Origin of the sequence: Synechococcus sp. FACHB-909 (assembly GCF_014698945.1) — a bacterium.
Classification (GTDB): Bacteria; Cyanobacteriota; Cyanobacteriia; order PCC-6307; family Cyanobiaceae; genus Cyanobium.
On the sequence record NZ_JACJTY010000007.1, the window covers coordinates 165,601 to 221,284 of the forward strand.

The 55,684-nt window shown below is 71.1% G+C and carries 53 protein-coding genes (2 of these 53 running past the window's edge); 25 read left to right on the plus strand and 28 right to left on the minus strand.

Annotation, left to right across the window (positions count from 1 at the left end; genetic code table 11):
* The 4 genes in view from H6G99_RS12620 to cbbX are tightly spaced (at most 15 nt apart) and all read left to right on the plus strand, a layout consistent with a single transcriptional unit that may run on beyond the window.
* Window positions 1-454: the final stretch of an NADH-quinone oxidoreductase subunit M gene (locus H6G99_RS12620; protein ID WP_094584743.1), read on the plus strand. The gene continues 1,079 nt to the left of window position 1, outside the view; only the last 454 of its 1,533 coding nucleotides appear in the window; its start codon lies off the left edge, out of view; it ends in the stop codon at window positions 452-454.
* Complete coding sequence (locus tag H6G99_RS12625) at window positions 451-1,611, plus strand: CO2 hydration protein (RefSeq protein ID WP_190611818.1); 1,161 nt, start codon at window positions 451-453, stop codon at window positions 1,609-1,611. Before H6G99_RS12620 ends, H6G99_RS12625 begins: the two co-directional genes overlap by 4 nt.
* Window positions 1,612-1,626: 15 nt before the next feature.
* On the plus strand, window positions 1,627-1,872 hold the full coding sequence (locus H6G99_RS12630; protein ID WP_094584745.1) for a 4a-hydroxytetrahydrobiopterin dehydratase: 246 nt from the start codon (window positions 1,627-1,629) through the stop codon (window positions 1,870-1,872).
* Complete coding sequence (cbbX, locus tag H6G99_RS12635) at window positions 1,859-2,827, plus strand: CbbX protein (protein ID WP_094584746.1); 969 nt, start codon at window positions 1,859-1,861, stop codon at window positions 2,825-2,827. Before H6G99_RS12630 ends, cbbX begins: the two co-directional genes overlap by 14 nt.
* 3 nt (window positions 2,828-2,830) lie before the next feature.
* Here cbbX and dnaA read toward each other — a convergent pair whose 3' ends face one another.
* Window positions 2,831-4,264, minus strand: coding sequence for a chromosomal replication initiator protein DnaA (gene dnaA / locus H6G99_RS12640; RefSeq protein WP_502707687.1), 1,434 nt, complete (start codon window positions 4,262-4,264; stop codon window positions 2,831-2,833).
* A 91-nt stretch (window positions 4,265-4,355) separates the two neighbouring features.
* Here dnaA and H6G99_RS12645 point away from each other — a divergent pair, with 91 nt between their 5' ends.
* The 3 genes from H6G99_RS12645 to H6G99_RS12655 are packed head-to-tail and all read left to right on the plus strand — an operon-like array spanning window position 4,356 to window position 6,888.
* On the plus strand, window positions 4,356-5,483 hold the full coding sequence (locus tag H6G99_RS12645) for a trypsin-like peptidase domain-containing protein (RefSeq protein ID WP_094584747.1): 1,128 nt from the start codon (window positions 4,356-4,358) through the stop codon (window positions 5,481-5,483).
* Complete coding sequence (locus H6G99_RS12650) at window positions 5,480-6,145, plus strand: TIGR04282 family arsenosugar biosynthesis glycosyltransferase (protein ID WP_190611819.1); 666 nt, start codon at window positions 5,480-5,482, stop codon at window positions 6,143-6,145. Before H6G99_RS12645 ends, H6G99_RS12650 begins: the two co-directional genes overlap by 4 nt.
* The gene (locus tag H6G99_RS12655; protein WP_190611821.1) at window positions 6,142-6,888 is read left to right on the plus strand and encodes a TIGR04283 family arsenosugar biosynthesis glycosyltransferase; all 747 of its coding nucleotides are present in this window, start codon (window positions 6,142-6,144) and stop codon (window positions 6,886-6,888) included. The genes H6G99_RS12650 and H6G99_RS12655 overlap by 4 nt, the downstream gene beginning before the upstream one ends.
* Here the strand turns inward: H6G99_RS12655 and H6G99_RS12660 are convergent.
* Window positions 6,831-7,301: a GNAT family N-acetyltransferase gene (locus H6G99_RS12660; protein WP_094584889.1), complete on the minus strand. Its 471-nt coding sequence runs from the start codon at window positions 7,299-7,301 to the stop codon at window positions 6,831-6,833. The genes H6G99_RS12655 and H6G99_RS12660 overlap by 58 nt on opposite strands.
* Before the next feature lie 148 nt (window positions 7,302-7,449).
* On the opposite strand from H6G99_RS12660, the gene H6G99_RS12665 reads away from it, so the two are divergent.
* Entirely contained in the window at window positions 7,450-8,241 is a 792-nt protein-coding gene (locus tag H6G99_RS12665; protein ID WP_190611822.1) for an alpha/beta fold hydrolase, read from the plus strand.
* Here the strand turns inward: H6G99_RS12665 and H6G99_RS12670 are convergent.
* Window positions 8,193-9,992: an ABC transporter ATP-binding protein gene (locus H6G99_RS12670; RefSeq protein ID WP_190611824.1), complete on the minus strand. Its 1,800-nt coding sequence runs from the start codon at window positions 9,990-9,992 to the stop codon at window positions 8,193-8,195. The genes H6G99_RS12665 and H6G99_RS12670 overlap by 49 nt on opposite strands.
* Window positions 9,989-10,657 carry an ATP phosphoribosyltransferase gene (gene hisG / locus H6G99_RS12675; protein ID WP_094584890.1) on the minus strand — a complete coding sequence of 223 codons (669 nt, stop codon included), beginning with the start codon at window positions 10,655-10,657 and terminating at the stop codon, window positions 9,989-9,991. Before hisG ends, H6G99_RS12670 begins: the two co-directional genes overlap by 4 nt.
* A gap of 29 nt (window positions 10,658-10,686) precedes the next feature.
* Here hisG and gloB point away from each other — a divergent pair, with 29 nt between their 5' ends.
* The 4 genes from gloB to H6G99_RS12695 all read left to right on the plus strand — a co-directional run bounded on the left by gloB (window position 10,687) and on the right by H6G99_RS12695 (window position 13,665).
* A complete protein-coding gene (gene gloB / locus H6G99_RS12680) occupies window positions 10,687-11,469 on the plus strand; it encodes a hydroxyacylglutathione hydrolase (protein WP_233133832.1) in 783 nt (260 codons plus the stop codon).
* A gap of 102 nt (window positions 11,470-11,571) precedes the next feature.
* A complete protein-coding gene (locus tag H6G99_RS12685) occupies window positions 11,572-11,940 on the plus strand; it encodes an STAS domain-containing protein (RefSeq protein WP_094584752.1) in 369 nt (122 codons plus the stop codon).
* 10 nt (window positions 11,941-11,950) lie between these two features.
* Window positions 11,951-12,412, plus strand: coding sequence for an ATP-binding protein (locus H6G99_RS12690; protein WP_158219498.1), 462 nt, complete (start codon window positions 11,951-11,953; stop codon window positions 12,410-12,412).
* Between the two features lie 5 nt (window positions 12,413-12,417).
* Window positions 12,418-13,665: a PP2C family protein-serine/threonine phosphatase gene (locus H6G99_RS12695; protein WP_094584754.1), complete on the plus strand. Its 1,248-nt coding sequence runs from the start codon at window positions 12,418-12,420 to the stop codon at window positions 13,663-13,665.
* Here H6G99_RS12695 and H6G99_RS12700 read toward each other — a convergent pair.
* On the minus strand, window positions 13,649-14,842 hold the full coding sequence (locus tag H6G99_RS12700) for an ABC transporter ATP-binding protein (protein ID WP_286191134.1): 1,194 nt from the start codon (window positions 14,840-14,842) through the stop codon (window positions 13,649-13,651). The genes H6G99_RS12695 and H6G99_RS12700 overlap by 17 nt on opposite strands.
* 29 nt (window positions 14,843-14,871) lie before the next feature.
* Between H6G99_RS12700 and H6G99_RS12705 the strand changes: the two genes are divergently transcribed.
* From H6G99_RS12705 to H6G99_RS12715, 3 genes are all read left to right on the plus strand, one after another.
* On the plus strand, window positions 14,872-15,300 hold the full coding sequence (locus H6G99_RS12705; RefSeq protein WP_233133834.1) for a Rid family detoxifying hydrolase: 429 nt from the start codon (window positions 14,872-14,874) through the stop codon (window positions 15,298-15,300).
* Window positions 15,301-15,368: 68 nt separating this feature from the next.
* Window positions 15,369-15,644, plus strand: a complete 276-nt coding sequence (locus tag H6G99_RS12710) for a cell division protein SepF (RefSeq protein WP_190611825.1) — start codon at window positions 15,369-15,371, stop codon at window positions 15,642-15,644.
* A 90-nt stretch (window positions 15,645-15,734) separates the two neighbouring features.
* Window positions 15,735-16,289, plus strand: coding sequence for a L,D-transpeptidase (locus H6G99_RS12715; RefSeq protein WP_094584892.1), 555 nt, complete (start codon window positions 15,735-15,737; stop codon window positions 16,287-16,289).
* 2 nt (window positions 16,290-16,291) lie between these two features.
* Here H6G99_RS12715 and H6G99_RS12720 read toward each other — a convergent pair whose 3' ends face one another.
* From H6G99_RS12720 to H6G99_RS12730, 3 genes are read right to left on the minus strand one after another with little or no spacing between them, the layout of a single operon-like run.
* Window positions 16,292-16,522 (minus strand): hypothetical protein, encoded by a 231-nt coding sequence (locus H6G99_RS12720; protein ID WP_094584757.1) that lies wholly within the window; start codon window positions 16,520-16,522, stop codon window positions 16,292-16,294.
* Window positions 16,519-16,779: a TIGR02450 family Trp-rich protein gene (locus tag H6G99_RS12725; protein WP_094584758.1), complete on the minus strand. Its 261-nt coding sequence runs from the start codon at window positions 16,777-16,779 to the stop codon at window positions 16,519-16,521. Before H6G99_RS12725 ends, H6G99_RS12720 begins: the two co-directional genes overlap by 4 nt.
* 23 nt (window positions 16,780-16,802) lie before the next feature.
* Window positions 16,803-17,630: a fumarylacetoacetate hydrolase family protein gene (locus tag H6G99_RS12730; protein WP_094584759.1), complete on the minus strand. Its 828-nt coding sequence runs from the start codon at window positions 17,628-17,630 to the stop codon at window positions 16,803-16,805.
* 130 nt (window positions 17,631-17,760) lie between these two features.
* On the opposite strand from H6G99_RS12730, the gene H6G99_RS12735 reads away from it, so the two are divergent.
* From H6G99_RS12735 to H6G99_RS12750, 4 genes are all read left to right on the plus strand, one after another.
* Complete coding sequence (locus H6G99_RS12735; protein ID WP_094584760.1) at window positions 17,761-19,491, plus strand: NAD-dependent malic enzyme; 1,731 nt, start codon at window positions 17,761-17,763, stop codon at window positions 19,489-19,491.
* A 103-nt stretch (window positions 19,492-19,594) separates the two neighbouring features.
* Entirely contained in the window at window positions 19,595-21,154 is a 1,560-nt protein-coding gene (locus H6G99_RS12740) for a bifunctional orotidine-5'-phosphate decarboxylase/orotate phosphoribosyltransferase (protein WP_094584761.1), read from the plus strand.
* Between the two features lie 43 nt (window positions 21,155-21,197).
* Window positions 21,198-21,419 (plus strand): DUF3136 domain-containing protein, encoded by a 222-nt coding sequence (locus H6G99_RS12745; RefSeq protein ID WP_094584893.1) that lies wholly within the window; start codon window positions 21,198-21,200, stop codon window positions 21,417-21,419.
* 69 nt (window positions 21,420-21,488) lie between these two features.
* On the plus strand, window positions 21,489-24,632 hold the full coding sequence (locus tag H6G99_RS12750; protein ID WP_094584762.1) for an efflux RND transporter permease subunit: 3,144 nt from the start codon (window positions 21,489-21,491) through the stop codon (window positions 24,630-24,632).
* On the opposite strand, the gene H6G99_RS12755 is transcribed toward H6G99_RS12750, so the two are convergent.
* On the minus strand, window positions 24,629-25,546 hold the full coding sequence (locus tag H6G99_RS12755) for a TraB/GumN family protein (protein WP_190611827.1): 918 nt from the start codon (window positions 25,544-25,546) through the stop codon (window positions 24,629-24,631). The genes H6G99_RS12750 and H6G99_RS12755 overlap by 4 nt on opposite strands.
* A 93-nt stretch (window positions 25,547-25,639) precedes the next feature.
* Between H6G99_RS12755 and H6G99_RS12760 the strand changes: the two genes are divergently transcribed.
* Window positions 25,640-28,495, plus strand: coding sequence for a cation-translocating P-type ATPase (locus H6G99_RS12760; protein WP_094584764.1), 2,856 nt, complete (start codon window positions 25,640-25,642; stop codon window positions 28,493-28,495).
* Here the strand turns inward: H6G99_RS12760 and hypE are convergent.
* The 15 genes from hypE to H6G99_RS12835 all read right to left on the minus strand — a co-directional run bounded on the left by hypE (window position 28,464) and on the right by H6G99_RS12835 (window position 46,321).
* Window positions 28,464-29,495, minus strand: coding sequence for a hydrogenase expression/formation protein HypE (gene hypE / locus H6G99_RS12765; RefSeq protein ID WP_190611828.1), 1,032 nt, complete (start codon window positions 29,493-29,495; stop codon window positions 28,464-28,466). The two genes, H6G99_RS12760 and hypE, sit on opposite strands and share 32 nt — an antisense overlap.
* Complete coding sequence (hypD, locus tag H6G99_RS12770) at window positions 29,488-30,606, minus strand: hydrogenase formation protein HypD (protein ID WP_190611830.1); 1,119 nt, start codon at window positions 30,604-30,606, stop codon at window positions 29,488-29,490. Before hypD ends, hypE begins: the two co-directional genes overlap by 8 nt.
* Complete coding sequence (locus H6G99_RS12775; RefSeq protein WP_190611832.1) at window positions 30,603-31,637, minus strand: dihydroorotate dehydrogenase-like protein; 1,035 nt, start codon at window positions 31,635-31,637, stop codon at window positions 30,603-30,605. Before H6G99_RS12775 ends, hypD begins: the two co-directional genes overlap by 4 nt.
* Complete coding sequence (nifJ, locus tag H6G99_RS12780) at window positions 31,634-35,236, minus strand: pyruvate:ferredoxin (flavodoxin) oxidoreductase (RefSeq protein ID WP_190611834.1); 3,603 nt, start codon at window positions 35,234-35,236, stop codon at window positions 31,634-31,636. Before nifJ ends, H6G99_RS12775 begins: the two co-directional genes overlap by 4 nt.
* Window positions 35,233-35,439, minus strand: a complete 207-nt coding sequence (locus tag H6G99_RS12785; protein ID WP_353617245.1) for a HypC/HybG/HupF family hydrogenase formation chaperone — start codon at window positions 35,437-35,439, stop codon at window positions 35,233-35,235. The genes nifJ and H6G99_RS12785 overlap by 4 nt, the downstream gene beginning before the upstream one ends.
* Window positions 35,381-37,930, minus strand: coding sequence for a carbamoyltransferase HypF (gene hypF / locus H6G99_RS12790; RefSeq protein WP_190611837.1), 2,550 nt, complete (start codon window positions 37,928-37,930; stop codon window positions 35,381-35,383). The genes H6G99_RS12785 and hypF overlap by 59 nt, the downstream gene beginning before the upstream one ends.
* Window positions 37,927-38,667 (minus strand): hydrogenase nickel incorporation protein HypB, encoded by a 741-nt coding sequence (hypB, locus tag H6G99_RS12795; protein WP_190611838.1) that lies wholly within the window; start codon window positions 38,665-38,667, stop codon window positions 37,927-37,929. The genes hypF and hypB overlap by 4 nt, the downstream gene beginning before the upstream one ends.
* A 115-nt stretch (window positions 38,668-38,782) precedes the next feature.
* The gene (locus H6G99_RS12800; protein ID WP_190611839.1) at window positions 38,783-39,640 is read right to left on the minus strand and encodes an outer membrane protein; all 858 of its coding nucleotides are present in this window, start codon (window positions 39,638-39,640) and stop codon (window positions 38,783-38,785) included.
* A 526-nt stretch (window positions 39,641-40,166) separates the two neighbouring features.
* Window positions 40,167-40,508, minus strand: coding sequence for a hydrogenase maturation nickel metallochaperone HypA (hypA, locus tag H6G99_RS12805; RefSeq protein WP_190611841.1), 342 nt, complete (start codon window positions 40,506-40,508; stop codon window positions 40,167-40,169).
* Entirely contained in the window at window positions 40,501-40,950 is a 450-nt protein-coding gene (locus H6G99_RS12810) for a hydrogenase maturation protease (protein ID WP_190611842.1), read from the minus strand. The genes hypA and H6G99_RS12810 overlap by 8 nt, the downstream gene beginning before the upstream one ends.
* Window positions 40,947-42,389, minus strand: coding sequence for a Ni/Fe hydrogenase subunit alpha (locus H6G99_RS12815; RefSeq protein ID WP_190611844.1), 1,443 nt, complete (start codon window positions 42,387-42,389; stop codon window positions 40,947-40,949). Before H6G99_RS12815 ends, H6G99_RS12810 begins: the two co-directional genes overlap by 4 nt.
* Before the next feature lie 10 nt (window positions 42,390-42,399).
* The gene (locus H6G99_RS12820) at window positions 42,400-42,978 is read right to left on the minus strand and encodes an NADH-quinone oxidoreductase subunit B family protein (protein WP_190611845.1); all 579 of its coding nucleotides are present in this window, start codon (window positions 42,976-42,978) and stop codon (window positions 42,400-42,402) included.
* An 11-nt stretch (window positions 42,979-42,989) separates the two neighbouring features.
* Window positions 42,990-43,709 (minus strand): bidirectional hydrogenase complex protein HoxU, encoded by a 720-nt coding sequence (hoxU, locus tag H6G99_RS12825; protein ID WP_190611846.1) that lies wholly within the window; start codon window positions 43,707-43,709, stop codon window positions 42,990-42,992.
* Window positions 43,709-45,304 carry a NuoF family protein gene (locus H6G99_RS12830; RefSeq protein WP_190611848.1) on the minus strand — a complete coding sequence of 532 codons (1,596 nt, stop codon included), beginning with the start codon at window positions 45,302-45,304 and terminating at the stop codon, window positions 43,709-43,711. Before H6G99_RS12830 ends, hoxU begins: the two co-directional genes overlap by 1 nt.
* A gap of 54 nt (window positions 45,305-45,358) precedes the next feature.
* The gene (locus H6G99_RS12835) at window positions 45,359-46,321 is read right to left on the minus strand and encodes a type 2 periplasmic-binding domain-containing protein (protein WP_190611849.1); all 963 of its coding nucleotides are present in this window, start codon (window positions 46,319-46,321) and stop codon (window positions 45,359-45,361) included.
* Between the two features lie 215 nt (window positions 46,322-46,536).
* Between H6G99_RS12835 and H6G99_RS12840 the strand changes: the two genes are divergently transcribed.
* Entirely contained in the window at window positions 46,537-49,179 is a 2,643-nt protein-coding gene (locus H6G99_RS12840) for a putative bifunctional diguanylate cyclase/phosphodiesterase (protein WP_190611851.1), read from the plus strand.
* A complete protein-coding gene (locus H6G99_RS12845) occupies window positions 49,176-50,975 on the plus strand; it encodes a sensor domain-containing diguanylate cyclase (protein ID WP_190611853.1) in 1,800 nt (599 codons plus the stop codon). Before H6G99_RS12840 ends, H6G99_RS12845 begins: the two co-directional genes overlap by 4 nt.
* On the opposite strand, the gene H6G99_RS12850 is transcribed toward H6G99_RS12845, so the two are convergent.
* A complete protein-coding gene (locus tag H6G99_RS12850) occupies window positions 50,957-51,481 on the minus strand; it encodes an NADH-quinone oxidoreductase subunit NuoE family protein (RefSeq protein WP_190611854.1) in 525 nt (174 codons plus the stop codon). The genes H6G99_RS12845 and H6G99_RS12850 overlap by 19 nt on opposite strands.
* A gap of 128 nt (window positions 51,482-51,609) precedes the next feature.
* On the opposite strand from H6G99_RS12850, the gene H6G99_RS12855 reads away from it, so the two are divergent.
* The 3 genes from H6G99_RS12855 to H6G99_RS12865 all read left to right on the plus strand — a co-directional run bounded on the left by H6G99_RS12855 (window position 51,610) and on the right by H6G99_RS12865 (window position 54,335).
* A complete protein-coding gene (locus H6G99_RS12855; RefSeq protein WP_158219503.1) occupies window positions 51,610-51,756 on the plus strand; it encodes a hypothetical protein in 147 nt (48 codons plus the stop codon).
* A 127-nt stretch (window positions 51,757-51,883) separates the two neighbouring features.
* A complete protein-coding gene (locus tag H6G99_RS12860; protein WP_190611855.1) occupies window positions 51,884-53,860 on the plus strand; it encodes a sensor domain-containing protein in 1,977 nt (658 codons plus the stop codon).
* Window positions 53,861-53,930: 70 nt separating this feature from the next.
* On the plus strand, window positions 53,931-54,335 hold the full coding sequence (locus H6G99_RS12865) for a VOC family protein (protein WP_190611857.1): 405 nt from the start codon (window positions 53,931-53,933) through the stop codon (window positions 54,333-54,335).
* Here the strand turns inward: H6G99_RS12865 and H6G99_RS12870 are convergent.
* From H6G99_RS12870 to H6G99_RS12880, 3 genes are all read right to left on the minus strand, one after another.
* A complete protein-coding gene (locus H6G99_RS12870; RefSeq protein ID WP_190611858.1) occupies window positions 54,332-54,616 on the minus strand; it encodes a hypothetical protein in 285 nt (94 codons plus the stop codon). The two genes, H6G99_RS12865 and H6G99_RS12870, sit on opposite strands and share 4 nt — an antisense overlap.
* Window positions 54,617-54,695: 79 nt before the next feature.
* Window positions 54,696-55,361, minus strand: a complete 666-nt coding sequence (locus H6G99_RS12875; protein WP_190611860.1) for a DJ-1/PfpI family protein — start codon at window positions 55,359-55,361, stop codon at window positions 54,696-54,698.
* A 173-nt stretch (window positions 55,362-55,534) separates the two neighbouring features.
* On the minus strand, window positions 55,535-55,684 hold the 3' portion of the coding sequence (locus tag H6G99_RS12880) for a DUF2459 domain-containing protein (RefSeq protein ID WP_190611861.1). The gene runs 570 nt beyond the window's last position; only the last 150 of its 720 coding nucleotides appear in the window; the start codon falls outside the window, past its right edge; the stop codon is at window positions 55,535-55,537.

Sequence of the window (55,684 nt, forward strand, 5' to 3'; positions counted from 1 at the left end):
CCTGCTGAACCCCGAGCGGGGCCTGCCCTTCACCGGCACCCTGATGATCCTGGGGGTGATGGCCAGCGCCGGCATGCCCGGCATGGCGGGCTTCATCTCCGAATTCCTGGTGTTCCGCGGCAGCCTGGCCGCCTTCCCGGTGGCCACCCTGCTCTGCATGGTGGGCTCCGGTCTGACGGCGGTGTACTTCCTGCTGCTCGTCAACCGGGCCTTCTTCGGCCGCCTGGCGGTGACCCCCCCGAGCGGCGATCCGGTGGCGGACTCCCGCCTGGAGGTGCGACTGCCGGCGGTGGCCCTGCGGGAAACCCTGCCCGCCCTGGCCCTGGCCAGCGGCGTGGTGGCCCTGGGGGTGCTGCCCTTCGGCCTGGGCCGGCTCAGCGAACAGGCCACCACCGCCATGGCCCAGCTGCCGGCGCTGGTGGCGGCCCTCCAGGGCGGAGGGCTGGTGTCATGAGACCGATCCCCCGCTCCCCCAAACCGCCCCTCACCTACGCCGGGGGACGCCCCACCAGCAGCGATCTGGTGGAGACTCTGCTGGCCGGTCACACCCTGCTGGCCGAGTCCCCCGATCACCTGGCCCAGGTGGTGGACGTGCTGGAGAGCTACGGCGAGGTGCTGGATGCCTACAGCATCAATCTCATCTACCAGGCCGAAAAGCAGTTCCTGAACCCCTTCCCGGTGTTCCGCTTCCTCGACGGCGACCTCAGCCCGGCGAAGATCTGGCGCCACCTGCTGCACGACCGGATCAACTTCGAATACGCCGAGTACTGCCAGAAGGCGATGCTCTGGCACGGCACCGGCGGCCTCGACGCCTATCTCGACAGCGAAGCGTTCGCGGCCAACTGCGCCGCCATCGTCGCCCGCAAGACCCGGCGCGACCCGCTGCTGGCGGCGCTCAACCCGCTGTTCCCCCAGTTCCTCACGGAACTGATCCGCTCGGCCGCCACCACCCATGCCCTCGGCCAGTTCTGGCGGGTGATGAGCGATCTGTTCCTGGATCTGGCCCGGGCCGAGCGGGACGGGCGCGTCGACTCGATCGCCTCCGTGGTGACGTTCATCAAGGAGGGCCTGGTGGCGGCGGCCGGGGCGCCGATCACCTATGCGGTGGAGATCGGCGGCACCTCCTTCTGGGTGCTTCCCCCGGAGGCCGGTCTCACCTTCCTGGGGGATGTGGCCGTGCCCTACGTGGAGGCGGTGTTCCTGCGCGGCACCCCGTTCCTGGGCACGGTGTCCTTCAACGCCCAGGCCCAGCAGATCTCCCCTGACCAGGCCAAGTTCATGTACGGCGCCCTCTACGCCGACCCGCTCCCCACCATGGGATCGGGCATCCCCCCCAGCCTGCTGATGCAGGACATGTACCGCCACCTCCCCGAACGGCTGCGCAACCGCTACCTGAGCGGCATCCGCGGCGACGGGGACATGCGGGTGAAGATCTGCATGAGTTTCCAGAAGGCGATGTTCTGCGTCACCAACGCGGCCATCGCCGGCACCTTCCCCCACCCGCTCACGACCCAGGCGCCGGTGGAACAGGCCGCCAACCGCGCCCACGCCGCCGCCTGGGCCGCCCGCCTCTGCGTGGCCCGCACCGACTGCCTCGACGATCCGGGCTGATCTAGGGTCGGACCCATGGATCAGCCCTGGACCCGTCGGCCACGACCCGATCGGCTCGAGCGCCGCATCGAGTTCGACGACTACGAAAGCACCCGCGTCTTCCTGGAGCGCCTGAACGGGCTCTCGGAGCAGGAGGGCCGCTTCCCCGACATCAGCTTCGGGCGCACCTACGTGAACCTCACCGTCCGCGCCGAAGCCGACGAGGACCCCATCGGCGAGCCGGAGGAAACCTTCGCGAAGGCCATCGATGGTCTCCTCTGAGGGCGCCGCGTCCGACGGGGAGGACGGCTCCTCGCCTCTGGAGTCGACGCTGGTGGATCTGCGGGCGGCCTATGACGCCGCCGGCATCAAGGAGGTGCTCGACCAGCTCGACCGGGAACTGATCGGTCTGCGGCCGGTGAAGGCCAGGATCCGGGAGATCGCCGCCCTGCTGGTGATCAACCGGGCCCGCACCCAGGTGGGCCTCGACACGGCGCCCCCCAGCCTGCACATGTCGTTCACCGGCCGGCCCGGCACCGGCAAGACGACGGTGGCGGCGCGGATGTCGAAGATCCTGCACGGGCTCGGCTATGTCCGCAAGGGCCATGTGGTGACGGCCACCCGCGACGATCTGGTGGGCCAGTACATCGGCCACACCGCCCCCAAGACCCGGGAGATGCTCAAGAAGGCGATGGGCGGCGTGCTGTTCATCGACGAGGCCTACTACCTCTACCGGCCGGAGAACGAGCGGGACTACGGCGCCGAGGCGATCGAGATCCTGCTGCAGGTGATGGAGAACAACCGCAACGACCTGGTGGTGATCTTCGCCGGCTACAAGGAGCGGATGGACGTCTTCTACCAGAGCAATCCGGGCCTCTCCTCGCGGGTGGCCAACCACATCGACTTCCCCGACTACACCGCCAGCGAGCTCCTGGCGATCGCCCAGCTGATCCTGGCGGCGGAGAACTACCGCTTCAGCCCCGAGGCCGCCGCCGCCTTCGCCGAGTACATCCAGCGCCGCATGCAGCTGCCCTTCTTCGCCAATGCCCGCTCGATCCGCAACGCCATCGACCGCTCCCGCATGCGCCAGGCCAACCGCCTGTTCAGCGGCATGGGCCGGGCCCTGACCAAGACCGACCTGATGACGATCGAGGCCGAAGACATCACCGCCAGCCGGGTGTTCCACGGGGAAGTGGAAGGGCTGGATCCGGCCCGGCCCCTCACCGGCGCGGGCTGAGCCTCAGCGGCGCTGGCGGCAGGCGATCTGCAGCAGGTCACGCACCTGCTGCACGCGCCTGGCCAGGGCGGGATCGCTGCTGAGCTTCTTCTCCACCTGCTCCACCGCGTACATCACGGTGGAGTGATCCTTGCCGCCGAAGGCTTCGCCGATGCGCGGCAGCGAGAGGTTCGTGTTCTGGCGCATCAGGTACATGCCCACCTGGCGCGACTGGCTCACGGCCCGCTTGCGGCTGGGGCTGAGCATCTCCTCGATGCGGACCTCGAACACCTCGGCCACCTTCTCCAGCACCTGCTGGGGGGTGACCGCCACCTCGTTGCCGACCGGATCGAGCATCGGCGCCAGCGATTCCACGGTCATCGGCAGGCCCGTGATCGAGGCGAAGGCCACCGCCCGGGTCAGGGCACCTTCGAGTTCGCGGATGTTGGAGGTGAAGCGCCCGGCGATGTACTGGATCAGCTCCCGGGGCAGGGCCACCTGCTCGGCCTCCGCCTTCTTGTGCAGGATCGCCATCCGGGTCTCCAGATCGGGGATCTGGATGTCGGCGATCAGCCCCATCGAGAAGCGGGAGATCAGCCGCTCCTGGAGCCGGGGGATCTGGCTGGGGGGCCGGTCGCTGGCGATCACGATCTGGCGGCCGGCCTCGTGCAGGGCGTTGAAGGTGTGGAAGAACTCCTCCTGGGTGTACTCCTTGCCCTCGATGAACTGGATGTCGTCCACCAGGATCAGGTCGGCGGCCCGGTAGCGGTCCCGGAAGGCCTGCATGCCGTCCTTGCGGATGGCCTGGATCAGGTCATTGGTGAAGGTCTCGGTGCTCACGTAGAACACCCGCGCCTCCGGGTCGATCTCCAGCCGGTAGTGGCCGATGGCCTGCATCAGGTGGGTCTTGCCCAGCCCCACCCCGCCGCAGATGAACAGGGGGTTGAACTCCCGGCCCGGGGCCTCGGCCACCGCCAGGGAGGCGGCATGGGCCATGCGGCTGTTGGCCCCCACCACAAAGCGGTTGAAGACGTAGCGGGTGTTCAGGCCCGCCCCGGGGCGCAGGGGGCCGGGCAGGGGCCGGGCGGCGCCGGCGGTACCGGCGGACGGAGAGGCCTGGGGCCGCTCGGGGGCCGGGGCCGGTGGCGGCGTGGGCGCGCCGGCGCCGTTCTCGCCCACCAGCTCTGGGGGCGCGCCCAGGGGTTCGGCATCGGGGGCCACCTCCACCTCCACCCGCACCTGCCGACCGGCGTGCTCGCTGGCCACCGCGGCGATCATCACCAGGTAGTTCTTGCGCAGCCAGCCGCAGGCGAAGCTGTTGGGGGCCTCCAGGCGCAGCAGGCCGTCGGCGTAGTCGCGGCAACGGGCCTGACGGATCCAGGTCTCGTAGGTGGGCTTGCTGAGCCTGCCCTGAAGATCCTGGCTCACCCGGTGCCACAGCTGATCACCCTGCTGCACCAGGAGCCCACGACGCGATGGCCGAATATAGGCATCCCCGGCCCGGAGGTTCGTCTTTAATGAATCCTTCAGCGCCGACCGCCCACCTCCGATGGTCCAGCCCCGTTTCCTGTCACGCCTCACCCTGCTGGCGGCCACGGCAGGCCTGCTGACCTCCTGCACCGGCACCCGTCTGGCCCTGCCGGGGGTGCGCCAGCCCGAGCAGCCCCCGATCAGTGATGCCTCTCCGGCGCCGACGCTGCAGCCCAGCAGCTCGGTGATCGTCGATGCCGTCGAGAAGGCCGGTCCGGCGGTCGTGCGTATCGATACGGTCAAGCGCACCGTGAACCCCCTCGGGGGGATCTTCGGCCGCGGTCCGGCGATCCAGCAGCAGCAGGGCCAGGGATCGGGCTTCATCACCCGCTCCGACGGGGTGCTGCTCACCAACGCCCACGTGGTCGAGGGCGCCAGCGAGGTGAGCGTCACCCTCCCCGACGGCCGCAGCTTCACCGGCAAGGTGCTGGGGGCCGACCCCCTCACCGACGTTGCGGTGGTGAAGGTGGTGGCCTCCAAGCTGCCGGTCGCCACCCTGGGCGATTCCAACAAGGTGCGGCCGGGGGAATGGGCGATCGCCATCGGCAACCCCCTCGGCCTCGACAACACGGTCACGGCCGGGATCATCAGCGCCATCCAGCGCACCAACGCCGTGGGTGAGGGCCAGCGCGTGCCCTACATCCAGACCGACGCGGCCGTGAACCCCGGCAACAGCGGCGGCCCCCTGATCAACGACCGCGGCCAGGTGATCGGCATCAACACCGCCATCCGCCAGGCGCCGGGGGCCGGCCTGAGCTTCGCGATCCCGATCAACACGGCCCGCCAGATCGCCGCCCAGATCCTCGAGCGCGGCTACGCCAGCCACCCCTACATCGGCGTGCGCCTGCAGGCCCTGACGCCCCAGCTGGCCAAGGAGATCAACGCCACCACCAACGAGTGCCGCCTGCCGGAGGTGAACGGCGTGGTGGTGGTCGAAGTGATGGACAACAGCCCGGCGGCCCGGGGCGGCCTCAAGCCCTGCGACCTGATCGAGAAGGTGGGCGACAAGGCGGTGAAGAACGCCTCGGAGGTGCAGCTGGCCGTCGACCGGGGCAGGGTGGGCGAGCCGCTGACGATCACCGTGCAGCGCAACGGCTCCCGGCAGAACCTCACCGTTCGTCCCGCCGAACTGCCGCGCGAGGGTTGAGACCGCCGAACGGCCGGGGAACCGGGCCGCCCCAGCTGGTGATGCTGGCCCGCTGGCCGGCGCCGGGTCGCTGCAAGAGCCGTCTCGTCCCCGGCGTGGGGACCCGGCGGGCGGCCGCGATCCAGGCCCGCCTCACCCAGCACGGTCTGGCGGCCGCCGCCCAGGCCCGCCGGGCCATGGCCAAGGCCGGCTGCGATGGACGCCCCGGGGCCGGGCTGCGGCTGGTGCTGGCCACCAGTGGCCTGGGCCCCGGGGCCGCGGGCCGCTGGGCACGCCGGCTCGGTGTCGACCGGGTGGTGGACCAGGGATCCGGCAGCCTCGGCCTGCGGATGCAGCGCCAGATGCGGCGCGGCTGGCGGGAGGGGGCCGCCGCGGTGGTGCTGATCGGCAGCGACCTGCCGGAGCTGGCGGCCGACGACCTGCTGGCCGCATTCCAGGCGCTCGAGCACAGCGACCTGGTGCTGGGTCCCGCCGGCGACGGGGGCTACTGGCTGATCGGCCGGCGCCGGGCGACGCCCCAGGTGTTCAGCGGCATCGACTGGGGCAGCGACCGGGTGCTGGAGCAGACCCTGCAGCTGGCCCATCGCTCGGGCCTGAGCACGGCCCTGCTGGCGGAGCGCCACGATCTCGACCGTCCCGCCGACCTGGACCGCTGGCGATGAGCCCGCCCCTGAGCGTGGTGATCGCCGCCCGTGACGAGGCCCAGGGCCTGCCGGGGCTGCTGGCCGATCTGGCCACGGCGGCCGACCTGGTCCGGGAGGTGGTGGTGGTGGATGGGGGCAGCACCGATGCCACCCCGCGGCTGGCCGCCCTGGCCGGCGCCCTGGTGCTCCACCAGGGCGGTGGCCGCGGCGGCCAGCTGGCCGCCGGGGTGGCCCGCAGCACGGCCCCGTGGCTGCTGCTGCTGCACGCGGACGTGCGCCTGCCGCCGGGATGGGCCGAGGCCCTGGCCGCCGCGATCGGCGGCGGTGCGTCCACCGCCTGGGCCTTCCGGCTGCGCATCGCCGGCGACGATCCGGCCCTGCGCCTGGTGGAGCTGGCGGTGGAGCTGCGCAGCCGCTGGCGCCAGCTGCCCTACGGCGACCAGGGGTTGCTGCTGGCCCGGCGCCTGCACGATGCCGCCGGCGGGATCGCCCCGCTGCCCCTGATGGAGGACGTGGAGTTCGTGCAGCGGCTGCGGCCCCTGGCCAGGATCGCCCTCCTGGCGCCCGCCCTGCGGGTCAACGGCCGGCGCTGGCGACGGCTGGGGGTGTGGCAGACGATGCTGGCCAATGCCCGCCTGCGCCGCGACTGGCGCCGCGGCACCCCGGTGGAGCAGCTGGCCGCCCGCTACTACGGCCCTGCCTGTCAGGGGGCGTACCAGAAGGCGCAGCGGCGCTGCAGCGGCTCCAGCTCCCAGCCCTGAGCGGCATAGAAGCCCACCACGTCGGGGTCGGCGAACAGGCTCACCCGGTCGATGCCCATGGCCCGCAGCTGTTCGAGCACGTAGTCCATCAGCTCCTTGCCCAGCCCGGCTCCCTGGTAGCGGGGATGGACCGCCACATCCCAGACCGTGGCCTCCACCACCCCGTCGCCGGTGCAGCGGGCGAAGCCCACCAGCCGCGGCAGGCGGGCGTCATGGCGCCAGAGCCCCACCTGGAGCAGGCTGTGCTGGAGGGCCTTGCGCACGCGCCGCAACGGGCGGCGGCTCCAGCCCACGGCATCACAGAGCGCTTCCAGCTCGATCAGGTCGATCGGCCGGGCCTGGCTGAGCACCAGCTCCAGGCTGGGGTTGGGGCAGGCGCAGAGGCGATGGCCGGGCCCGTAGAGGTCGGTCATCAGCGGAAGGGTCCCGGGCACGGCGAGAGGGCTACGCGTTCTGAAGATCCTGACGGATGCCAGCCGGACTGCGGCAGGGTGGGGGATCGACGCGGCCCCCGTCCTGAGCGTCCCCTCCACCGGCTCCGATCGGACCCAGGCCGCTGCGGTGACGCCTGGGTCCCCCCTGCTGGTGGGCGTGCATGGCTGGTTGCTGGCGGGACGTCTCTGGCACCCGCTCCAGCGGGAACTGGCGCCCCGCTGGACGCTGTGGTCCCCCGATCTGCCCGGATTCGGCGGCAGCGAGCGGCCCCGGGGGCTGCAGGCCAGCCTGGCCAGCTACGGGCGCTGGCTGGCGGAGGCCGTCCAGCGGGAAGCCGCCGGGCGACCGGTGGTGCTCCTGGGTCACTCGCTGGGGGGCAGCGTGGCGCTGCATGCGGCGCCCCTGCTGGGGGGACAGCTGCGGGGCCTGGTGCAGATCGCGGCCGGGGGCGGTGTGTTCCAGCCCCGCCCCTTCGCCCGGGTGCGCCGCGGCGGGGCCGCCTTCCTGCGCTGGCGGCCGTCCTGGCTGGCCCGTCTGCCGGGCACGGAGGCGATCCGCAGCCCGCTGCTGGCGGACGTCCGCGCCGCCCGGGGGCTGCTGGCCTGCAGCACCAACCGGGGCGCCGTGCGTCAGCTGCCCAGGCTGGCCGCCGCCCTCACGGTGCCCAGCCTCTGGCTCGCCGGCAGCCGCGACCAGGTGATGGAGCCCCGCTACGTGCGCCACCTGGCCGGCTACAGCCCCGACCACCAGCTGGCGATCCTTCCCGGGCTGGGCCACCTGCCGATGCTCGAGAACCCCCGCGCGCTGGCGGCCCTGATCGACGCCTGGCTGGCGGACGACCTGGGCCTGTCGTCCGAGCCGCCCGGGCCTCAGAGCGTGGCCAGTCCCTTCTCCTGCAGCTCCGCCAGCTGGGCGTAGAGCCCGCCGACGGCCCGCAGTTCGCGGTGGTTGCCCTCCTCGATCAGGCGGCCGCGGCGCAGCACCAGGATCCGGTCGGCGGCCTCGACGGTGGCCAGGCGGTGGGCGATGACGATGGCGGTGCGGCCGCTGAGCAGGGTGTCGAGGTCCCGCTGCAGGGTGGCCTCGGTGGAGGGATCCATGAAGGCCGTGGCCTCGTCCATCACCAGCACCGACGGGTCGCGGATCGCCACCCGCGCCACCGCCAGCAACTGGCGCTCGCCGGAGGAGAGGTTGCCGCCCCGCTCACGCAGCTCGGAGGCCAGGCCATCGCCCAGCCGGGCCAGCAGGGGGCCGAGGCCGAGGTCGCTGCAGAGGCGCTCCAGATCCTCATCGCTGATGGCCGCATCGAGGCGCAGGTTCTCCGCCACGTTGCCGCTGAACAGGAACGTGTCCTGCAGCACCACCCCCAGGCGGCGGCGCAGGGTGGCGATCGGCAGCTCGCGGATGTCGACGCCATCGAGGCGGATGGTTCCCTGCTGGGGTTCGTAGAGCCGGCAGAGGAGGCGGATCACGGTGGTCTTGCCGGATCCGGTGGGCCCCACGATCGCCACGTGCTCACCGGGGGCAATGCGGAAGGAGAGATCGGTGAGGATCGGGTCGTCGGGGCGGTAGGCGAAGGAGACGTTCTCGAACTCCACCTCGCCGGGGCTGAACCGTTCCGCCCCCGACACCATGGCGGCGGCGCTGCGCTGGCTGGTGGGCAGATCGGCGATCTCGATCGGCTGCTCCAGCAGCTCGCCGATGCGCTCCACCGCCGTGAGGCCCCCCTGGATCTGGGTGAAGCGCTCCGCCAGCTGGCGCAGGGGGTCGAACACCCGCTGGGAGAAGAGGATGAAGGTGGTCAGGGTGCCCAGGCCCATCGCCCCACCGGTGACCATGGCGCCGCCGAGGGCCAGCACCATCGCGACGGCCGCCAGGGCCACCCACTCGATGAAGGCGGAGATGGCGCTGTCGTAAAAGATCGTGCCCGTCACCGCCCGGCGGTAGGCGTCGGTGGTGTGGGAGAAGCGCTGGCCGTTGACGGCCTCGCGGCGGAACATCTGCACCACCTCCAGACCCTGGAGGTTTTCCTGGAGGTCGGCGTTGAGCTGGCCCAGCTCCTCGCGCACCCGGTAGTTGGCCTTGCGGTAGCGGCCCTGGAGCCAGAGCACACCGAGGGTGACGGGCACCTGGCTGACGAGCAGCAGCAGCCCCAGGCGCCACTCAATGGAGAGCATGGTGAGCCCGATCACCAGCAGGGTGACCAGATCGGAGAGCACCCCCACCGCACCGCTGCCGAACACCTCGGCCAGGGCATCGACGTCGCTGGTGAGGCGGGTGAGCAGCTTGCCCACCGGCGTGCGGTCGTGGAAGCGCAGCGACAGGGCCATCGCATGGCGGAACAGGTCGTCGCGGATGCGCGCCGTGAGGCGCTGGCCCACCACCTGCACGTTGTAGGTCTGGGTGCCCTGGAGGGAGAGGCGCAGCAGCACCGCCGCCAGCAGCATCGCCACCAGCACCCGCAGGGCCGTCGGTACCGACAGGGGGGTCAGCCAGGGCAGCACCTCCTCGCCCCGGAGCTTGGAGATCACCTGGCCCACCAGCAGCGGCTGCACGGAGGCCGCCAGGGCCAGGGGAATCAGCAGCAGCAGGGACAGCAGCAGCCGCTTGCGATCGCGGCCCAGGTAGGGCAGCAGGCGCCGCAGTCGCTGGCCATCGAGGCTGCTCATCGGGCCGGCACCTGGGCGGCAGCGACGCGCTCCACCAGGCCCTGGAGGGTGCCGTCATCGAGCCGCAGGGCCAGGGGATGACCGATCAGCCGGGCCGTGCTGCTGAACAGGTCCTCGATCGCCACCAGGCCGTTGTCCCGCAGGGTGCGGCCGGTGGCCACCAGATCGACGATCGCCTCGGACATCCCCGTGATCGGCCCGAGCTCCACCGAGCCGGTGAGATGGATCAGCTCCACCGGCAGATCCAGCTGCTCGAAGAAGGCTTCGGCGCAGCGGGTGAACTTGCTCGCCACCCGGCAGTGGGCCGGCAGGTCGGCGGCGCGGCGGTAGCCGCTGCTCGCCTTCACCGCCACCGCCATACGGCAGCCGCCGAAGCCCAGATCCACCAGCTGGGCCACCGGCAGCTGGTGCTCCCGCAGCACGTCGTACCCCACCACCCCGAGCTGGGCCTGGCCGTAGGCCACATAGACGGGCACATCGGCGTTGCGCACCAGCAGGGCCCGGGCGGTGCCACAGCGGCTGGGCACCATCAGCAGACGGTTGTCCTCCTCCAGCAGGGCGGAGAAATCGAGGCCGGCCGACTGGAAGCGGCGCACCGAGTCCTTCAGCAGGGCGCCCTTGGCCAGGGCGACGGTGATCGGGGACCGCTGGTTCGCGGTGATCATGGAAGCCAGCAGCAACCTGGACTGTAACGATGCCGGATCATGCCGAAGCCGCCGTCGCAGCCGGAGCCCCGGCGCCACTACCGGAGCCCCTGCAGGTGGCGCTGCTGCCGGTGCTGCGGGACAACTACCTGTTCGTGCTCCACGACGGTCGGCGGGCGGTGCTGGTGGACCCGGCGGTGGCGGAGCCGGCGATCGCCTGGCTGAAGCAGCGGCACCTGGAGCTGGTGGCCGTGCTGCACACCCACCACCACAGCGATCACATCGGTGGCACCCCCGCCCTGCTGCGGGAATGGCCCCGGGCCGAGGTGGTGGCGGCCCGCGACGACCGGGAGCGGATCCCCTTCCAGACCCGGGGGGTGGCGGACGGCGATCACTTCACCCTGCTGGGTCAGCCGGTGGAGGTGCTGGCGGTGCCGGGCCACACCCGCGCCCACATCGCCTTCCACCTGCCCCTGCAGGGGGAGCTGTTCTGCGGGGACACCCTGTTCGCCGCTGGCTGCGGCCGGCTGTTCGAAGGAACCCCCGAGCAGATGCACCGTTCCCTGCAGCGGCTGGCCGCCCTGCCGGAGACCACCCGGGTGTGGTGCGCCCATGAGTACACCGAGGCCAACCTGCGCTGGGCGGCGGCGCAGCGGCCCGGGGACGGGGCCATCGCCGAACGGCTGGCCGCGGTGTTGCTCACCCGTGCCCAGGCCGGACCCACCATCCCCAGCAGCATCGGCGAGGAGCGCCGCACCAACCTGTTCCTGCGGGCGGCGGATCCCCGGGAACTGGCCGATCTGCGCCGCAGCAAAAATGACTGGGCTGGATGAGCGGCGAAACCGAATGTGTTGTGCGACACAACGCCCTGTTTGCATTGTCAGGTGATGGCCCTCGACAGGTAATCTCATCAGGTTGAATTTCCAGCGGACAGGATGGAAACGGCTTCAATCCGATCGGATGATGTCCTGGAGGCCGACGGTTCGACGAAGCTGCGTAGGGTTGTTCTTTCCGGCCGCCTCGACATGCTCGGCATGGAAGAGATTTCCCTGAAGCTCACCTCCCTGACCGCCATCAAACCTCTGCCGGTGATTCTTGATCTCCGGGAAGTCAGTTTTCTCGCTTCCATCGGGATTCGCAGCATCATCTCCAGCGCCCGGGCCCTGGATCAGAAAGGTGGCCGCATGGTGATTCTCCTTGGCGGCAACGAGCTGGTGCAGGCGACGCTGGAGTCCACAGGGATCGATGACGTGATTCCGATGGTCTTTGATGCGGATCAGGCCGAACGGGACGTGCTGGCCTGAGACCGCTGCGATGGCGCCGCCCCTGCCCGAAACCCTCAGCCTGTTGCTGCAGCCCAACCCACTGGAACTGCGGCGCTGCTCGGATTGGCTCCAGGCCACCTGCCAGCGGCTGGATGTCCCCGCAGCTTCCAGCGGCAAGCTCGACCTCTGCCTCAACGAGGTTCTGGCCAATCTCATCGACCATGGCGGCGCCAGAGCGTCCAGCTGCCCGGTGCAGCTGACCCTGGAGCGGGTCGATGGCGACGAAGGTGGCGACGACCGTGGCCTCGCCACCTTGACCATCAGCGATGCGGGAGCTCCCTTCGACCCCCTGTCCTTCAGCCGCGAGCCCTTGCCCCGCACCCTTCAGGAGGCGGAGCCCGGCGGGTTGGGACTGCTGCTGGTGAATCGATTCATGGATGAATGCAGCTATCGGCGGGAGGGGGACAGGAACGTGCTTAAGCTCAGCATCCGCTGGTTGAAAAGCCCCTGATCGGCATGAGCGTTGAGCCCTCGCTCTCCCTGGACCTGTCCAAAAAAGCCTCCCTTCCCTACAAGAAAATCCCGCTGTTTCGGAATGTCAAGAGAAAGCACCTGAAGGCGGCAGTCAGCCGTTGTGAGCTGCTGCCCCTGGCTCCGGGCCATGTGCTGCTCAGCCCAGGACAAACGAACGCCGACATCTTCATCATCGTCGCCGGAACCGTCTCGGTTCATCTGGGCGCCGATGGTTATCGGGGCAAGGGGATGGCGATTCCCGTCGGCCAGTGCATCGGCGAGTTCTCCGCCATCGACGGACGACCGGCCTCGGCGCTGGTGCGTGCCGAAGATGATGCGATCGTGCTGAGGATTCCGCAGCATGTGTTCTGGTCGCACATGGTGCAGCTCCCCGGGGTCGCGCGCAACATGATGATCTCCCTGGTGGAGCGCACCCGGCTGACCAACCAGCTGACCCTGGAGGCCCAGCGGGAAGCCCTGGAACTCTCCCATCTGCGCAAGGAACTGGACCTGGCCCGTGACCTGCAGCGGACCATGCTGCCGCCGCAGGGACGTCTGTTCGCCGAGCATCCGGGAATCGAGCTCGCCAGCCTGATGGAGCCGGCCACCACCGTGGCCGGAGATTTCTTTGATGCCTTCTTCGTCGACAGCAACCGACTGTTCCTCTGCATCGGCGACGTCTCCGGCCATGGTCTCGGAGCCGCCCTGTTCATGGCCCGCACGGTCGGCCTGCTCAGGGTGCTGGCCAACACGGAGTCCTCGCCGGATGCCGTTCTTCAACGACTCAACGACACCCTCAGCGAGGGCAACGAGGCGAGCCTCTTCGTGACGATGTTCTGTGGCTTTCTGGATCTGACCTCCGGCCAGTTCAGCTACTCAAACGGCGGCCATTGCCCGCCCCTGCTGCTGCACGCTGGGGAGAGCCATCCGATCCCGCTCCCCCGCGGGGCCCTGCTGGGTGTGTTTCCCGGCCGGACCTACCGGAGCCAGGCCCTGCAGCTGGAACAGGGCGACCTGCTGATGATCTACACCGACGGCGTCACCGAGGCGGAGAACATCGCCGGCGAACCCTTCGGCGTCCAAGGGTGCCAGCGCCTGCTTGCGGAGACGGGCCAGGCCCCGCTCGATGCCCTGATCGATGGCCTGCGCCAGAGCCTGCGGGGCTTCACCAGCAGCAACCACCTCGAGGACGACGCCACCCTGCTGCTGCTGCGGCGCCCGCCAGCCCCCTGGGTCAGCCAGGGGAGCTGAGCCCGGCGTTGTGACCCGAGGGCAGCGTCACCAGCGGCCGGCCACCGGGGAACAGCAGCGCCGACTCGCCGGCACGGAACCGCAGCCGTCCCCGGCGGCCATGGGGGTGGTCGGCCTCCAGGGGCGCCCGCCAGCGCAGCCGCTGGTCACCGAGCTGCACCTGGTAAAGCCACTCTCGGCCGAGGAACTCCCTGCCGCTGATCCAGGCGGATCCATCGTCCCCGGGCAGGAACTCCAGGGCCTGGGGGCGGACCATCACCTCAACGGCCCCGGACCCCCCGGAGCCGTCGTACCCCCCGGAGAGCGGCTCGAGCTCGCCGAGGACGGTCTGCAGCCGCCGGCCGCGCCAGGTGGCCGGCAACAGGTTGGACTGGAGCACGAACTGGCCGACGAAGGCGGTGGCGGGCTGGTCGACCAGCTCCCGCGGCGGGGCGCACTGGTGCAGCACCCCGTCGCGGAGCACGCCCACCCGGTCGCAGATCGCCAGGGCTTCCTCGGGATCGTGGGTCACCATCAGGCCGCTGGCGCCGCAGCGGGCCAGCACGGCGGGCAGCTCGCTGCGCAGCCGTAGCCGCACCTCCACATCCAGGTTGGAGAAGGGCTCATCGAGCAGCACCACCGAGGGGGACGGCGCCAAGGCGCGGGCCATGGCCAGGCGCTGGCGTTGGCCGCCGGAGAGCTCGTGGGGGTAGCGGCGCTCCAGGCCGCCCAGACCCAGCAGATCGAGCAGCCAGGCCACCCGGGCGGTGTCCTGGCCGCGGCGCAGGCCGAAGCAGGCGTTCCGCCAGGCATCGAGATGGGGGAAGAGGGCATCGTCCTGGAACACCATGCCCACACCCCGCCGCTCGGGTGGCAGCAGCCGATCCGGGCCCGCCACCGTCTGGCCGCCGATGCGGATGGTGCCGCGGCCAGGGCGCTCGAAGCCGGCGATCAGGCGCAGCAGGGTGGTCTTGCAGCAACCGGAGGGCCCCAGCAGCCCCACCAGCTCGCCGGCCCCGAGGACGAGGTCGATCCCCTGGAGGGTCCAGGTGGAGACGTCGCGGCCCGGGTAGCGGTACCAGAGGTCCTCGATGCGGACGTGGGCGCCGGGGCCTGTGACATCCCCGGGGGTGACGGCCGTGGCGGCGGCGGTGGACGGCGTGACGATGGTCGTGGCGATGGTGTTGGAGTAGGCCATAAGATCCCAGTCCCGCATTTTTACCCGTCATGAGTTCCAGCGCTGGCGGAGGTGACCAAAGGCACAGCCCCTTGTCTCATCCGGTCAACACCCCGGAGGCCCCCGCGCCGGTGGGTCCCTACAACCAGGCCGTGCTCGCCGGCGGGGTTCTCTACTGCTCCGGCCAGATCGCCCTCGACCCGGTGAGCGGGGTGCTGGTGGGGGATGGCGACGTGGAGGCCGAGACCCGCCAGGTGCTGAGCAATCTCCAGGCGGTGCTGGCGGCCGCCGGCTGCGGTCCCGATCAGGTGGTGCGCACCACGGTGTATCTGGTCGACCTCGACGACTTCGCCCGCGTGAATGCCCTCTACGCCGGTCTCTTCAGCGAGGGCGTCGCTCCGGCCCGCGCCTGCGTCCAGGTGGCGGCCCTGCCCAAGGGCGCCCGGGTGGAGATCGACGCCATCGCCCTGGTCGCCTGAGCCGGTTCTCACCGGAGGCTCACACTCTGCCGCTGGCTGGCGGGGGCGGGCTGAGGCAACCTGGAGCGATGGAAACCCCCTTCGGCACCTGGTTTCACGAGGTGGTGGTGATGACACCGGGCCGCTTTGAGGAGGCCGTTGAGGCTGTGCTGGCGGTGCAGCAGTTCAAGACCGTGGTGCTGCACCTCAGTGCCATGGCGCCGGAGGAGGCCCAGCGCACCATCGATTTCGTCTCCGGCGGCGTCTTCGCGCTGGACGGTCAGTCGGAGCGGCTGGGGGACACGGTGTTCCTGTTCGCACCGGCCCTGGTGACGATCAGCCGGGACCAGGACGAACGGACCTGAACCTGCACGGTGCGTCTTCGATGGCTGGCTGCCCCGCCCTTGTGGCACCCGTACCGGGGCAGTAACACGGGCGCTGGTCCCGTGCTGTCCATGAAGCGTTCCACCGGCCAGGCCCCGCTGGTCCTCGCCTGGGCCCTGGGCCTGGTGCTGGCCGCCCCCGCCCCCTCGGCCCAGGCCACCCAGGCCGCCCAGGCGGTGGCGGCCGGTGGTGGCCGGATGGTGCTGGTGCGCACCGACCGCCAGTTGCCCGTCACCGGCGATCCGATCTGGGAACTGCAGCTGCTGCTCCCGGGCCAGCCGGCGCGGGCCTATGAGGCCCTGGTGGGCCGGATGCGGCGCCAGGAGGGCGACCGCCATCGTCTCGGCAGCAAGGCCCCATTGCCGCGGGGACGCTATGCCGTCACCGAGATCACCCCTGTAGCGCCCACCGATGATGTGGAGCTGGGCCGTTTCCTCTGGATCGGCCTGGAGCCCGCCTTCCCCACCGCCCGCCGGGGCCTGGGGATCCACCACGACCCCAGCGCCGGCCGGGGGCGGAGCAGCGGCACCGACGGCTGCATCGGGCTGATCCACGGCAACGACCTGCTGGTGCTCGGCGATCTGCTGCGCCGCAGCGGCACCACGGAGCTGGTGGTGAAGGACTGAGCTCAAGCGCGACCGGCCAGGGCCTCCTTCAGCCGCGGCTCCAGGTCCCTGCGCTGGGCCGGGTCCCCCACCAGCATCAGGGTGCCGGTGCCGGGCCACCAGTTGAGGCGCAGGTTCGATTCGCCGTCCTCGATGACGAGCATCTCGAAGGCCCCTTCGTGGACCCAGTGACCGAAACAGCCGAGGCCCTCGACCAGCGACTGAAGTTCCTCCAGGGTTCCGTTGAAGGTCACAGGTCCGCTGTGGAGTTGTCGAAGTTTACGGGCAGTTCCTCTTCGCGAGGCAGGCGCTGCCAGCCCGGCAGCCAGGCGGCGCGGTCGCGGAGCTCGCCGGTGGGCACCAGCAGCCGGAAGCCGGGGTCCAGCACCGCCTGGAGCTCCACGGTGCGCTCCCGGCCACGGCCCCGCTGGCCCAGCACGGCGAAGTGGCGATAGCCGCCGCAGCCGGCGGCCCTGGCGGGCTGGCAGGTCCAGGCGGCGGGCAGCTTCATGGGGCGCGACGGGGGAGAGGCCCTCAGCGGGCCGGCTCTGGGGTGGACTCCTCCAGCACCGGATTGCGCAGCACGCCGATGCCTTCGATTTCCACCTCGACCGTATCGCCGCGGCGCAGCCAGCGGGGCGGATCGGCCGCCATGCCGACACCACTCGGGGTGCCGGTGAGGATCACGGTGCCGGCCGCCAGGGTGGTGCTGGCGCTCAGGAATTCAATGATCTCCGCCACGGTGAAGATCATGTCGGCGGTGCTCGCCGCCTGCACCGTTTCCCCGTTGAGGCGGGTCTCCAGAGTGAGGGTCTGGGGATCGGGGATCGCCGCAGCGGTCACCAGGCTTGGGCCCAGGGGGGCGAAAGTGTCGAAGCTCTTGCCGCGGCACCACTGGCCGCCACCGAGCTGGGGCTGCTTCTGCCAGTCGCGGGCGCTGACGTCGTTGGCGCAGGTGTAGCCCAGCACCACCCCCAGGGCCTCGGAGCGGGGCACGTTGCGGCAGGTGCGGCCGATCACCACCGCCAGCTCCCCCTCGTAGTCCACCTGGTGGCTGGCCAAGGTGGTGGGCAGGGTGATCGGCGCCTCCGGATGCTGCACCGCCCCCGGCACCTTCATGAACAGCACCGGCCAGGTGGGGATCGTGGCGCCGGTCTCGGCGGCATGGCGGCGGTAGTTGAGGCCGATGCAGAGGATGGCCCGTGGCTCCAGGGGGGCCAGGATCCTGCGCGCCGCCGCCGGCTCGCCCGTGGGCTCCAGGGCGCCGAACAGATCGCCCGCCAGGCGCTCCAGGCTGCCGTCGGCATGGCGGCAGGCGAGGTGGATAGCGCCGGCTGGATCCTCGTAGCGCACGATCTTCATGGGGGCTTCGCGGGGGGCTGAACGGAGGACCTGCCGATGGGCTGCCGGCAGGCTGGGAGGCGCCTGCGGCGAACACTCTCGCCCGGCAGCCCGTGGATGATGGGGGCACCAGCGGAACCAGGAGCACGCCGTGGTCGCCGAACCCCGTCGCCAGCGGAGCACCACCCTCCGGGGCGCCGAGCTGCTCAATGATCCGCTGCTCAACAAGGGCACCGCCTTCAGCCGGGAGGAGCGGCGGGCGCTCGGGCTGGAGGCCCTGCTGCCCTGGCAGGTGGAGACGATCGAGGCCCAGGTGGAGCGCTGCCGGCTGGCCTTCGGCGCCATGGGCAGCGACCTGGAGCGCTACGCCTATCTCCAGACCCTGAGGGAGCGGAACGTCACCCTGTTCCACCGCTTCCTCGCCGACCACATCGAGCTGGCGATGCCGATCGTGTACACCCCCACCGTGGGGCAGGCGATCCAGCACTTCAGCCACACCTACCGCAGCCCCAGCCAGGGGATCTACCTGGCGGCCACTCAGCAGGAGCGGCTCGAGGAGCTGCTGGCCCAGGCCTGCGGCGGCCCCGCCGGCCAGGCTCCGGACCTGCTCCTGGTCACCGACGCCCAGGGGATCCTCGGCATCGGCGACCAGGGGGTGGGGGGCATCCAGATCTGCCAGGGGAAGCTGGCGGTGTACACCCTCTGCGCCGGGCTCGATCCGGCCCGGGGCCTGCCGGTGATGCTCGACGTGGGCACCGACCGGCCCGAACTGCTGGCCGATCCCTGCTACCCCGGCCTGCGCCGGCCCCGGCTGCAGGGGGAGGCCTACACCGCTTTCCTCGACCGCTTCATCGCCGCGGTGCAGGCGGTCTGCCCCGGCGCCCTGGTGCACTGGGAGGACTTCGGCGCCGCCCACGCCCGCCCCGTGCTGGAGGCCTACCGGCACCGGGTGCCGAGCTTCAACGACGACATCCAGGGCACCAGCAGCGTGGCCGCCGCGGCGATCCTGGCGGGCCTGCGGGGCCTCGGGCGCGGGCTGGTCGACCAGCCGATCGTCATCTTCGGGGCGGGCAGCGCCGGCTGCGGCATCGCCGAACGGCTCTGGCGCCTGCTGCAGCGCCAGGGGCTTTCGGCCGCCGAGGCCGCCGACCGCCTCTGGCTGATCGACCGCGACGGGCTGATCCACACCGGCACCCCGGGCCTGTCCGGCGGCGCCCAACCGTTCGCGAAGGGGCCCGAGCTGCTGGCGGCACGGTTCGGGACGGCGGCGCCGGCCGAAGGCCCGGGCCCGGGCCTGCTGGCGGTGATCGAGGCGGTGCGGCCGGGGGTGCTGATCGGCACCTCCACCGCCGCCGGGGCCTTCGATCAGGCGGTGGTGGAAGCCCTCTGCGCCGACGGCGGGCGGCCAATCGTTCTGCCCCTGTCCAATCCCACCCCCCTGGCGGAGATCACCCCGGAGAACCTGCTGCGCTGGAGCCGCGGCCGGGCCCTGGTGGCCACCGGCAGCCCCTTCCCACCGGTGGTCTGCGCCGGCAGCGCGGGCGAGCCGGTCGAACGGGTGATCGGTCAGTGCAACAACTGCTTCGTGTTCCCCGGCCTGGGCTACGGCGCCGTGGCGGTGGGAGCCACCGAGGTGAGCGACGCCATGATCGATGCCAGCATCGAAGCCCTGGCCGGGGTGATTCCGGCCGCGACCGATCCCGACGCCCCCCTGATGCCCCCCCTGGCCGCCGTTCAGGCGGTGTCGCGGGCGGTGGCCGAAGCAGTGGCGATCCAGGCGGTGCGGGAGGGGCTGGCCCGCCGGGCCGCCACCCCCGAGGCCGCCCTCGCGCGCCTGGAGGCCTGCCGCTGGAGCCCCGCGTACGCCGAACTGCAGGGCTGAGCTGAGGCAGCCGGCGGGGCACGGGGATCAATAAGTCCTGTGTCACCCCCTCGCGCAGGCGCCGGCCCTCGCCTTAGCACCTTGGGCACCAACCCCCCGCGCGATGGGCTTCTTCGTCCAGCTCACCGACGCCATCGCCGCCCGTCAGTCGCTGCTGGTCACCGGCCTCGATCCCAACCCGGAGATGCTGCAGGCCTGGGCCCATCGCCGCGGCATGGGTGGCCGTTCGTTTCTCTCCCAGGCCCGCCACTGGATCAAGGCGGTGGTGGAGGCCACCGCCGACCACGTCTGCGCCTACAAGCCCAGCCTGGGCTTCTACCAGGCCCTCGGCCCGGTGGGACTGGAACTGCTGCGGGAGGTGCGGGAGCTGGTGCCGCTCGACATCCCCCTGATCATCGACACCAAGCACGGGGACCTGAACAGCTCCTCGGCGCTGGCCCACTACCTGTTCCGCGAACTGGGCGCCGACGGCGTCACCCTCTCCCCCCTGGCCGGCCAGGACATCGCCGCCCCGTTCCTGCTGTATCCCGACAAGGCGGTGGTGATCACCTGCCACAGCTCCAACGCGGCCGCCCGGGTCCTGCAGCACCACCCCAACGAGAGCGATCCCCTCTATCTGCGCATCGTGCGGGAGTGCCAGCTCTGGGCCACCCCCGACCAGCTGCTGCTGGAGGTGGGCACCAGTGACCCGGCGATCCTGGCCCGGGTGCGCCAGGAGGCCCCGGAACGGTTCCTGATCCTGCGCAGCCTCTGGGGCGAGGAGGATCGCCTCGACGCCCTGCTGGAGGCCGGGTTGAGTCCGGCCGCCGACGGCCTGCTGATGCCCCTGCCCCAGAACCTGCTGGTGGAGGACGACATCGCCGTCCGCGCCGCCGCCCTCAAGCAGCGGATCAGCGAGCGCCGGGACCGCTGGCTGGAGCGGCGGGCGCCGGACCAGGGCGAGGCCTGCAGCCTGTGGCTGCCGGAGCGTCGCCCGGACGGCGGCGCCGATGCCGGGGCCGGCGCGGACGCCGATGGCTCCGGCGATCCCCTGGCCAGCCTGATCCTCGACCTGTTCGACATCGGCTGCCTGCTGTTCGGCGACTACGTGCAGGCCTCGGGAGCCGTCTTCAACTACTACGTGGATCTGCGCCAGATCATCTCCGATCCCAACCTGTTCCACCGGGTGCTGCACGCCTACGCCGGCCAGCTCGGGGAGCTGGTCTTCGACCGCATCGCCGGCATTCCCTACGGCTCCCTGCCCACCGCCACCGGGCTGTCGCTGCAGCTGCACAAACCCCTCCTCTATCCCCGCAAGGAGGTGAAGGCCCACGGGGCCCGCCGCCTGATCGAAGGGGATTTCGAGGAGGGCGACCGGGTGGTGGTGGTGGACGACATCCTGATCACCGGCAACAGCGTGCTCGAGGGCATCGCCAAGCTGGAAAGCTCCGGCCTGGAGGTGGAGGACGTGGTGGTGTTCATCGACCACGGCGGCCGGGCCGACACCAGCGCCCGCGAGCGGCTCGCCCGGGCGGGCTACCGCTGCCACGCCGTGCTCGACATCGCCCGCATCACCGCGGTGCTGCACGCAGCCGGGCGGCTCAGCGATGACCAGGCCGCCACCCTCGGCCATGCCCCAACGACCCTGGCGCCGGACGTCGAGGGGATACTGGCCAGCTCGTAGAGTGGAGCAGCACCCCTGCAAAACCCGGGTGCCCCCTTCCGCCATGCCCCAGGTCCAGGGTCAGCCCCCCACGATCGGAGAGCTGGAGGCGAAATATTCCCTTTACTGCAAGGCGATGCGGCTCCTGCTGAAGGAGGGCCGCACCATGGAGGCGATTCAGAAGACGGTCTGCTGGAGCCGCCTGGAGCAGCTCCATATCTGCCTTCCCAGCCGCTACAAATCCCCGGATTACCTCTATGCCGTGCTGAAACGCGACCTGCGCTGATCGCGGGCCGGCTGCCGCCCCTGCCAGGATCGGGCGGCGATCAGGGTCGGTGCCCACCCAGGCGTTTCCGTGAAGTCGATCTCCGACCCCTTCCTGCGCCGGCCGGTGCTGACGCTGGTGCTGAGCCTGCTGGTGCTTCTCGGCGGCCTGATCAGCCTGCCCGGACTCAAGGTCGAGAACCTGCCGCCGATCGCCCCGGGCCGGGTATCGGTCAGCGCCAGCTACCCGGGCGCCAGTCCGGAGGTGGTGGAGCAGGGCGTCACGACCCTGCTGGAGAAACAGTTCAACGGCCTGGAGAGGCTCGATTCGATCCGATCCACCAGCTCGGCCAACGGCAGCAGCATCTCCCTCGGCTTCGAGGGCGGCAATCCCGAGATCAACCAGATCAACACCCAGAACGAGGCGGCGGTGGTGAGCCGCCAGCTGCCGGCCCAGGTGGCGCGCTTCGGGGTGCAGGTGCGACGCACCTCCGATGACCTGCTGATGACACTGAGTTTCAGTGCCAGTCGCGACCGTTACGACGCCACCTTCCTGAGCGGCTGGGTGGACCAGGTGATCCGCGACCGGCTGCAGCGGGTGCCCGGCGTGGGCGAAGTGCGGCTGTTCGGGGGAAGCTCGCTCGCCTTCCGCCTCTGGCTCGATCCGTTGCGCCTGGAGGAACGCAATCTCACCATCAGCGAGGTGCGCGATGCCCTCGAGGAGCAGAACGTGCTGGCCGCCCTTGGCCAGGCCGGGGTGGCTCCCTCCCCCGATGACCAGCTGGTCACCCTGCCGCTGCGCATGGAGGGACGGCTGCGCACCGCCCAGGAGTTCGAATCTCTGGTGGTCGACCGCAGTGCCAACGGGGGCGTCACCCTGCTGAAGGATGTGGGCCGGGTGAGCCTGGGCAGCGAGAACTACGAATCGATCGCCACCGACCTGAGCGGCAAGACAGCGGTGGCTGTGGGGATCTTCCAGCGGGACGGCAGCAATGCCCTGGAGGTGAGCCAGGGAATCGACCAGGCCCTGGAGGAGCTGGGGCCCCGCTTTCCGCCGGGGGTGGATCTCCAGGTGATCGTGGATGAGGCCGCCTCGATCCGGACCAGCATCGACCGCACCACGGCGAGCCTGCGTGAGGCGGTGCTGCTGGTGTTCCTGGTGCTGCTGCTGGGGCTGGGGAACAGCCGCCTGGCCCTGATCAGCGCCTCGGCGGTGCCGGTGGCCCTGATCGGTTCACTGGCCGTGCTCCGGCTCAGCGGGGATTCGATCAACACCCTCACCCTGTTCGGCATGGTGCTGGCCAGCGGCCTGGTGGTGGATGACGCCATCGTGGTCAGCGAGGACATCGGCCGGCGGCTGGAGAATGGCCGACCCCCCCTGGACGCCGCCCGCGAAGCCATGGCGGAACTGGGCGGTGCCGTGATCGCCACCTCCCTGGTGCTGATCGTGGTGTTCCTGCCGGTGCTGACCCTGGGGGGCAGCCTGGGCCGTCTCTACGCCCCGATCGCCCTCACGATCGGTGGCACGATCGTCTTCTCCACCTTCAACGCCCTCACCTTCACCCCGGTGGCCGCCAGCCGGCTGCTCCACGCCGATCGCCGGGAGCCCGCCTGGCTGCTGCGCTGGATCGATCCGCCCCGGCGGGCCCTCGAGCGTCTGGAGGGCCCCTACGACCGGCTGCTCAGCCGTGTGCTGGGCTGGCGGCGTCGCGTGGTGGTCGGCCTGCTGATCGGTCTGCTGCTGACGGGCCTGGCGTTCGAGCAGCGGCCCAAGGCCTTCATCCCCCAGGAGGACAGCGGCCAGCTGCGGGGGGTGCTACTGCTCCAGGACGGCATCGCCCTGCCCCGCACCCAGCAGGTGATGGAGCAGGTGCGGGAGGTGATGGACCAGGAGCCCCTGATCCGCTTCGCCAACTTCTACGCCGGTCGCTCCTTCGGCGACAGCTCCCCCAACAAGGGGATCTTCTTCCTGAGGCTCAAGCCGATCGAGGAGCGCCCCGGGGCCGACCAGAGCGCGGCCGCCGTGGCCGAACGGCTGAACAGACGCCTGCGCCAGACGATCACCGACGCCACGGTGATCGTGAGCGAATCCCCCACGGTGCGGGGCTTCAGCAGCGAAAGCGGACTGGAGTTCGACCTGCTCGACACCAGTGGCGGTCGCCTCAGCCTCGGGGAGTTCCAGCAGGAGGCCGAGGCCTTCATCGCCGCGGCCCGGCAGACGGGCGCCTTTGACCAGGTGGGCACCCGCTTCAGTGCCGACGCTCCCCTGCTGCGGCTGATCCCCGACCGGCTGCGCATGGCCTCGCTCCAGGTGGATCTCGATGAACTGGTGAGCGTGCTCGGGGCCAGCTTCGGCAGCGACTACGTCAACGACAGCTTCGAAGGCGACCAGGTGCGCAAGGTGATCGTCCAGCTCGAGGGCGAGGCCCGCCGGGATGCCGATGACGTGCTGGCCCTGCAGGTGCGCAACCGCACCGGCCAGCTGATCCCCCTGGCCCAGATCGTGCAGGTGGAAGCCGGCACCGGCCCCACCACCATCAACCACACCCGCCTGGTGCGCTCGATCAGCATCCGGGCCCAGCCGGCCCCGGGGGTGAGCAGCGGCCAGGCCATCGCCCTGCTGGAGCAGCTGCAGCGGGACCGGGCCAGCACAGCCACCGACCTGGAGTGGGCGGGGCTGGCGAGGGAAGAGGCCCGGGCAGGGGGCGGCAATCTGCAGGTGTTCGCCCTGGCGGTGCTGGTGATGCTGCTGGTGCTGGCCGGCCTGTACGAGAACTTCGCCGATCCCTTCATCATCCTGGTCACCGTGCCCATGGGGGTGCTCGGTGGGGTGCTGGGGCTGGCCCTGCGGGGCCTGCCCCTGGACGTCTACGGCCAGATGGGCCTGCTGGTGCTGGTGGCCCTGGCGGCGAAGAACGCGATCCTGATTGTCGAATTCGCCAACCAGCGCCTGGCGGAGGGGATGCCCCTCGATGAGGCCGTCCACGGCGCCGCCGTCGCCCGTCTGCGGCCGATCCTGCTCACCGCCTTCTCCTCCCTGGCGGGCTTCCTGCCCCTGCTGTTCGCCACAGGAGCGGGTGCGGCCAGTCGCACCAGCATCGGCACGGTGGTGTTCTTCGGGCTGCTGGTGGCCACTGTGCTGACCCTGTTCCTGGTTCCCACCCTTTACCGGATCGTCAAGGGCTGGGAGCTCAGCCTGGGCGCTGGCCACGGCCGGCGGGGCGAACAGGCCTAGGGATCCGGCCGCCAGGCCCCATCCACGAACCGCTCCGGCTTCAGCCCCTGCTGCCGCAGCAGGGCGATCAGCCCCCGGTCGCCCATGAGGTGCATCAACCCCACCACCACCAGGGTGTCGTCAGGGCGCCGCAGGAACCCCCGCACCGGAGCCACCCAGGCCCCATTGCGCCGTACCACCAGCCGCTCGTGGAGATCCGGCCGCTGGCGGTAATCCCCGAGCAGGAGGGCCTCGAGACGGGGCAGGTCGCCGGCCCGCCAGGCGTCCTCGAGGGCGTCGAGCCGGGGCCCGACCCCATCCAGTTCCTTCAGGGTGACCTCCAGCAGCTGCACCTGGTCGGTCCTGGGCAGGCCGTCGAACAGCTCGAACTGCTCGGCCGGGGTCTCCAGGCCATCGATGGGCTTGCGGTCGGCGGCGGCCCTGGCCTGGAGCTGGCCCTCCACCCCGCTGTCGGGGGAATAGCCCCGTTGCAGGAACTCGGCGGAGGCGAGCAGCAGGGCCACGGCCCAGGGCTCGAAACGATCGATCGCCGCCTCGGGCAGCCCCAGGCCCGCCAGGCGCGGCTGCAGGGTCCGCCAGGTGGCCGGCGGCAGGCCATCGCGCAGGGAGCGGCCGTCGGGATCAAGGGCCCGCGCCACCAGCTCACCGGCCAGGGCCGCCGGGCTGATGGCATCCATGTCGAGCTCCATGGCCAGCCGCTCCGCCTCCCCGTAGGCCAGGCCATAGGACGGGGGGAGTCCGGCCCGGTCGCGCCGCAGCTGGTGCAGGGAGCCGGCGATGAAGACGGTGCCGGCGCCGTCCCGCACCCGCCAGAGGGTGCCGACCTCGGCCGCTGCCGCCGGAAAGGTGGCCAGGACCAGGGCCGCCACAGCCACCAGGCGACGCCGCATCGACCGGGGCATCTGCGGTGGCATGGGCAGCGGCATCCACAGGCCAAGGGACGCTAGCCACGTCACTTCGCCCGACCCCGGGCTGGCCATGCTGAACGTGGCCTCCGCCGCCGATCCGTGCTGCTCGCCGCCTCCCAGCCGATCTGGTCGCTGCCGCTGGAGGGCGTCCACCAGGCCCTGCAGACCACACCGGAGGGCCTTGGCAGCGGGGAGGCGGAACGGCGGCTGGCGCGATTCGGCGCCAACCGTCTGCCGCCCCTGAAGCGTCGACCCCTGGCCCTCCGCTTCCTGGACCAGATGGTCCACTTCATGGCCCTGCTGCTGTGGGTCGCCGGCGGTCTGGCCTTCGCCGCCGGGACCCCCCAGCTGGGCTGGGCCATCTGGACGGTGGTGGTCATCAACGGCGTCTTCTCCTTCTGGCAGGAGTTCCAGGCCGAGCGCACCCTGGCCGCCCTCACCCGCGCCCTGCCGAGCCAGGTGCAGGTGTGGCGTGACGGCCAGCTGGGCTTTCTGCCGGCGGAAGAGCTGGTGGCCGGCGATCGGATTCGGCTCGAGGAGGGGGACAGGGTTCCGGCCGACTGCCGGCTGAGCGAGGCCCATGCGCTCTATCTGGACCTGTCGGTGCTCACCGGCGAATCCCTGCCGGTGGCCCGCCGCAGTGAGGCCCTCGAGGGCAGCCAGCTGCAGGCGAAGGTCAGCACCGGTGAGCGCATCAACCTGGTGATGGCCGGCAGCACGGTGGCTTCCGGACGGGGGGAGGCCTTCGTCTACGCCACGGGCCCCGAGACCGAATTCGGACAGGTGGCCAGGCTGGCCGCCGGCACCGCCCGCGGGGCCAGCACCCTGGAGGTGCAGGTGAGCCGGATCGTGCACACGATCTGCACCATCGCCGTCACCATGGGACTGCTGGCCTTCGGCCTCAGCGTCCTGCTGGTGGGGATGAACCCCCTGGAGAGCGTGGTGTTCGCCACGGGCATCATCGTGGCCAACGTGCCCGAGGGGCTGCTGCCCACGGTGACCATGGCCCTGGCCATGGCCGTGCAGCGCATGGCCCGGCGCAAGGCGCTGGTCCGCCGCCTGTCGGCGGTGGAGGCCCTCGGCTCGGTCAGCGTGATCTGCTGCGACAAGACCGGAACGCTCACCGGCAACCGCATGGCGGTGGAAAGCACCTGGCTGCCGGTGGCCGGGGAGGGGCTGGAGCGGCTGCTGCTGCGCTGTGCCGCCCTCTGCTCCAACGCCCGTCTGGAGCCGGCCACGGCCGGGGGCAGCAGTGCCGCCGAACCCTGGCGCGCGGTGGGGGATCCCACCGAAACGGCGATGCTGCTGGCCGCCGCCGCCGCCGGCCTGGCGCCGGGGGAGCAGCCGGGCCGGCATCCGCGACGCCGCGAAATCCCCTTCGACTCCCATCGCCGCCGCATGACCGTGCTGGTCGACTGGAGCGACGGGGCCGATGACCTGCCGATCGCCAGCGGGGGCTCCCTGCTGATCACCAAGGGGGCGCCACTGGATGTCCTCGACCACTGCACCACCTGGTTGTCGCCCGGGGCGGACCTGCCCCTGGACGCCGCCCTGCGCCAGCGGGTGGTGGAGGCCAATGACGGTCTGGCCGCCCGGGGCTACCGGGTCATCGCCGTGGCACTCCGCCGCGGCGACGGGGGATGCGGCGAGGCGCCGGCGGAGGCCCTGGAGAGCGCCCAGATGTTCCTCGGCCTGCTGGGTCTCTACGACCCGCCCCGTCCGGAGGTGCCGGACGCGATCCGTCAGTGCCGTGAAGCCGGCATCAAGGTGACGATGGTCACCGGCGACTACGGCCTGACGGCCCAGGCGATCGCCCAGCAGATCGGCCTGCTCGACCCGCCCGGACCCAGGGCCGGATCGACGGCGCAACAGCAGGCCAGCGCCGACCCGGTGCGGGTGATCGAGGGGTCCACCCTGGCCCAGATCAGCGACGTGCACCTGCGCCAGCTGCTCAAGTTCCGCAGCAGGCTGGTGTTTGCCCGCATGGCGCCGGAGCAGAAGCTGCGCCTGGTGCAGGCCTACCGCGCCCTCGGCGACGTGGTGGCGGTCACCGGCGACGGGGTCAACGATGCGCCGGCCCTGCGCGCCGCCGATGTCGGCCTGGCGATGGGGATCAGCGGCACGGACGTGGCCCGCGAAGCCGCCGACATCGTGCTGCTTGACGACAACTTCGCCACGATCGTGCAGGCGGTGCGCTACGGCCGCTCGGTGGTGACCAACATCGGCCGCTTCATCACCTACGTGCTGGCGTCCAACGTGCCGGAGGTGCTGCCCTTCCTGGCGATGGTGGCCGTCGGGATTCCGGCTGCCCTCACGGTGCTACAGATCCTGGCCGTCGACCTGGGCACGGACCTGCTGCCGGCCCTGGGGCTGGGGGCCGACCCCCCCGAACCCGGCGTAATGCGCCTGCCCCCGCGCCCCAAGGGCCTGCCGTTGCTCAACCGGGCCGTGATGGTGCGGGCCTATCTGGTGCTGGGGCTGGTGGAGGGCCTGGTGGCCATGGCGGGCTATCTGCTCACCTGGCGGGCCAACGGCGTGGGCTGGAGCCAGCTGCGGGTCCTGGCCCCTCAGCTGCTGCATCACACGGCTGACGCCGGCGTGGTGGCGATCCAGCAGCAGGCCACCACCGTCACCTTCTGTCTGATCGTGGCCGGCCAGATGGGCACCCTGCTGGCCTGCCGCAGTGAGCGCCGTCCCGCCTGGGCGATGCTCGCCATCCCCAATCCGATGCTCTGGCTGGGACTGATCAGCGAGCCGCTGCTGGCCAGCGCCCTGGTGCTGCTGGCTCCGGTGGCGGCGGTGTTCGGGATGCGGCCATTCCCGATGGCCTGGCTGGGGCCGATGGCCCTGGCTCCGCTGCTGGTGATCCTCGCCGATGCCCTCGACAAGCGCTGGCGCCACGCTGGACAGGCGCCGCCAGGCTTCAGCAGATCCGCGGCAGCAGTTCCCCGCTGAGGGGCACCAGCACCCGCTCACTGCCGTAGGGGGTGCGCAGCAGCACCCGGCCCCGGGGGCGGCCGGCTCCGGGACCCGCTTCCAGCACCCGGCCGATCCAGGCCCCACCTGCCGGCGCCAGCACCTCCAGGGCCCGCTGCCGATCGGCCTCGGGCACCACCGCCAGGAAGCGGCCCTCGTTGGCCAGGTGCAGCGGGTCGAAGCCCAGCAGCTCGCAGGTGCGCCGCACCGGCTCGGCCACCGGGATGCGCTCCTCCTCCACCAGCAGCTCCAGCCCGCCGGGGGCCGCCAGCTCCTGCAGGGCACTGGCCAGGCCGCCCCGGGTGAGATCCCGCAGGCAGTGGAGCCGAACCCCCGCTCCCAGCAGCGCCTCCACCGCCGGCCACAGGGGCATGCAGTCCGTGGCCAGGGGGGGCTGCAGATCCAGGCCATGGCGGGCGGCCAGAATCGCCACCCCGTGGCGGCCCAGGTCGCCGCTCACCAGCAGCTGGTCCCCGGGGACGATCGCCAGCGGATCGATCGGCGCGTCCACCTGCAGCAGGCCGATGCCGCTGGTGTTGAGGAAGGCCCCGTCCCCCTTGCCCCGCTCCACCACCTTGGTGTCGCCGGTGACGATGGTCACCCCGCAGCGCCGGGCCGCCTCCACCATCGAGCTGACGATGCGGCGCAGCAGGGCCAGCTCCAGCCCCTCCTCCAGGATCAGGCCCAGGCTCAGCACCAAGGGCCTGGCGCCGGCCATGGCCAGGTCGTTGGCGGTGCCCGTCACCGCCAGGCTGCCGATGTCGCCGCCCTCGAACTCCAGGGGCTGCACCACGTAGCTGTCGGTGGTGAAGGCGAGCCGACCGTGGGGCAGGGACAGGCGGGCGGCATCGTGCAGCACCTGGTCGGGGTCGGCATAGAGACGGCGCAGTTCGGCGTCGATCAGCTGCTGCATCAGGGTGCCGCCACCGCCGTGGGCCAGCTGGATGCGGGGGGTGGCGGGCGGGGCCGGCTCAGCCACGGCGGCCGTAGCGGTGGTAGGCGGCGCAGGCCCCCTCGGAGGACACCATCGGCGCCCCCAGCGGATGCTCGGGGGTGCAGGCGGTCCCGAAGGCGGGGCAGTCCATGGGCCGGGCACGCCCCTGCAGGATGGCGCCGCTGATGCAGACGCCCGCCGGCTCGACCCCCTCCTCGGGGCCACCGGCCAGGTCGCTGAAGCGGGCCCCGGCCTCCAGGCTCCGGAACGGTGCCCTCAGCCCCAGGCCGCCCCCCGGGATCACGCCGAAGCCCCGCCAGGGCCGGTCCACCGGCTCGAACACCGACTCCAGCAGGGCCCGGGCGGCCGGATTGCCCTGCTGGCGCACCACCCGGCCGTAGGCATTCGCCACCCGCCCCTCACCCCGCTCCAGCTGCCGCACGCAGGCCACCAGCCCCCGCATCAGATCCAGGGGCTCGAAGCCGCTCACCACCACCGGCACCCGATGCCGATCCGCCAGATCCTCGAGCTCCGCGGTGCCCATCACCGCGCACACATGCCCCGCCGCCAGGAAGCCCTGCACCTGGTTGCCCTCGGCCACCAGGATCGCCGCCATGGCGGGGGGCACCCGCACGTGGGCCGCCAGCAGGGAGAGGTTGGCCGCCCCTGCGGCCATCGCCTGGCGCACCAGCAGGGCCGTGGCCGGGGCCGTGGTCTCGAAGCCCACCGCCAGGAACACCACCTGGCGATCCGGGTGGCGCCGGGCCAGGGCCAGGGCCTCGAGGGGGGAGGTGAGCAGGCGCACGTCGCCCCCCTCGGCCCGCACCCCCAGCAGATCCCCCGGCCCGGCATCGGCGGCACTGCCCGGCACCCGCAGCATGTCGCCGTAGGAGCAGAGGATCACCTCGGGTCGGCGGGCCAGGGTGCGGGCGGCATCGATGGTGGCGGCGGGCGTGACGCAGACCGGGCAGCCGGGGCCGTGGATCAGCCGCAGCCCGGGGGGGAGCAGCTGGTCGAGCCCCCAGCGCACGATGGCGTGGGTCTGGCCGCCGCAGACCTCCATCAGGGTCCAGGGGCGGGTGGTGATCGCCGCCAGCTCGGCCGCCAGCTCCCGCACGGCGGCCACCTCCGCCGTCGCCGCCAGCGGAGCACTCACCAGGGGCCCGGCGCCGCCGCGGCATCGGCGGGCAGAAAGGTCTGGACGGCGCGCATGTACTGGGAGCGCTCGTACTCGCTGGGATCGGGGCAGCGCTGCTGGCTCATGCAGCCGATCAGCTCCCGGGCCGTGGCGTGCTCGTGCTCCAGCAGCCACTGGCTCAGCTCCTCCTCCAGGCCCTTGAGCCGGCCGGGGCCATGGCGCAGCAGTGCGGCCACCACCTGGGTGATGGCGGCGCCGGCCATCAGCAGGCGCACCACATCGGTGCCGCGGTGCACGCCACCAGTGGCCGCCAGATCCACCGGGTGGCGGCCGTGCAGCAGGGCGATCCAGCGCAGGGGCAGCCGCAGGTCGTGGGGGGTGGACAGCAGCAGGTTGGGTCGCACCTCCAGTTCCTCGATGTCGATGTCGGGCTGGTAGAAGCGGTTGAACAGCACCAGGCCGTCGGCCCCGACGGCGGCCAGCCGCTTGGCCATCGCGCCGAAGTTGGTGAAGAAGGGGCTGAGCTTCACCGCCAGGGGCAGGGTCACCTCGGCGCGGACCTCGGCGACGATCTCCAGCACCTGGTTCTCGATCGCCGCGCTCGAGAGATCCGGATCGGTCGGCACGGAATAGATGTTCAGCTCCAGGGCGCTGGCGCCGGCCGACTCCATCCGCCGCGCCACCTGCACCCACTGGCCGGGATGGGCGCCGTTGAGGCTGGCGATCACGGGCACCGATAGCCGGGAGCGGGCCTGCTCCAGGTGGCGCAGGTAGAGGTCGTGGCCCACGTGAAAGATCGAGGGCTCGGGGAAGTAGCTGAGCGCCTCCCCGTAGCTGTCGGCGCCCTGCAGGGTCACCCGGTGCAGCTCCAGCTGGTCGCGCTCGATCTGCTCCTCGAACAGCGAATGCAGCACCACGGCCGCGGCGCCGGCCTCCTCCAGCCTCAGCAGCTGGTCGATGTCCTCGCTGAGGGGAGCGGCGGCCCCCACCACCAGGGGGCTGCGCAGCTCCAGGCCCAGGTAGGTGACGGACAGATCGGGGCGGGTCATGCCGGTGCCTCGCTCGGCGATGGGGCCGGGGTGCCGGCGAGGGCCCGGTAGATGGCCAGACGGCGGCCCACCTCCAGCTCGGCCTGGCGCGCCAGGGCCCGGGCCCGCTCCGGCTGGCTGAAGGAGAGCATCCGGAAGCGATTCTCCGTGGCCATGGCTTCGGCCAGAGGCCGGCGCTGGCCTCGGCTGTCGATCTGCAGCGGGTGCTCGCCCCGCTCGGTGCGGCGCGGGTCGTAGCGGTAGAGCAGCCAGCGGCCGGAATCCACCGCCGCCTTCTGCTGCTCCATGCCCCGGGCCATGTCGATGCCGTGGGCGATGCAGTGGGAGTAGGCCAGGATCAGCGACGGCCCCGGATAGCTCTCCGCCTCCAGGAACGCCCGCACCGTGTGCTCGTCGCGGGCCCCCATGGCCACGCTGGCCACGTAGACCGTGCCATAGCTCATCATCATCAGCCCGAGATCCTTCTTGGGGGCCGCCTTGCCGCCGGCGGCGTACTTGGCCACCGCCGCCCGGGGGGTGGCCTTCGACATCTGGCCGCCGGTGTTGGAGTACACCTCGGTGTCGAGCACCAGGGCATTGACGTCCCGGCCGCTGGCCAGCACGTGGTCGAGGCCGCCGAAGCCGATGTCATAGGCCCAGCCGTCGCCCCCCACCAGCCAGACGCTCTTCTTGACCAGGGCATCGGCCAGATCCAGCAGACGGGCGGCTTCGGGGGCCTCCGGTGCCATGGCGTGCAGCAGGCGCTTGAGCTCCTCCACCCGCTGCCGCTGGGCGACGATGCCGGCCTCGTCGTGCTGGTCGGCGTCCCGGATCGCTGCCACCAGGGCCCCGGGCAGCAAGGGCTCGGCCCGCTCCGGCGCCGGCCCCAGCCGCTCCAGCAGTTCGAGGGCCATCTGGCGCTGCTGGTCGATCGCCACGCGCATGCCCAGGCCGAACTCGGCGTTGTCCTCGAACAGGGAATTGCTCCAGGCCGGGCCGCGTCCCTCGGCGTTGGTGCTCCAGGGTGTGGTGGGCAGGTTGCCGCCGTAGATGGAGGAGCAGCCCGTGGCGTTGGCCACCAGCATGCGGTCGCCGAACAGCTGGCTGGCCAGCTTGAGGTAGGGCGTCTCGCCGCAGCCGCCGCAGGCGCCGGAGAACTCGAACAGGGGCTGCTGCAGCTGCTGCTGGCCGATCCTGTGCAGGTTGAGGTCGCCGCGGGCCATTTCGGGCAGCCCCAGGAAGTAGTCCCAGTGGCCGCGGCCGGCTTCCCGCAGGGGGCGCTGGGGGGCCATGTTGATCGCCTTGCGCTTCGGCTCGGTGCGGTCGCGGGCCGGGCAGACCTCCACGCACAGGGCGCAGCCGGTGCAGTCCTCGACGGCCACCTGGATCGTGAAGCTGCGGCCCTTGAAGTCGGGGTCACGGGCCGGGGCCTGGCGTAAGCCCTCGGGGGCTCCGGCCAGGGCCTCCGGCGCCACCGCCTTGGCCCGGATCACCGCATGGGGGCACACCATGACGCACTTGCCGCACTGCACGCAGAGGTCGCTCTCCCACACCGGCACCGACTCGGCGATGTTGCGCTTCTCCCACTGGGCCGTGCCCGTGGGCCAGGTGCCGTCGCAGGGCAGGGCGCTGACGGGCAGGGCATCGCCGCGTCGCTCCAGCAGCGGCCCGATCACCTCCCGCACGAACAAGGGAGCCTCGGCGAGCCGGTCGGCCGCAGGGGCCGGTGGCGGGAGGTCGTCCTCGGCCGGCAGCTGGCGCCAGTCGAGCGGCTGCAGGTTGTCGAGGGTGGCATCGAGGGCGCGCAGGTTCATGGCCACCACCGCCTCCCCCTTGCGGCCGTAGGTCTTGCGCAGGGAGGCACGGATCTGCTCGATCGCCTCCTGGCGCGGCAGCACGCCGCTGACGGCGAAGAAGCAGGCCTGCATGACCGTGTTGATGTGGTTCCCCATGCCCGCCTCCCGGGCCACCCGGTAGGCGTTGATCAGCCACACCGACAGCCCCCGCTCCCGGATGCCGCAGCGCAGCGACGCCGGCATCCGCCGCCAGCTTTCCTCGATCGGGAAGGGGCTGTTGAGCAGCAGAACCCCACCGGCGTCCAGGCCGGCCAGCAGGTCGAAGCGGTCGACGAAATCCCACTGGTGGCAGGCCACCAGGGTGGGGCGCTCGATCAGGTAGGGGGCGCGGATCGGCCGGGGGCCGAAGCGCAGGTGCGACACCGTGACCGACCCCGACTTTTTGGAGTCGTAGACGAAGTAGGCCTGGGCGAACAGGTCGGTCTGCTCGCCGATGATCTTGATCGTGGCCTTGTTGCCCCCCACGGTGCCGTCCGATCCCAGGCCGTAGAACACGGCCCGCACCTGGTCGGGCCCATCCACGTGGAAGTCCGCCGCGACGGGCAGCGAGCGATGGGTGACGTCGTCGTCGATGCCGACGGTGAAGTGGTTGCGGGGCTGGCTCAGCAGGAGGTTGTCGAACACCGCCTTGACCATCGCCGGGGTGAACTCCTTGGAGGAGAGGCCGTAGCGGCCGCCCACCACCCGGGGCAGGGGGCGATCGCCGTGGCAGGAGCGCCACTCCTCGCTGAGGGCCGCCACCGCATCGAGGTAGAGGGGTTCACCGCCGGCTCCCGGCTCCTTGCAGCGGTCGAGCACCGCCAGGGATTGCACCGTCGGTGGCAAGGCGGCGGCGAACAGGGACGCCACGAAGGGCCGGAACAGGCGCACCTTCAGCACACCCACCCGATCGCCGGCCGCGATCAGGGCCTGCGCCGTTTCCTCGGCGGTCTCGCAGCCGGAGCCCATCAGCACCACCACCCGCTCGGCGTCGGCGGCGCCCACGTACTCGTAGGGGCCGTACTGGCGGCCGGTGAGGCCGGCGAAGCACTCCATCGCCTCCACCAGGTGGACGGGGAGGGCGTCGTAGAAGCGGTTCACCGACTCCCGCGCCTGGAAGTAGACGTCGGGGTTCTGGGCCGTGCCCCGCAGCACCGGATGGTCCGGGGAGAGGGCCCGGTGGCGGTGGGCCGCCACCGCCTCCATCGGCATCAGGGCGTGGAGCACGTCATCGGCGATGGGCTCGATCTTCTGGATCTCGTGGGAGGTGCGGAAGCCGTCGAACATGTGCAGGAACGGCAGCCGCCCCTTCAGGCTCGCCCGGGTGGCGATGGCGGCGAAGTCGCCGGCCTCCTGCACCGAGGCGGAGCAGAGGATGACGCAGCCCGTGCCGCGGCAGGCCATCACGTCGCTGTGGTCGCCGAAGATCGAGAGCCCCTGGGCCGCCAGGGAGCGGGCCGCCACGTGCAGCACGGCGGGGGTGAGCTCGCCGGCCAGCTTGTAGAGGTTGGGCACCATCAGCAGCAGCCCCTGGGAGGCCGTGAAGGTGGTGGTCAGCACCCCCGCCTGCAGGGCCCCATGGACGGTGCCGGCGGCGCCGGCCTCGCTCTGCAGCTCCACCACCGCCGGCACCGTGCCCCAGAGGTTGGGGCGGCCTTCGGTGTTCCAGGCGTCGGCCCACTCCCCCATCGGCGAGGCGGGGGTGATCGGGTAGATGGCGATCGCCTCGTTGAGGCGGTAGGCCACGAATGCCACGGCCTCGTTGCCGTCGACGGTGATCGTCATGGGGGGTCGTCCTCGACGAGGCTGAGGGCCAGGCCCACGTGCACCAGCACCCGATCGCCGACCGCCGCCTCGGGCAGACAGGCCAGGCTCACCTGCTGGCGCACCCCCCCGAAATCCACCTCGGCCATGCGCCAGAGGCCGTCGTCATCGCCGGACTCGCCCGCCGGCGGCTGGACCCGGATCGAGAGGATGCGAGCCGGCACGGCCAGGCACATGGGGTGGGTTCGGCTCGGGGGCACTCCACCCGGTTGTAGGCGCGCCGACCGGATCTGCCCACGGACCGCCCACCGCCCAGACCTGCCCCAGGGCCAGCCCGCCGTCGCTGCAGGGCACCACCTCCGGCCAGAACGGCCGCAGGCCGCGGGAGCGCAGCGCCGCGATCGCGGCCTCCAGCAGCAGCCGGTTCTGGAAGCAGCCCCCCGCCAGGGCCACCGGCACCCCCCCACGGCCGGCCGTGGCGAGGGCGACCGCGTCGGCCAGGGCCTCCGCCAGGGTGTGGTGGAACCGGGCGGCGCAGAGGGCCGGCGGCGCGCCGGCGGCGATCGCCGCCAGCAGGGCGTCCAGCAGCGGTTCCCAGTCGAGCCAGCCCAGGCTGGGACCAGCGGCGGCGGTGCCCGCCGCGACGGCCTCGGGTGGCAGCAGGGGGAGGGACCAGCGCCCAGGCTCCGGGGGAGCGGCGGCGGCGGCCCCTTCCAGGCGCAGACCCCCCTCGCCCTCGTAGCTCTGCACCTGCACCAGCCCCAGCAGGGAGGCGACCGCATCGAACAGCCGGCCCATGCTGGTGGTCAGGGGGCAGTTGCAGCCGCTGGCGATGGCCTGCAGCAGCAGGCGGCGCTCACCGGCCGCGAAGGCGGCCAGGCTGTGGCGGGCGCCGGGGTGCCCCAGGGCCAAGGATCCGGCGGCGGCCAGGAGTCCGAGGGCCGCCCGGCGGGGTTCCGCCATGGCCCGCTCACCCCCAGGCAGCGGGAAGGGCCGCAGGGCCAGCAGTCGCTCGCAGGAGGGATCGCCGGGCCCGCCCAGCAGCAGCATCTCTCCGCCCCAGAGCTGGGGGCCGCCGTCGGCCCCCGGGGCGTAGCCGAGCCCATCCCAGGTGACGGCCAACAGCGGGAAGGGCAGCCCGTGCTCGGCCAGCACGGCCAGGCCGTGGGCCCGGTGGTGCTGCACCGTTTGTTGCGGCCACGGCTGATCGGCGGCGAGCTGGTGGCTGAGGTAGCCGGGGTGGGCATCGCAGGCGATCCGCGTCAGCCGCCCGCCCCAGCGCCGCTCGATCGCCGCCAGACCGTCGGCCAGCCGCGACAGCAGACGGCCCTCGGCCAGGTCCCCCAGGTGGGGGGCCAGCCACAGCCGCCCGTCCAGCGCCAGGGCCGGCGCACTCTTGAGATCCCCCCCAAGGGCCACCACACCATCGGGCGCCGCACCAGGACCCCCAGCCAGCACCAGGGGCTCCGGGGCATAACCCCGGGCCCGGCGCAGCAGGGCCGGCCGGCCATCGATCAGCTGCAGCACCGAATCGTCCAGGGGCCGGGCGATGGCGCGGTCGTGCACCAGGAAGACATCGGCGATGGGGCCGCCGGCCCCGGCCCCCAGCCGCCGCACCGCTTCGGCGGGATCGATGCAGAGCGGCTCACCGCTGGGGTTGCCGCTGGTGGCCACCAGGGGCCCGCCGAAGGCGCGCGCCAGCAGGTGGTGCAACGGCGACGCCGGCAGCATCGCCCCCAGGGAGGGGCTGCCCGGGGCCACCCCCGGCAGGGCGTCGGTGGCGGCCAGGCGGCGCCGCAGCAACACGATCGGGGCGGCGGGATCCGCCAGGGCCCGCCGCTCGGCGGCGTCGATGACGCAGAAGGGGGCCAGGGCTTCGGCCTCGGCCACCAGCAGGGCGAAGGGCTTGGCGGGCCGTCGCTTGCGCCGGCGCAGCCGGGCCACCGCCGCGGCGTTGGTGGCATCCACCAGCAGCTGGAAACCGCCCACGCCCTGCAGGGCCAGGATCTTCCCCGCCGCCAGCAGATCGCAGCAGGAGCGGATCAAGGCGGCGGGGCTGGCGGCGGAACCCGCCAGGGGCGCCCCGGACCCATCAAGAAGCGCCAGCCGCGGCCCGCACACCGGGCAGGCGATGGTCTCGGCGTGGAAGCGGCGATCGGACGGGTCCTCGAACTCCCGGCGGCAGGCCGGGCACAGGGCGAACGGCGCCAGGGTCGTGTGGGCCCGGGTCCAGGGCTCGGCGGTGGCGATGCTGAAGCGGGGACCGCAGTCGCAGCAGCTGATGAAGGGATAGCCGAAGCGGCGATCGGCGGGATCGGCCAGTTCCACCAGGCAGGCGGGGCAGGGGGCCCGGTCGGCCACCAGCGACGACGCGAACAGATCGACCCCGAGCGGCTCGGCCTGGCCGGTCACGATCCGCACCCCCGCCTGGAACGGACCCGCCGCGGGGGCGGCGGCCGCCGACAAGACGGGATCCAACGGCTCCATCCGGGCCCCGGGGGGCAACTGGAGCGGCAGGCGCCGCAGGAACGCCTCCAGCGAAGGCCGGTCCCCCTCCAGCCGCAGACGCACCGTCCCCGGGCCGTTCTCCACCTCGCCGCTGAGCTCCAGTTCGGCGGCCAGCCGATGCACCAGGGGCCGGAAGCCGACCCCCTGCACCACGCCGCGGCACTCCAGGTGCAGCCGGGCCCGGCCGTCCCCAGGCGACCGGCTCACCCGGCGACGGCCACCCGCTCCAGGCCGAGCGCCGCCAGCAGGGCGGCGATGCCCTCACCGGTGCGGGCGGAAAGCTCCACGATCCGGGCCTGGGGGGCCACCCGGGCCACGTTGCGGCGGGCCTGGGGGGCATCGAAGCCGCAGGCCCCGGCCAGATCTCCCTTGCTGATCACCACCACATCGGCGGAGTGGAACATGGCCGGGTACTTCAGGGGTTTGTCCTCCCCTTCAGTGACCGACAGCAGCACGACCCGCTGGCTTTCGCCCAGGTCGAAGGCGGCCGGGCAGACCAGGTTGCCCACGTTCTCGATCACCAGCAGCTCCAGGCCCGCCAGGGGGTGACCAAGGTGGTCGAGCTCATGCAGGGCCCGGTGCACCATCGCCGCCTCCAGGTGGCAGGCCTGGCCGGTGGTGATCTGCAGGGCCGGCACCCCGGCGGCCCGCAGGCGACGGGCATCGTTGTCGGTGGCCAGGTCCCCCACGATCACCGCCATTGGATGGCGCACCGCCGGAGACGACGGCGCCAGCGCCAGGGCCAGCCGCTCCAGCAGGGCGGTCTTGCCGGAGCCCGGCGAGGAGAGCAGGTTGATCACCCGGACGCCGGCGGCGGCGAAATGCTCCCGGTTGGCCGCCGCCTGGGCATCGTTGTGGACCAGCAGGCGCTGGCCCAGCTCCAGGTGCCGCGGGGCCTCAATGGCGGGGGCGACCGGTTGGCCGCAGTTGCAGTCGACACACATCGCAGGATCGACCCCAGACAGGAGAGCGGCACGGAAAAGCCCCGCCGGGGCCCGGCCACGCCCGAAGGCTAGGCACGGAGTTCCGACGGGGCCGGGGCCCTGAGAGCCGCCGTGATCACCAGAGGCCGCGGATCGGCGCGGGGGCCGGTTCGGGCTGGAAGACCGGCGCTGGAGCCGGTGCGGGCTGCATGACGGGTTCCGGCTCCGGGGTGGGAGCGGGCGCGGCCGCCACTGGGCGGGCACCGAAGCGGTAACGGAAGCCGATCTTGCCGCCGAAGCTGTTGAAAGCGTCGAAGGTCAGGTTCTCGGAGGAATACCCGCCAGCGCCTTGATAGACGCCCTCAAGGTAGACATCGGAGTTGTAGCTCATGGCGTAGCTGACACCGACCTTGGCCTGCCAGCCGAACAGCCCCTTGTTGACGCTGTTGGTGGGGAAGCCGTTGAGGCTGAAACTCGGGGTGCTCAGGTTGGTGTACCCGATGCCACCGCCGATGTAGGGCGTCCAGCGGCTGTTGGTCTCGATGTCGTAGTAGAGGCTGGCCAGCACATCATTCTTGTTGATGATGCCGGAGACGTTGTTGGTGAAGGGCACGATACCGAAGGCACCGAAGCCGATCGGATTGGCGGCACCAACGGCGTTGAGGCTGGCCCGGCTGTAGCCATAGGTGAGCTCGGCGCGGAGGGCGCCGAAGTCGTAACCGACGCCCACATCACCGGAGAAGCCGCCGCCGAGGTCAAGTTTGGTGGAGTTGTTGTTGCCGAAGTTGAACAGCAGCGGCGTGAAGAAGGGTGAAACGAGCGTGCCCGTGCTGTTGACCGTCTGGTCGCTGGGGGTCTGGGCGCCGGCACCGATGGTGAGGTACCACCCCTTGGCGGAATAGACCTCCTTCACCACCGGCTGGGGGTAGGTCTGGGCGATGAGGGTGGCGTCCGGAGCAACCTGGGAATCCAGGCTTGCGCTGGGGGCTGCCACCGAAGGTGCGGATTCCAGGGCCGGAACCGCCGTGGCCGCAGGATCACTGGGCCCGGCTTCCACAAGCCCGGGAAGACTGGCAGACGATTCCGAAGTCACGGGATTCGTCACGGGCTCGGTGCGCTCGCCAGCAGGCCTGAGCTCCGCCATGGCGGGACCGCCAAGCAGGAGACCACCGGTTGCGGCGATTCCCACCCCGCGGAGACATGTCCTCGTGAAATTCTTCGTGAAATTCTTCATGGAATTCTTCGTGGAATAAGTCATGGGGGGTTGCGCTCCTCTCACTCATTTACAAATAAACCCGCGCCATGGACGAATTTGCAGGCCATGGACAGCATCAGTCCTGGCACAGAGTGGCGAAAAAAAGAAAACTTGCACAAGTTTACGTTTCGCACCTGAATCCAGTGCCGATCGGCGTTGTACATAAAATAGGCAGAACTTATTCTGGCCCTGATAGGGATCACCGCCAGCCTCGGGACGTTCGGCCCCAGCAACGGCCCCAACTCCCCCCATCAAGCCTGGCGGATCAGTCGAGGTCCAGGGAGGCCAGCTGCAGTTCCCGGCCCCGCAGCATCTCCCGGCTGATGCGGCCGCAGCGGGGGCACTCGCAGCAGCCATCGCGCGCCGCGAAGGGCTGCTCGCAGGCGGCACAGAGGCATTCGGCGCTCACCGCCTCGATCACCAGCCGGGAGCCGGCGGCGATGGTGCCCGCCATCACCACCGTGTGGGCCAGCCGCAGGGCCTCGATCTCCACCCCCGCCAGGCTGCCCACCCGCAGGGTGATGGCGGTGATGCGGCCGGCCCCGTGCAGGGCGGCCTGCTCCAGGGCCTGCTGCCGCACGGCGTCCATGAGGCTCAACTCATGCATGGGGCGCCACCGCCTCCTGCAACCAGGCCCGCAGCAGCCGGCGCGCCTGGGGCAGCTGGCGCCGCATCTGGGGCGAGAAGCGCTCGCCCCAGGAGAAATCGAAGGCCGGCACGAGCAGCTCATGGGCCGGCACGCAGCCGCCGAACAGCTGCTCGGCCAGGGCCAGCAGCCGGGCGGGCGCCACCCGGTGCGTGTCCCGCTCCCAGCCGTCGCTGGCCTGCAGGGGCCGCAACAGGCAGCGGCTGCGCGGGGGCGCCAGCCAGGCATCGACGATCAGCAGCCGCTCGGCCGCGGCCACGGCTTCAGCCAGTTCGGGGGTGAGCTGGTGGCGCTGCAGACCCAGGCCCTCCACCAGGTGCCAGCCCACCCCGTCATCGCCGCGCAGGGGGTTGCCGATGCCGATCAGCAGCGCGCCTCCGGTGCCGACGCCGGCGCCGCTCATCCCCGCAGGCGCTCGGCCAGCACCCTGCCGTCGGCGGCCAGCAACTGCAGGCGCAGCGGCATCTGGCCGGCGGCGTGGGTGGAGCAGGAGAGGCAGGGGTCGAAGCAGCGGATGCCCGCCTCCACCCGGTTGAGCATCGCCTCGGGGATCTCGGCGCCGGCGGGGACCGGATCGGGGATGTACTCCCGGGCGATCTGGTGCACCGTTCGGTTCATCGCCAGGTTGTTCTGGCCGGTGGCGATGATCAGGTTGACGCTGGTGAGCAGGCCGTCGTCATCCACCTTGTAGTGGTGGAAGAGGGTGCCCCGGGGCGCCTCGCTGACGCCCACCGCCTCATTGCGGTTGAGGGAGGCCCGCAACCGGATGCGGCCGTGCATCAGCTCGGGGTCGGCCACCAGGATCTCAATCGCCTCCAGGCAGGCCACGATCTCCACCAGCCGGGCGTGGTGGTAGGCGAAGCTCGAGGTGGCGGGCTGGCCGCTGCGCTGGCGCAGCTCCGCCAGCTCCCGGTCGGCCCAGGGGGTGCCGACGCTGTCGCAGACGTTGAGCCGGGCCAGGGGGCCCACCCGGTAGATGCCGTCCGGATAGCCGAGGGGTTTGTAGTAGGGGAACTTGAGGTAGCTCCAGGGTTCCACCGCCTCGCCGAGGAACTCGGCGTAGTCGTCCTCGCTGAGCTGGTCGGCCACGATCGCCCCGGTGGCGTCCCGGAAGCGGATGCGCCCCTCGATGTGCTCCCAGAGCCCGTTGGGGGTCACCAGGCCCATGAACAGGCTGGGGAAGTCGCCGAAGACCCGCTGCTCCTTCTGCAGGGGGCCATCGAGCAGCGTCTTGTAGAGCTCCAGCGCCAGGGTCACGGTGGCGCGGGCTTCCGGCAGGCGCTCCAGGATCCAGTCCCTGGCCTCCTGGCTCAGGGGGGAGCGCACACCCCCGGGCACGGCCCAGGCGGAGTGGATCTTGCGGCCTCCCAGAAGCTCCAGGATCTGCTGGCCGAACTGGCGCAGGCGGATGCCGGCGCGGGCCAGATCGGGGTCGGCGGCCATCAGGCCGAAGACATTGCGCCTGGCCGGATCGCTCTCCCAGCCCAGCAGGAAATCGGGGCTGCTGAGGTGGAAGAAGGAGAGGGCGTGGGACTGGGTCAGCTGGGCCAGGTTGAGCAGCCGCCGCAGCTTGTCGGCCGCCGGGGGGATCGAAAGGGCCAGCAGCTTGTCGCCGGTCTTGGCGGCCGCCAGCAGGTGACTCACCGGGCAGATGCCGCAGATGCGGGCCGTGATGCCCGCCATCTCGGTGAAGGGGCGGCCCTCGCAGAACTTCTCGAAGCCCCGGTACTCCACCACGTGGAAGCGGGTGTCGGTGAGGTGGCCGGCCTCATCGAGGTGGAGGGTGATCTTGGCGTGGCCCTCGATGCGGGTCACCGGATCGATGATGACGGTGCGGGTCATGGCGAGGTCCTCATCCGAAGCGCAGCATGGCGGGCCCCTCCATCACGGGCCGCTCGCCGGCCAGCAGCGGGGTGATCGCCTCACGGATGCGCTCGGCGGAGGGGGGGCAGCCCGGCAGGTAGAGGTCCACCGGGATCACCTCATGCAGGGGCAGCACCTTCGGCAGCAGTTCCGGAACGATGCCGGGGGCAAAGGGCAGCTGGCCGGTGGCATCGGCCAGCTCCAGATAGCCCCGCTCCAGCACCGCCTTGGCGCCGTCGTGGCCGCCATCGAGCAGGTTGCGCAGCCCGGGCACATTGGCCGTCACGGCGCAGTCGCCGAAGGAGATCACCAGGGCCGTGCGTTCGCGCACCTGCAGGGCCAGCTCGAGGTTGTCGACGTTGGCCACCGCCCCCTCCACCAGGGCGATGTCGACGTTCTCGGGGTAGATCTTGACGTCGGTGCCGACGGGAGAGAAGACCACATCCACCTTCTCGGCCAGGTCGAAGAGGAACTCGTCGAGATCCAGGAAGGACATGTGGCAGCCGGAGCAGCCCGCCAGCCAGACGGTGGCGAGGCGGAGCTTGGCGGCGGGCGGGGAGGGGGTCATGGGGTGGGGGATCACTGGTTGTGCCAGCGGTGCTGGTCGCGGGCGCTGCGCAGCAGGGCGGGCAGGCTGGCGTCGGGCTGTTTCTCGGCGGTGGTGTCGGTGTTGCGGAACAGGGCACCGGTGGGACACACCTCGACGCACTTGCCGCAGGAGGTGCAGGCCTGCACCTGGCCCCAGGGCTCATCGAGGCCGGCGACGATGTGGCAATGGCCGCCGCGGCTGCCGATGTCCCAGACGTGGGCCCCCTCGATCTCGTCGCACACCCGCACGCAGCGGGTGCAGAGGATGCAGCGGTTGTGGTCGAGGGTGAACTGGGGGTGGGAGGCATCCACCGACCGCTGGGGGTACTGGTAGGGGAAGCGGGAGTGGTCCATGCCCACGGTCACGGCCATGTCCTGCAGCTCGCAGTGGGTGTTGGCCACGCAGACGGCGCAGACGTGGTTGCCCTCGGCGAAGAACAGCTCCACCGTCATGCGGCGGTACTCCCTGAGCCGAGGGGTGTGGGTGTGCACCACCATCCCCTCGGCGGCGGCGGTGCTGCAGGCGGGCAGCAGCTTGGTGGACCCCTCCACCTCCACCAGGCACAGCCGGCAGGAGGAGACGGGGCTGAGGCCGTCGAGGTGGCAGAGGGTGGGGACATCGGCCGCGGCGGCCCGGGTGGCCTCCAGCAGGCTGGCGCCGGCCGGCACCGCCACGTCCTGGCCATTGACGTTGAGGGTGACGACGGCCATCAGCGGACCCTCCCGGTGGCGACGCAGTCCGAAGGTTCCCGGCAGGCGGCCTCGTATTCGTGGCGGAACCAGCGCAGGGTGCTGAGCACCGGATTGGGGGCCGCCTGGCCCAGGCCGCAGAGGCTGGTGACCTTCACCATCTGGCAGAGGGCATCGAGGCGCTCCATGTCCTCGGCGGTGGCCCGGCGCTCCACGAAGCGATCGAGCAGCTGGGCCAGCTGCACGGTGCCGGCGCGGCAGGGGACGCACTTGCCGCAGCTCTCGTTGACGCTGAAGCCCATGAAGTGGCGCGCCACCTCGGGCATGGAGGTGCTCTGCCCCATCACCACCATGCCGCCCGAGCCCATCATCGAACCCAGCTCCAGCAGGCTTTCGTAGTCGACGGGGGTGTCGAGCCGTTCCGCCGGGATGCAGCCCCCCGAAGGTCCCCCGGTCTGCACCGCCTTGATCGGTGAGCCATCGGGAACGCCGCCGCCGATCACCTCCACGACGGTGCGCAGGGGGGTGCCCATCGGCACCTCCACCAGGCCGGTGTTGACCACCGCCCCGGAGAGGGCGAACACCTTGGTGCCCTTGCTGTGCTCGGTGCCCATGGCGGCGTACCAGTCGCCGCCTTCCCGCAGGATCGCCGGCACGGCGGTGAAGGTCTCGACGTTGTTGATCAGGGTGGGCGCCCCCCAGAGGCCCGACTGGGCCGGGAAGGGCGGCCGGGGCTGGGGCATGCCCCGCTGACCCTGGATCGAGAGCAGCAGGGCCGTCTCTTCGCCGCAGACGTAGGCGCCGGCCCCCACCCGCACCTCCAGCCGCAGGTTGAAGCTGGTGCCGTGGATGTGGTTGCCGAGCAGGTGTCGGCTGCGGGCCTGCTGCAGGGCCAGCCGCAGCCGCTCGATCGCCAGGGGGTATTCCGCCCGCACGTAAACGAAGCCGCGCTCGGCGCCGACGGCGTAGGCGGCGAGCGCCATCCCCTCGATCAGCCGATGCGGATCGCTCTCCAGCACGCTGCGGTCCATGAAGGCGCCCGGGTCGCCTTCGTCGGCGTTGCAGACCAAGTAGCGGGGGCCGGGGGGCTGGAGGGCCACCGTGTCCCACTTCAGGCCCGTCGGATAGCCGGCACCGCCACGGCCGCGCAGGCCGCTGCGGCGCACCTCGTCGCGCACCTGCTCGGGGCTGAGCTCCTGCAGGATGCGCTGCAGCTGGGCGTAGGTGCCGAAGGCGATCGCGTCGTCGATGGACTCGGGATTCACCTGCCCGCAGCCCTCCAGCACCACGGGCCGCTGCAGGGCGAAGAAGGGACCCTCCAGATCGATCCGATGGTCCGCCAGGTCATCGGCGGGGTTGGCGAGGGTTTCGGCGATCAGGGCCCCGGCCTGCTCCGGCGCCAGCCCCCCGAAGAGCTGGGTGCGACCGGGCCGGTCGCAGGCCACGAGCGGGCCGCTGCCGCACTGGCGCAGGCAGCCCACCGGCTTGATCGTCAGCTGGGAGGGATCGAGGCCGGCGGCGTCACGGGCGCCCTCCAGGGCGGTGCGCAGGGCCTGGCTGCCGGCGGAACGGCAGCCACTGGCATCGCAGCAGCGCACCTGCACAGGGGAAGGCATGGTGAACCGGGGGCGCCTTTCCTTCTGCTAGCCAGGAAATGGCCGGGGCGCCGTTCAGCGGCCCTTGACGAGGCCCCGGGCAATGGAGTCTTCCGTGGCGGGCAGGGGGGTGTTGGCCGGGATGACGCCATTGGCGTAGAGCACCTGGCGGATCTGTTCCAGCAGCGGGGGCAGGTTGTTCTGTATCGGGTCGAGCAGCTCGTACTGCTCCTGGGGCCCGGGATAGCGGACCCCCCCCAGAACCGCGTCGGCGGCGCCGGGATCGAGGCCGAGGTAGTCGGCCACCTCATGGCGGATGGCGGCGGGACGTTGCCTCTCCTCCGCCCGCACCGCCTGCCAGCCCTGGACGAGGGCCAGGACGGCATCGGGGTGAAGGCGCAGAAACTCGGGTTCGACGGCGAGCACATCGAGGATCTCGTTGGGGAGCTGCCGGCTGGTGAACAGCGTGTCCAGGGGCAGGGCGCGCAGCAGAAGCTCGCTGCGGGGTGGGTAGCTGACCACCGCCGCCACCGTTCCCTGCCGCAGGGACGCCTCCCACGCGGAGGCGGGCAGGAACCGGAGCTGGGACGGCAGCGGAGGGGGCAGATCCTGGGACTCGAAGGCGCGGGCCAGCAGGTAGCGGGAGAGGCTGCTGCGGTCGAGGGCGATCGGCCGGCCGGCCAGGCCTTTGAGATCCTTCACGGTCTTGAGGGCCAGCACCTGGTCGCCACCGCGGGATTCGTCGATCACGTAGACGATCACCGGACAGCGCTCCGGTGCCAACCCGCAGATGGTGACCACATCGATCGCCGTGGTGGCGATCGCCTGGGCCGCGCCCGCGACGTAGGCCTGCACCGCCCGGTCGTTGTCGGCGAAGTTGCGCAGGTCCAGCGTGAGTCTGCGGGGGTCGTAGTGCTGCCGGGCCTGGGCCAGGGCGAAGTAGGCGTAGCCCGGCCAGGGATTCATCGCCAGCACGAACCGGGGAGGCTGGCCTGGGCAGCCGATCAGCAGCGACAGCACCAGGGCCGCCAGAGCCACCAGCGCACCATTCCGTTGCCGCCAGCCCTTCCGGCGCCACCCCGGGGGATTGGCGAAGCCAGCGACAGCCCCCATGGGTGGGCCAGAAATGTGAAAAAAGTATTATGGGTGATCAGAGTGAACGGTTCCCTCCCCGTCCGGCCCCGTCGCCGACTCCCACGCTGCCGCCTTCTCCGCCGCCAGCTGAGCAACACCCCCGGGAGTCGAGCTCCCTGGTGGCTGCCGTGCTGGCCCTCGGAGTCCTGGGCACCGCCCTGCTGACCTGGAGCAGCGTCCATCAGACGATCACGGAGCACCGCAACCGGGAGCAGCCCGCCGCCGATCTCGTCGTTGCCGCCCTGCACAGGAAGCTGGACAACACCGAATCGGTGCTGCGGGGTCTGGTCGGCCTTCAGATGGCGTCCCAGGAGGTCACCCTAGGGGAGCTGCAGCGCTTCGTCGGGTCCCTCGAGAGCGATGGCCGCAGCCTGGAGGGCATCAGCACCCTGGGCTTCGCAACGGCCGCCTCCGGGCAGGCGCCGATCCGGCTGGTCGCGCCGATGGATCCCGGCAGCCGCGCCCTGCTGGGGGCGGATCTCTGGTCGTGGGTGCAGGGCTCCGGCAAGGAACCCGGCCGGGAGTCCTCACCGCCGGAGGGGTGGCTGCTCCCCGGCCGCCCCCGGCCGGGGGAGCCGGCCTTCCTGGTGCAGATCCTGCCCTTCGGCAGCCACCCCGGCACGGCAGCCGCAGGGTCGCCAGCGGCGAAGCGCTGGGCCTTCGCCACCCTGCCGCTGCGGGATGTCGTGCGGGCGGCCCTCAACCATCCGTTGGTCCGGCTGGACGAGCCCGTGGATCTGCAGCTGTACGTCGGCGATCGCGCCGACCCCGCCCATCTCCTCTACGACTCCCGCAACCTCCCCGAGGCGGCCGTCCTGACCCATGCCCTCTCCCGCAGGATCGACACCGGAGGCCAGCGGTGGCTGCTGCTGGTGCAGGTCCCCCAGCATGGCACCGCTGACTGGCTGCCCAGCTGGGTGGCGGTGCTGCTGCTGGGTCTGACGACCAGCCTGCTGGCCGCCCTGCTGACCGGGGAGCTGCAGCGGCGGCGCCGACTGGCTGAACAGGAGGGCCGCAGCCTGGGGGAGCTGCGGAGCCAGCTGGAGGACAGCCTCCAGTGGCTCCGCCTCCACCGCCAGGCCTGCTCCCTGATCCAGGAGGGGATCGTGGTCACCGACCGGGACGGGGCGATCCTCGCCTGCAACGAGGCCTACGTCGCCATCACCGGCTACCCGGAGGAGGAGCTGGTGGGGCGCAATCCCCGCATCATGAGCTCCAGCTACCAGTCGGAGGGGTTCTATACCGCCCTGTGGGAGCAACTGCTCGCCAACGACCGCTGGGAAGGGGAGATCTGGAACCAACGCCGCAGCGGTGAGGTCTATCCCGTCTGGATGCGGATGGGGGTGGTGCGGGACGGCTCCGGGGCCCCCAGCCACTACATCGCCGCCCTGACCGACCAGACCGTGCTGCGGGAGAAGGATCGGCAGCTGGAGTATCTCGGCTTCCACGACCCCCTGACCCGCCTGCCCAACCTGCAGATGGCCGAGCTCCGGCTGGGTCAGCTGTGCCAGCAGGCCCAGCCCCTGGTGGTGATCTGGATCGAACTGGACGGCATCAAGCGCATCGAGGAAAGCTTCGGCCAGGCCAAGGGCGATCAGCTGGTGCAGCTCGCCGTCGATCGGCTGGGAGGCTTCGTGGGGCCCGCCGCCGTCATGGCCCAGGTCGGCAGGGGCGAGTTCCTGATCGTGCAGGCCCTGGAGGCGACCGGCCCCACGGCCCTGGAGACGGCCCGCACCCTGATGGCGGCTCTCACCGATCCAAAGGCCCCGGGGGGAATGCTGGAGCTCACCCTGTCGGCCTGGGCGGGCATCAGCTGCTTCCCCCAGGACTCGAGAGAGCCGGAAAACCTCCTCCTGTTCGCCTCCACGGCCCTCGCCCAGGCCCGACGCCAGGGGCCGCAGGCCGTGCAGCGGTACGCGGCCGAGATGACGGTCCGCAGCCGCCACCGTCTGGCGATCGAAGCCCATCTGCAGCGGGCGGTGGAAGGGGGCCAGCTGGAGCTGCTCTACCAGCCCCAGGTGGACGGCCAGGGGACGCTGCTGGGGGCCGAGGCCCTGCTGCGCTGGCGCAGTCCCAAGTTCGGTTCCGTATCACCACTGGAGTTCCTCCCCATCGCCGAAGCCAGCGACCTGATCCACAGGATCGGCGAATGGGTGCTGCAGGAGGCCTGCCGCCAGTGGCAGCTGTGGGTGCAAAGTGGATTCGAACCTGGACGGCTGGCGGTGAACCTTTCGAGCCGACAGTTTCAGGATTCCCGCCAGACCGTGCCGGACATGGTGCAGGCGTGCCTGAGCCACTCGGGGCTGGACGTGACACGGCTGGAGCTGGAAATCACAGAGAGCTGCCTGATGCCGGCTCTTGGGACCCGGGAGCAACTCCTACGGTTATTTGCGATGGGTGTGGAACTGGCGATCGACGATTTCGGCACCGGTTTCTCCTCCCTGAGCACCATCCACAACTTTCCGATCCGCAAGCTCAAGATCGACCGTTCCTTCGTTGATGAGGTCGATCGCAACCCCACCTCCCAGTCGATCGTGCGCGCCACCCTGGCCATGGCCGAGGACCTGGGGGTGAAGATCCTGGCCGAGGGTGTGGAGCGCCCCGAGGAACTGGAGTTCCTGGTCCGCTCTGGCTGCCCCGCCTTCCAGGGCTATCTGTTCAGCCGTCCCCTGTCCGCCGAGGGGTTCGAGGACCTGCTCCGCAGGGGAACAAGGCTCGGCCCGGTGGCGGGCGGCGAGCCGGCGGCGGTCCCCCTGCCATGAGAGCCCCCCGCCCCACCATGACGCTGCGCCAGGGACTGCTCCTGGCCCTGCTGGCCGGCCTGGCGGTGCTCGGCAATGTGAGCGCGCTGCCGCTGTTCTTCGGCATCCAGATCCTGCTCGGATCGATCGTTCCCACCCTCATCCTTCTCTGGCGCCGGGGCTGGTGGAGCGTGGCGATCGCCGTTGTGGCCAGCCTCTACACCTGGAAGCTCTGGGGCCATCCCTGGGCCATCGTCATCTTCAGCGCCGAGGCCCTGTGGCAGGCGGTGTTCGTCAATCGCTTCAACGGCCCTCCGGAGAACGACCTCAAGGGCCGGATCATCCTGGCCGAGATCAGTTTCTGGCTCCTGGTGGGGACACCGATGGTGTTCTTCTTCTATGGCGTCGTGCTGCAGATCGATCCGGCGAACGTGGCCGTGACGGCCGCAAAGCAGGCGGTCAACGGCCTGGCCAACACGGTCATGGCCTTCCTCCTGTTCGTGCTGCTGCAGGTGTGGCGCAACCGCAGGGGCCAGGGACTGCTACCGCTGCGGGGCCTGGTGTTCTCCGTGGTGCTGGCGGCCTTCACGTTGCCGTCGCTGGCCCTCACCTTCCTCTCGGGCAACCTGCTGCAGGGGGCTGCCCAGGAGGCGGTGCTGGACAACCTTCAGACCGTCGCCGAGGCCGCGGCCCGGATCGATCCCCGCCAGCTCGCCGAGCCCACCCGGGGACTGCCGGCCAGCCCCGGCGCGACGGCCTTCCTGCTCATCGACAGGGAGGGCCACCGGACCAGCTCCAATCCTGGGTTGTTCCTGCGGCTGGAGAACAACTTCCTGCCGGCGCCACAGGAGTTGATCCAGCCGGATGGGCTTCAGATTCTGGTGCCAAGGGGTCAACGCCCCGCCCTCAAGGTGTGGATCCAGGGGTACTGGAGCACGACCGTGATCTCCGGCCGCCATCGGGTGCAGGTGGTGCAGCCCGCTCGACCAGTGGTGCTGAAGCTTCAGGCCCAGAGCACCACCCTGCTCACCGCATCGCTGGGGCTGATGCTGCTGGGGGTCCTGCTCAGCGAGCTGATGGCCAGCCTGGTGGAGGGCCAGATGCGGCTGCTGCGTGCCTCGGTGCCGGAGGTCAGCGACGACGTTCCCGACCTCACCGGAGGCCCCGAGCCTGACGGGGGCTCCGGTGATGGCAGCGTCATCGCCGAAGTCCAGGGACTGGTGGGCCGTCTCCACGAACACCTGCGCAGGGAAGCCCGCCTGAGCCAGGATCTCGCCGCCATGAGCGAACGGTTCCGGCAGAGCAGCGAGCAACTGCGGCGTCTCTCAAGCACCGATCTGCTCACCGGGGCCAGAAATCGGTCCGAGCTGGAACGCAGCCTGCAACTGCTGACCCAACGGGCCTCCGACTGCGCCGTGCCCCTGTCCTGCCTGGCCTTCGCGGTGCAGGGCCTGCGGCCGATCAACACCGTGCTCGGCCGGCAGAAGGGGGATGAGGTCCTGCAGCGGCTGATCGCCAGCGTGAAGCAACTGCTGCACGCCAACGACGAACTGTTCCGGATCGGCGGGAGCGAATTCCTGCTGCTGCTCTGGGATCAGCCGCTCGAATCGGCCCGCACCACGGCGGAACAGATCCGCAGGGTCGTGACCGAGACGGCCATGCCGGCGGGGAAGGGACCCGCCACCGGGCTGGCGATGAATGCGGGGGTGAGTCTGCTGGCGGCCAGCGATGCCAGCGGCCAGGCCATGCTGTCGCGGGTGGAGCTGGCCCTGAACCAGTCCCGGGATCTGGGGGCCAATCAGGTGGTGGTGCGCTGAGGCAGGCCGGCGGCCTCCAGCCGGGCCTCCAGTTCCTCGGGCTGGTCCACCGGGAGCCGGGTCACCAGCTCGCCGTCCACCACCAGCACCGGCGCCTGGCCGCAGGCCCCCAGGCAGCTGACGTGCTGCAGGGCCCAGACGCCATCCCCCACCGGATCATCGAGGCGCACCCCCAGCCGCTGCTCGATGCGCGCCGCCACCTGTCCCCCCCCTTTCACATAGCAGGCGGTGCCGAGGCAGATGGCGCAACGGTGGGCGGTGGGGGGCTCCAGCCGGAAGAGGTGGTAAAAGCTCGCCACGCCGTGGACGCGGCTCAGCGGCAGCCGCATGGCGACGGCCACCTCCCGCAGGGAGTTCGGCGAGAGATAGCCGTGGAGCTCCTGCACCTGGTGCAGCACCTCGATCAGGGCATCGGCGCGGGCCCCGTGGCGACGCACCACCTGGGCGATGCGCGGATCGCCGCTGGCGGCGCCGGCTGTTGCTGCTGCGGCGGTGGAGCTGGTCATGCCATCGATCTCCCACGCCCTCTTGCTAGCCACCGCCGGGCCGATGGTCAGCACGGCCTTGGGCAGAAGGCCTGCGGACGCGAATGGGGAGCCATACCTATAATCATTCTTGATGCGGACGCCGGCCGATGACTCCTCTCCTGCGACAGGCCCAGCTTCAGGCGGCGATGCTCAGCATGGCGCTGCTGTTCGCATCAGCGACCCTGGCCTGTGAGAAGCATCTCAAGGGGCACCAGAACAGCGCCGAGACCCAGACGGAAGGCCTGAGCCGCTGAACCCATCCGCCACCGACAGTCGGTGGCATCGGCGGCTCCGAGATGGTCAGTTTCCTTCGTCAGTCACCACGATTTGGTTTCTTTCCAACGTCGCTATCGATCACGATTGGTCGTCCTGGCTGTTGCCTTGATCGGCCTGTTCCTCGTGGATCTGCTCCTGTCGAGGCGCCTGGGAATCACGCTGTTCCCCTATTACTGGATCCCCGTGGTCCTGGCCGCCTCCTTCGCCACGCCCCGCCAGGTGGGCTGGTTCACGAGCCTGGCGATCGTCCTGACCGTCATCTGGTCGCTCCACGCCCCCCAGGCCACCACCTTGAAGCTGCTGCTGCGGCTGGCCGGCCTGATCGGCATGGCCTGGGTCGCGATGCACCTGGCCCGGGAACTGCAGGCGAAGGAGCGCAGCAACCGGGAGCTGAAGGATCACTACCAGCTGCTGGCCGAAAACGCCCCTGATGTCGTTCTCAGCAGCGACCGGCAGGGGCGGATCTCCTGGGTCTCCCCCTCGGTGGGTCAGCTGCTGGGTCACGACGCCCGCGACCTCAGGGATCGGACCATCGCCGAGTTTGTGCTGGAGCCGGACCGCGGCCGCCTGGAGCAGGCCATCGGCCGGGTCCTCCAGGGGGAGAACAGCGGCTGCGATCTGCGCTTCCGTGCCGCCGACGGCGACGGCCGCTGGATCTCCATGGCCCTGCGGCCGGTGCCCGGTCCCGATGGCGAGGTGACGGGCCTGGTGGGCAGCTGGCGTGACATCCAGGGCGAAGTGGACGCCCGCCTGGCGGAGGAGCGCACCAAGGCCGCCCTGGCCGCCTCCGAGGAACGGCTGCGGCTCACCATGGAGAACACCTCCACCGGCATCGCCCTGCTTGACGGTGAGGGCCATGTGCTTTCCATCAACCCCGCCGGTGGCGGGCTGCTCGATCGCGACCCGACCGACCTGGAGGGGCTCACCTGGCCCTCCCTCTCACCGCCGGAGGACCGGGCCAGCGAAGCCCCCCTGATGGCGGAGCTGCTGGACGGCCGGCGCCGTTGCTACCGGCTGCGCAAGCGGATCCTCCAGGGGGAGCGCGCCCCCCTCTGGGTGGACTGCAGCGTGTCCTGCTCCCGCCGTCCCGACGGCAGCCTGGCCTTCGTGATCGCCCAGTTCAATGACGTGACCGAGATGGTGCAGGCGGAAGCGGCCCTGGCCACCTCGGAGCAGCGCTACCGGCTGCTGGCCGAGAACTCCAGCGACGTGGTGCTGCTGATCAAGGAGGGCCGGGTCAGCTGGATCTCCCCCTCGCTCACCTGCATGCTGGGCTGGCAGCCGGAGGAGTGGATCGGCCATCCGCTCAGCCGCTTCATCCCCCCCGACGACCATCCGGTCCTGGAGCAGGACCTCCAGACCCTGGCAGAGGGTCGCACGGTGGTGCGACGGCTGCAGGCCCTCGCCCACGACCGCAGCCACCGCTGGGTGGAACTGCATGCCAGCCCCCACCGGGATGCCCTGGGCCGGCTCGACGGCATCGTCGGCTCGTTCCGCACGGTGGACCAGGAGGTGGCCGCCGAACGGGAACTGGCCCGCCGGGCCTGCACCGATGAACTGACCGGCCTGGTGAACCGCCATGAGGCCCTCGAGCGCATCACCGCCATCGCCGGCCGGGTGCTGCGCAAGGGGGACGCCACCGCCGTGCTGTTCTGCGATCTCGACAACTTCAAGGAGATCAATGACACCTTCGGCCACGTGCCCGGCGACGAACTGCTCCGGACGGTGGCCTCCCGGATCCGCACGAGCCTGCGCAGCGGCGACATGGCCGCCCGCATCGGCGGCGACGAGATGGTGGTGGTGCTGCAGGGGGTACGGGGGATGGGTGATGCGGTCACGATTGCCGAGAAGCTGCGCCGGGCCGTGGCCGAGCCGATCGTCACCAGTGCCGGCAGCCTGTCGATCACCCTCAGCATCGGGGTGACCCTGGTCCGGCCGGGCGAAAACCCCGACGAGATCATCTCCAGGGCCGACCACGCCATGTACCGGGCCAAACAGACCGGCCGCAACCAGGTGGTGCCCTTCAACGAGCAGACCGACATTGCCGATGGCCGCAGCATCAGCTGGCAGCCCGTGCTCTGAGCGGGACCGGCGCGGCATGGCCTTGCAACGGCCGGCGACACTGGGAGGCGAGCGAACGGAGGCGACGGCCATGGAGATCGCAGGGATCGACCATGTGGTGCTGCGCTGCAGGGATCTGGAGCGGATGGAGCGCTTCTACACCGAGGTGCTGGGCTGCGCTGTGGCGCGACGCAATGAAGCCCTGGGAATGATCCACCTGAGGGCTGGCAACGCCCTCATCGATCTGGCGGCGGTCAGCGGCGAGCTGGGTCGCCGGGGAGGGGCGGCACCGGGGCGGGACGGCCACAACCTGGATCACTTCTGCCTGCGGATCGAACCCTTCGACGAGGGCGCCCTGCGGGCCCATCTGCGCCGCCAGGGCATCGATGCCGGCCCCCTGCATCACACCTACGGGGCCAAAGGTGTGGGGCCGGCCCTCTACCTGGAGGATCCGGAAGGGAACAGCATCGAGTTGAAGGGCCCCGGATCGGGTTAACCGCGCCAGGTGGGCACACCACCGTGGGCCAGGGTGCCGCGTTGGCGCCAGAGCGCCGCCGCGCTGACGTCGATGCCGTGACACTGCGCCAGATCAGCGGCTTTCTGCGGCGAATCGGCTGCACTCAGGGCGGCGGCAAACTTCGGATCACGACGCGCCAGTTCCTTCACCAGATGGAGGGCTTCGGTGGCGTTGGCATGGGGCTGAACAGCGGCCTCGGTGCAAGGCCTTTCACAGGTGGATTCGTAGGTGGATTTGCTGGTGAATTCGCAGGTGGACATGGGATTTCCTCTTCTCTTTCCCTGACCCTAATGGATCGGAATCGTCAGCGAGATAAGTGGAAACACCCATCCCATCGCTTCATGATGCCGAACAAGATGATCTGAAATAGGACGATCCCTTCCCACGGCTGGCGGCATCGCCATAAGTTCTCGTAGCAGGGAAGTATTCCGACTCCAATTGCACTGTTGCCGCCACATCTTCCCCGGCAGTTTCCGCAATGAAATGCAGCATGAGATCGATGCCGGAGGAGATGCCCGCCGCCGTCCAGATCGCCCCGTCTCGGATGAAGCGTTCCTCCACCACCTCCACGTCGCCGAGGGCCCGCAGGCGATCGAGGGAGGCCCAGTGGGTGGTGGCCCGCCGGCCGCTGAGCAGGCCGGCGGCGTGCAGCAGGAAGGAGCCGGTGCAGACCGAAAGCACCGCCCGGCAGCCGGCCGCCTGGCGCCGGATGAAGGCGATCAGCTCGGGGTTGGCCACCTCGGTGCGGGTGCCCTGGCCCCCCGGCACCAGCAGCACATCCAGCGGTGGGGCCGTGGCGAAGCTGGCGTGGGGCAGCAGCCGCATCCCCTTGGCACAGGTGATCGGGGCCTCCTCCTGGCCGATCAGCAGGCACTGGCTGGGGCCACCGGGCTGGCGCGCCCAGATCGTGGCCATCTCCCAGGGGCCGACGGCATCGAGTTCCTCCACCCCGGGGAACAGCACGATGCCGAAACGGCCGGCACCGGAAGACAGGGCTGATTCCATCGTCAACCCCGCCCGCGGGCCCACGTCAGAGGCCGCCCAGGCCCCTCATCAAGACGCAAGGCTGAACAGCAGCTGCAGCAGGGCGAAACCCGCCAGGCAGGTGGCGGCCAGCAGGGGTGCGACATGTACCAACTTCGGGATCCCACGATGTCTCCGGTCTAGGCCGGGTGCGCTCACGGGGAAAGCCCGGCGATCCGGTGCGTGTGGAGAGCCACAGACACAGTCGGAGATGAACTTTTGTCCCGGGTGGCGACGGGCTGAAAGCCCCGCAGACGTCCTGGCACCTGGGCCGCGACCACCACCCCGGTCGGCTCGCTGGCCAG

Coding starts and splice junctions, on each gene's coding strand:
- H6G99_RS12625 (WP_190611818.1), top strand. CDS start 451: ATGAGACCGATCCCCCGCTCCCCCAAACCGCCCCTCACCTACGCCGGG.
- H6G99_RS12630 (WP_094584745.1), top strand. CDS start 1,627: ATGGATCAGCCCTGGACCCGTCGGCCACGACCCGATCGGCTCGAGCGC.
- cbbX (WP_094584746.1), top strand. CDS start 1,859: ATGGTCTCCTCTGAGGGCGCCGCGTCCGACGGGGAGGACGGCTCCTCG.
- H6G99_RS12645 (WP_094584747.1), top strand. CDS start 4,356: ATGGTCCAGCCCCGTTTCCTGTCACGCCTCACCCTGCTGGCGGCCACG.
- H6G99_RS12655 (WP_190611821.1), top strand. CDS start 6,142: ATGAGCCCGCCCCTGAGCGTGGTGATCGCCGCCCGTGACGAGGCCCAG.
- H6G99_RS12660 (WP_094584889.1), bottom strand. CDS start 7,301: ATGACCGACCTCTACGGGCCCGGCCATCGCCTCTGCGCCTGCCCCAAC.
- H6G99_RS12670 (WP_190611824.1), bottom strand. CDS start 9,992: ATGAGCAGCCTCGATGGCCAGCGACTGCGGCGCCTGCTGCCCTACCTG.
- hisG (WP_094584890.1), bottom strand. CDS start 10,657: ATGATCACCGCGAACCAGCGGTCCCCGATCACCGTCGCCCTGGCCAAG.
- gloB (WP_233133832.1), top strand. CDS start 10,687: ATGCCGGATCATGCCGAAGCCGCCGTCGCAGCCGGAGCCCCGGCGCCA.
- H6G99_RS12685 (WP_094584752.1), top strand. CDS start 11,572: ATGGAAACGGCTTCAATCCGATCGGATGATGTCCTGGAGGCCGACGGT.
- H6G99_RS12690 (WP_158219498.1), top strand. CDS start 11,951: ATGGCGCCGCCCCTGCCCGAAACCCTCAGCCTGTTGCTGCAGCCCAAC.
- H6G99_RS12695 (WP_094584754.1), top strand. CDS start 12,418: ATGAGCGTTGAGCCCTCGCTCTCCCTGGACCTGTCCAAAAAAGCCTCC.
- H6G99_RS12700 (WP_286191134.1), bottom strand. CDS start 14,842: ATGGCCTACTCCAACACCATCGCCACGACCATCGTCACGCCGTCCACC.
- H6G99_RS12705 (WP_233133834.1), top strand. CDS start 14,872: ATGAGTTCCAGCGCTGGCGGAGGTGACCAAAGGCACAGCCCCTTGTCT.
- H6G99_RS12710 (WP_190611825.1), top strand. CDS start 15,369: ATGGAAACCCCCTTCGGCACCTGGTTTCACGAGGTGGTGGTGATGACA.
- H6G99_RS12715 (WP_094584892.1), top strand. CDS start 15,735: ATGAAGCGTTCCACCGGCCAGGCCCCGCTGGTCCTCGCCTGGGCCCTG.
- H6G99_RS12725 (WP_094584758.1), bottom strand. CDS start 16,779: ATGAAGCTGCCCGCCGCCTGGACCTGCCAGCCCGCCAGGGCCGCCGGC.
- H6G99_RS12730 (WP_094584759.1), bottom strand. CDS start 17,630: ATGAAGATCGTGCGCTACGAGGATCCAGCCGGCGCTATCCACCTCGCC.
- H6G99_RS12740 (WP_094584761.1), top strand. CDS start 19,595: ATGGGCTTCTTCGTCCAGCTCACCGACGCCATCGCCGCCCGTCAGTCG.
- H6G99_RS12745 (WP_094584893.1), top strand. CDS start 21,198: ATGCCCCAGGTCCAGGGTCAGCCCCCCACGATCGGAGAGCTGGAGGCG.
- H6G99_RS12755 (WP_190611827.1), bottom strand. CDS start 25,546: ATGCCACCGCAGATGCCCCGGTCGATGCGGCGTCGCCTGGTGGCTGTG.
- H6G99_RS12775 (WP_190611832.1), bottom strand. CDS start 31,637: ATGACCCGCCCCGATCTGTCCGTCACCTACCTGGGCCTGGAGCTGCGC.
- nifJ (WP_190611834.1), bottom strand. CDS start 35,236: ATGACGATCACCGTCGACGGCAACGAGGCCGTGGCATTCGTGGCCTAC.
- hypB (WP_190611838.1), bottom strand. CDS start 38,667: ATGTGTGTCGACTGCAACTGCGGCCAACCGGTCGCCCCCGCCATTGAG.
- hypA (WP_190611841.1), bottom strand. CDS start 40,508: ATGCATGAGTTGAGCCTCATGGACGCCGTGCGGCAGCAGGCCCTGGAG.
- H6G99_RS12810 (WP_190611842.1), bottom strand. CDS start 40,950: ATGAGCGGCGCCGGCGTCGGCACCGGAGGCGCGCTGCTGATCGGCATC.
- H6G99_RS12815 (WP_190611844.1), bottom strand. CDS start 42,389: ATGACCCGCACCGTCATCATCGATCCGGTGACCCGCATCGAGGGCCAC.
- H6G99_RS12820 (WP_190611845.1), bottom strand. CDS start 42,978: ATGACCCCCTCCCCGCCCGCCGCCAAGCTCCGCCTCGCCACCGTCTGG.
- hoxU (WP_190611846.1), bottom strand. CDS start 43,709: ATGGCCGTCGTCACCCTCAACGTCAATGGCCAGGACGTGGCGGTGCCG.
- H6G99_RS12830 (WP_190611848.1), bottom strand. CDS start 45,304: ATGCCTTCCCCTGTGCAGGTGCGCTGCTGCGATGCCAGTGGCTGCCGT.
- H6G99_RS12845 (WP_190611853.1), top strand. CDS start 49,176: ATGAGAGCCCCCCGCCCCACCATGACGCTGCGCCAGGGACTGCTCCTG.
- H6G99_RS12850 (WP_190611854.1), bottom strand. CDS start 51,481: ATGACCAGCTCCACCGCCGCAGCAGCAACAGCCGGCGCCGCCAGCGGC.
- H6G99_RS12855 (WP_158219503.1), top strand. CDS start 51,610: ATGACTCCTCTCCTGCGACAGGCCCAGCTTCAGGCGGCGATGCTCAGC.
- H6G99_RS12865 (WP_190611857.1), top strand. CDS start 53,931: ATGGAGATCGCAGGGATCGACCATGTGGTGCTGCGCTGCAGGGATCTG.
- H6G99_RS12870 (WP_190611858.1), bottom strand. CDS start 54,616: ATGTCCACCTGCGAATTCACCAGCAAATCCACCTACGAATCCACCTGT.
- H6G99_RS12875 (WP_190611860.1), bottom strand. CDS start 55,361: ATGGAATCAGCCCTGTCTTCCGGTGCCGGCCGTTTCGGCATCGTGCTG.